Here is a 55,670-nt window from a genome sequence, read left to right on the forward strand (position 1 = left end):
ATTATCGGCATGGGACGGATCGGCGAGGCGGTTGCCCGGCGAGCAGCAGGCTTCAACATGCGCATTTTGTATCACAACCGCAATCGCAAGGAAGAGGCGGAGGCAAAAACGGGAGCGCGGCTGGCCGGGCTGGATGAGCTGCTCCAGGAGTCGGACTACGTCGTGCTGCTGACGCCGCTGACAGAAGAGACGCGGCATTTGATGGGGGGAAGAGAATTTGCCCTGATGAAAAAGTCGGCTGTCTTCGTGAATGTGTCCCGGGGCGGCACCGTCGACGAAGCCGCCTTGTACGAGGCTTTGGTTTCCGGACAAATATGGGCGGCGGGGCTGGACGTATTTAGACAGGAGCCGGTTCCGCTCGACCATCCGCTTTTGTCCCTGCCAAATGTAGTCGCACTCCCGCATATCGGCAGCGCCACGATCCAGACGCGAGATGAGATGGCACGGCTGGCGGCAGCCAACATCGTCGCTGTGCTGAGCGGGAAGGAGCCGTTGACCGCGCTATGAGCACTGTGTTGATCCTGGCGGCGGGGCTGTTGCTTTTGGCAGTCGTAGCGGCTTCCGCTATAGCCTTGCATGTCACCTGGCGTCTGACTCATCCCGTGCGCAAGCCGATCGACATGGACCCGCAAGACTTCGGGATCGAGGGAGCGGAGGCGGTGGTATTCCCAAGCAGAGAGCCGGGGATTTCACTGGCGGGCTGGTATCTGTCCGCTACCCAAAATGGGCGAACGCCAAATGGCCGGACAGTGATTTTTGCCCACGGCTACAGCCAGAACAGGCAGGAGCCGCATCTGCCCGCGCTGGCGCTCGCCGCAAAGCTGGTGCATGCCGGCTATGATGTGTTCATGTTCGACTTCCGCAACAGCGGCCAGTCCAGCCCATCGTTGACCACGATCGGGTTGCGCGAACAGCAGGATTTGCTCGGCGCCATAGATTTTGCCGAAGCGAAAAAGCCGGGACAGACGATCGGCCTCATCGGCTTTTCCATGGGGGCAGCGACGTCGCTTCTCGTCGGCGGGGCGGACCCAAGAATTGCGGCTGTTGTGGCAGACTCTCCGTTTTATTCGCTCAGGGAATATTTGGAGGAAAATTTGCCGCAATGGACGGGCCTGCCGCGCTTTCCTTTTAGCTGGCTGATTTTGACCTTGAGCCCGGTATTGCTCCGCGCGAATCCGCGCCATGTCAAGCCGTATGAAATCGTAAGCCGCGCGAAAAAGCCGATCATGTTCATTCATGGGACCAAAGACTCGACTGTGCCCGCGGAAAACAGCAAGCGGCTGCACGCGTTGGCACAGGATGAGGACTCGCAAATTTGGCTCGTTCCGCACGCCGGGCACGTGCGCAGCTTCGCTTTGCTTCCGGATGAGTATGCGGAGCGGGTCATTGCCTTTTTGGAAAAAGGGATGAGAAAAGCAGGCAAGAGCGCGGGAGCATTCGCCCTGCGAAAATAAAAAAAGCAGCTACGCCGAAGACGGTAGCTGCTTTCATGGCTGTGCGCCTGGATTAAAATACTTGTTGCACTTCTTTGATGCCTGGGATTTCTTCCACCAGTGCGCGTTCGATCCCTGCTTTCAGGGTGATGGTGGAGGAAGGGCAACTGCCGCATGCACCCATCAGGCGCAGCTTCACGATGCCATCTTCTACGTCAACAAGTTGTACGTCACCGCCGTCACGTTGCAGGTAAGGGCGCAGTTTATCGAGAACTTCTTGTACTTGATCCATCATATCCATGTTACATTCACTCCTTTCCAACTCTCCTTTATTATAATCGTACGCTGGCGATAAATCCATGGCTTACATGCCCTGTTAGCACTTTCACGCCAGAAGTATAATCAATGTGAACCGCATGGACTTTTTGCAATAGCAGCATGTTATAATGAAAAAGCAAGTACTTCAACATAAGGAGTCAGATTTTCGTGAACGTATTTCGCAATGTGAAGGAACTGATTGGCAATACGCCAATCGTCGAAATTACACAGTTTGAGCTTCCCGAGGGAGTACGCTTGTTTGCCAAGCTGGAATATTTTAATCCAGGCGGCAGTGTGAAGGACAGACTGGGCATGGAATTGATCCGCGCCGCTGAAGAAAATGGCCAACTGAAGCCAGGGGGCACCATTATCGAACCGACAGCAGGGAATACAGGAATTGGTGTGGCACTCGCCGCTGTAGGAACCGGCTATAAAGTCATTTTTTGCGTCCCGGCCAAGTTTTCCGAGGAAAAGCAGGAGCTGATGCGCGCGCTTGGAGCCGAGGTTGTGAATACCCCGACCGAGCTGGGCATTAAAGGAGCAATCGCCAAGGCACAGGAGCTGGCCGCGTCGATTCCAGGCTCGTTCGTGCCGCAGCAATTCGCAAATCCGGCGAACCCCGACGCCCACTACAAGACGACAGGCCCGGAAATCTGGAGCCAAATGGACGGCCAAGTGGATGTGTTTGTCGCAGGTGCCGGGTCCGGCGGTACATTCATGGGCGTAGCCCGCTATTTGAAGGAGCAAAATCCGAACATTAAGACCGTGATTGTGGAGCCGGAGGGTTCGATCCTGAACGGGGGAGAGTCTGGTCCGCACAAAACGGAAGGCATCGGCATGGAGTTTTTGCCGCCGTTCATGGACACCAGCTACTTCAACGCGATTCACACCATTCTCGATGTGGAAGCATTCGATCTGGTCAAGCAGCTCGCCGCCAAAGAAGGCTTGCTCGTCGGCAGCTCTGCCGGAGCGGCGATGGCAGCGGCTCTGCGCGAAGCGAGAGAAGCAGCCCCAGGCACGAACATCGTCACCTTGTTCGCCGATGGCAGCGAACGCTATCTGAGCAAAAAAATTTACCAGGGAGGAATCTAAGATGCGCATCAAAACTCGGCTGATCCACGGCGGAATCCATGGAGATCCACATACAGGGGCGGTTTCCGTTCCGATTTACCAGGTGAGCACGTACAAGCAGGAAGCAATCGGCGTTCACAAAGGCTTTGAATATTCCCGTACCGGCAACCCGACGCGCCACGCGCTGGAGACGTACATTGCAGAAATCGAAGGCGGCGCCCGCGGCTTTGCTTTTGGCTCCGGCATGGCGGCATTGTCCACGATTCTTTCCCTGTTCAGCAAGGGCGATCATCTCGTAGTCGGCGACGATGTGTACGGCGGTACATATCGCGTAGTGACCCGCGTCTTTTCCCGCATGGGCCTGGAAGCAAGCTACGTCGACACCAGCAATCTGGAAGCGGTAGAGGCAGCCATTCGCCCGGAAACAAAAGCGATCATCATGGAGACGCCGACCAACCCATTGCTGAAAGTAAGCGACATTCGCGCGCTGGCGGACATCGCCAAAGCAAAAGGCGTACTGCTCGTCGTCGACAACACGTTCATGACGCCATACTGGCAAAATCCGCTCGACCTGGGCGCAGACATCGTGTTCCACAGCGCAACGAAGTATTTGGGCGGCCACAGTGACGTCGTCGCAGGTCTGGTTGTCGCCAAAGATGCACAGATCGGAGAAGACCTGCATTTCGTGCAAAACGCGATCGGCGGCGTCCTCGGCCCGCAAGATTCCTGGCTGCTTCTGCGCGGCATGAAAACGCTTGGCATTCGCATGGAAGAGCACGAGCACAATGCGCGCACATTGGCAAAATGGCTGTCCGAGCGCAGCGACATCAAACGGGTCATCTATCCGGGCTTGTCCAGCCACTCCGGGCATGAGCTGATTCAAAAACAAGCGCGCGGCTTCGGCGGCATGATCTCGTTTGACGTCGGCAGCGCTGAACGCGCCGATGAAGTTTTGGCAAAAGTGAAGTATTACACGCTGGCTGAATCGCTGGGAGCTGTCGAAAGCCTCATCAGCGTGCCTGCCCGCATGACACACGCCTCCATCCCGGCAGAGCGCCGCGCCGAGTTGGGCATTACGGACGGCTTGGTGCGCATTTCTGTAGGGATCGAAGACGTGCAAGACTTGATCGAGGATCTCGACCAGGCGCTGTCTTAATCCCGCAACACATCTCGCACAGCGACGGACCCGAGAGGAGGCGGATGAGATGAGTGTGGAAATCAAGGTGTTTGGAACCGAACAGCTCTGCGCAAGCTGCGTCAATTTGCCATCGGCCAAAGAAACGGCAGAATGGCTGCAGGCTGCTCTGTCCCGCAAATACGGCAGCGGCAGCATCCGCATCGTGTACAGCGACTTTCAACACCCGCAGACAGACGATGACAAAAGCTGGGCGACACGCATCATTGAGGAAGATTTATGGTATCCGCTTGTCGTAATTTCCGGGGAAATTGTCGGCGAGGGAAATCCTAAGCTCAAAGACATTTACGAAAAGCTGGAAAGTATGGGCGTCACTCCGCTGGCTGCGCAGACTGAAAGCGAATAGGCCACCGCCCAAGGCTTGCTCCGATTAAGGAACCGATCAGATGGTGATATCTGGTCGGTTTTTTGCGTCGCTGATTAGTTGGGGGCTTTTCGACGGGTGGGGAAGGATGTTTTTTTGCTTGGCTGCCAGCCCTATAAGCAACTGTCAACCCCTCAAGAACTGTTGGCGAGGAAATCTACCGTTAGCACCTTGTGCATCTTACGGCAGGCAATGCCCCGCTGCACGAAGAAGGCCGGCCGCTGGCTGCTCGCCGTGTGCCCGTCGGCTGCTCGCTGTGTGCCCGTCGGCTGCTCGCTGTGTGCCCGTCGGCTGCTCGCTGTGTGCCCGTCGGCTGCTCGCTGTGTGCCCGTCGTATGCTCGCCGTATGCCCACTCCATGCTCGCCGCCACTGGTTAGCCCGCCCGGAATAGAGAGTTTTTACCTCTTTGTATTTGATTCGTAAACCATTTGTAACGAAAAAAAGCGGCTTCGTCCTATAGTTGTCTATGTAGTCAAGAACAACCAGGGAGGAAAAAACAATGAACAAAAAATGGATGAAACCAGCCGCTTTTCTCGTATTGGCAGGAGTGGTAGGCGTAGCAGGACTGAATCTGGCAGGTACGAAGGCAGCGCATGCCGCCTCTGAAAAAGGCAAACTTTTCGCAGCAGCAGACGAATTGAAGCTCGACAAAAACACCTATGTCATCGACGTGAAGTCCGCTGATGTAAACGGAGATAAGCTAGAAGATACAGTCTTTCTGGTCGGACAAAAAGAGAAAGCCGACGACATTTACGCGTCCAACATGAACATCGTCGTGCAAGACGGCAAATCGAAGACATACAGCGCAACAGACATCAAGGAGCTGGGCGGCTACGAAGGCGAGCTGACGCTCGTAGACTTCACCGGAGATCACGTAGCCGATGCGTTCGTGAAAACAGCGACGGGCGGCAGCGGCGGCATCTACCATCACGTGATCGCAACGTTTGCAAACAACAAGCCAACCGTCATTTTTGGCGAAAAGGAAAACGAAGGCATCCGCTACGAAGGCAAGTTCGTGAATGGCTTCAAGGTGGAGGGAAAAGGCGCTCAGTTGGACAAGCCGTTGAGCATTGACGTAAGTGCCAACCAGGATGTTTACATGGCGGCCAAGCTGTACGACAAAGCCGGAAAAGTGCAGGCAGACGGCGAGGACGTAACCGTATATTCGTATCCGTTTGGCTCGCTGACGCCAATCGACATGGACGGAAACGGAACCTATGAACTCGCAGGACAACAACGAATCGTGGGCATGAACAACACGGATACCGTTTCCCGCATCAACTCCGTCTGGGGCTACCAGGGCGCAGGCAAATGGAACCCGTGGGAAGTGGAATACTCCACCTTCCTGGTAAAACACCCAGGCGAAGCGATCAACACGACGATCGAGAAGTAAGCTTGTTTGTTTGCAGCAAGATCAAAGAAGCGTCCCCTTTTCCAGAAGGAAGAGAGGATTTTTTTGTGTAGGCTGTCTTGTTCTACTGTCCGCTGCACGCTCATATCCTTCATTGGAACAGCCCAAACCAAGGAGGACGAGCAGATGGAACAGCTAATCGCCCGCTTTTACGAACTGAAAGAAATCCAAAAACAGGTAGAGGATGAACTTGGCGCGCTGCGAAGCAAGCTGATCGACACCTACGCGGAAGCCGGCAGCGCCGAGGAAGGCGACTTCAAGCTGTCGATCAGCTACCAGGAACGCCGGGAATACAGCGACGACCGCCTCTACAACTCCTTGCCCGACCCGACCCTCTGGCGCCTCATGTCCCGGGCCGACACCGGGAAAATCGCCAGCCTGCTCAAGCTGAACGTCATCCATGAGGGGATATTGGAGGGGACGTATGAGCAGAAGAAGGTGCCGGTTTTGCGGGTGCAGAAGAGGTGAGGAAGAAAAGTCAATTGAATACAGACAGGAGGACCGTCAGACAAAGTGCTGGCGGTCTGTTTTTTTGCTCGCATTGCATTTCGGGCTGTAGAAAGTTTTATAGTTCTAAAATCCTATATATGTAATCGTTGTTCGTGACTTTTTGTCCATTGTTAAAGAATGGAAACAATCCGATATCTGTGGTGATGGGTTTTAATTCCTTTTTATATATACATTGGATGGTAGAACAGCAAAGCAACAAACGGAACAGCAAGAATCCTCCAATCTATATAGGACCGATTGCGGAGAGGAGGAAAATGATAGCCATTCTTTGATTTGTTCGTCACTGACAGGTTGTCCGTCTTTTGACAACGAATAACCGGGTATAGGTCTTCCTCCGTGATAAACGCGAGGTTTTTGGGAGGCTTTGTTTTTTCGGTAATAGTAGGTTGCTTCCAGGATGCCGACAATACGTAGCACTAGTTTGGCTGTGTACCCCAGCTGTATCCACTTGTCGGCTATATCCATTTTGTCCGATAAGCTGGGTTCACCTTTTTTACAAGATCACGAAGGATCGCGATTTCCAAGTCCTTTTCTCCCAGTAATTTCTTCAGTTTATCATTCTCCGTTTCCAGTTCCCGAAACTCTCCTGGACTTGGTGTATAGCTTGTTACAGCTTTAGCTTCGGAAGACGTATTCTGCCAATCTGCGTGTTTGGAGTCACGTATCCATCGATACAGCATTTTAGGGTCTATCCCATGCCGTCTGGCTACTTGACTAGCGTTTCCTACTTCGTGGGCTTCCTGGATCAATTGTTGTTTGAACTCGATTGAATAGCGTCTCCGTTGCATAAAAATATCCCCCTCTGTTCTTCTGATATCAGCTTAACAAGATAAGGGGGTATGACTCAAATCCAATTTTGGGGCTTAAAAGTTACAGTGAGGCCTGGCTATTGGGGATGGATTGATTACGGTGCATATACAGAGACTTGGGAAGGTGACTACTATTATGTAACGTCCACATGTAATATTAAAGATAATACCAAAATAAAAGTAATGGGACCAAAATATAAAGCCAAGATGGCTAGAAGCGAACCTTTTAGCTACTGATAGGGGTAAGTTATTTCAATGCGTATCAAATTACTGTTTACTTTTTTACTCCTAATTCTTTTCGGTGCCTTATTAGGTTGTCAAGAGGATACATCAAAGCAGCAAAATAAAGAGATAATTATTGAAGATACAAAAGTTCCTAATGGACTATCTAAAGTAACTAAAGATAAAGAAGTGGAGTCGGTTACAATACTAGAATCACCAAAAAATGCCTCTTCCCCTTCTGAAGCAGTAACATACCAATATAAAGTTACTTTTAAAGATGGAAAAAGTGCATTTCCTCAAAAAAATGATATCGTTTTCGAATCAACTCTTGGTGATACCAGTATTGTTGCTATACGTTCCCCTGAAGGCGAAACTAATTATACAGTTTTTCTTTATGAGTACAATAATACCAAAAAATGGGTTATTGATGGTTTTTTAAGATTACAGGGTGGTACGGGGTTTATGAATAAAGAAGGCTTAGATTTGTCAATGGATAAATTTAATGCATTAAATCTCAAAATACCGAAAAAAAACAAAAAAATTTGGGCATTTGCTAATGAAAAAGAGATAGTCACGATTGCCGTATATAATCGTTTTCCTTTTGTTGAAACAAATGATCCTGAAAAAATTACTTTAACCAATAAGAATGAAGCATATGTCTCAAAAGAAAATTTAAAAAACAGCTATTTGTATTATTTTGATTCTGGAAAACTAATAGTTGTATGCGGAAATATTGGCAAACAAAACATTATTAATCTAGCAAATTCATTGCCTTCTGTTAATTCTGCATTTTTCCCTAGCCCTAAAGAAAATTAAACAAAACAACCACTTACAAGTGGGCTTTAAACTATGAAAACTCCCCATCTCTAACCACAATTAGAAGATAGGGAGTTTTTTATATCAGAATAAGCTTCGCCTTATGCCTTCAATGAATCCATAGAAAAATCCCTTTTGGGGAGTAGTATTGCGACCAACTCGACGGAAAATAAAGTACGAGGGGAGCAAACCTAAAAATAACAGTTAATGGTAATCCAACATTAGAAATACCTAGTGACACTAATATCGTGTCTTAACTCAACGAGCTGCTGTTCGCAGCCGATATGGTATATATATCCTTTCTATTCACCCGGAAAAGAGCGTGAAAACATGAACCACGAGCTGTTTCAGCCGACGTTGAAGCCAAATGTCGACTACGAAACCAAATCGTACAATCTGACCCATTACCTCCTGGCTGTCTTCCTCGGAGGCTTGCTGCCAGCGATCGTGCTCGGGATTAAAAACGCAGGCTGGCTGCGGATCAAGCCGCTTTGGAGCTATGTGATTGCGGCAGCAGGCGTTGCCGTTTTCTTCTTCGCAACAAGGTACGCGCATTTTTTTGCGATCGGCACCGGAATCATGTATTACTTCCTGATGAGAGGCAAGTACCGCATTCATATGAGGCTTTACGCGAAGACGGAGCCGATCCTGCCGGAAGCTGTTTTATATGCGTTGCTGGGCAAGGCCGTAGAGTGGTTTTTCGCAGCAAAAGGAGTGCAACTGTTCCATGGAAACTGAAGCGTTGCAAAATTCGCGACATTATCAACTGGGCAAGCATTACTACGACATGAAGCGCTATGAGCAGGCCAGAGAGCATTTGCGCGAGGCGCTGGCGGAAGTGCCGACCAATCCGACCGTGCTTTACATGCTGAGCTACTGCGAGTTTCAACTGGACAATGACGAGGCAGCCTACGAGTTGTGCGTGGACGTGCTGCAAAAAGGGATGGTCACGGAGTACGTGTACCAGTTGCTCGGGCTGATTTTGCAGTCGCAAAAAAAGTGGTACGAAGCCGAGCAGGCGCTGCTGCAAGCTCTCGCTTTGAACCCACAGGAGCCGGGGATTATTGCGACCTACGCGTACCTGATGTTCCACACGGGACACGTGAAAAAAGCAAGGCTGCTGATGGCGGAAGCGCAGCGCCTGAACCCGAACGACAGCACGGTGCTGCACTACCAGTTTTACATCGACTTGATTGCCAGCAACAAAAAGCAGCAGCGCAAAACGCTGGAGACGTATGTGGAAGTCGCGGACGACGAGCTGTACAAGCTGATAAAAATCGGGGAAGAGGCGTACTTTCGCGACGATTACAAAACCGCAAAGGAAAATCTCATCCAGGCGTTTTTGCTCGATCCAACCAATGAGCGGGTCAAAGAATTGCTCGATGCGATCGACAAGGAGACGCACATCGTCTTTTGGCCCAATCGGCTCGTAGACAAGCTGGGTGGCCCGATCGGGATGTGGGTAGTTTTTGTTGTTCTTCTGTTTCTCATCAGCTACCTTGCCCCGTTTGCGGTCGGGTACTTTATCGTCTGCTGGATTGTGTTCGGGATTTACACGTGGATCTCGCCGCTAGTTTATAAACTTGTGTGTAAAGTGAGGAGTCAGTAAGTGGACAAAATCGATGTGCTTTTGCATATGACAAAAAGCAACCCGGAAAACGCTTCGGCGTGGTATTTGCTCGGGCTGGAGTACGCCGCGACGGGCAAAAACAACGAGGCACTGCAAGCGTTCACGGAAGCGCTGCGCTGCAACGATCCGGCGCTTACGCCGCAAATCATCGGGGAGCTGGGCAAGCTCTCCCTCGCGCCGACGCCAGCTTCTGCGCCTGTACAAAGCGAGCCAGCCGTTTCAGGGGAGGCGACAGCCCGGAAATCGGGGGTTGTAGCGGTGCATGAGATCGAGCATGCAGAACTGCATGAGACGGTGCGCGAAGCGGCGGCAGAAAACAAATCCGAAGCCACGGCCGACGACATAGCCGGAAACAAACCCGAAGCCGCGGTCGATGACATAGCCGGAAACAAAGCCTCTGCCGCGGCCGACGACAAAGCCGAAAAAGTACCCGTCCTCGCAACCACCCGGCCCCCGTCCGCCAGCCATGCCCAAGGGCCGGGCAGCGAGCGGCCATTTCAAGTCATCTCTGGCGGGCAAGCGGGGAAAAGAGACAGGGAAGCGACGCCGATTACGTTTGCCGATGTGGGCGGGCTGCATGCGGTGAAAAACGCGATCCAGATGAAAATTGTGAAGCCGTTCGTGTCTCCCGGACTGTTCGAGCGATTCCGGAAAAAGGTCGGGGGCGGCATCTTGCTGTACGGCCCTCCCGGCTGCGGAAAGACGTTTATCGCCAAAGCGACAGCGGGCGAATGCCGCGCCCGGTTTATCCCGATTCACGTCTCGGACATTCTCGACCCGTATATCGGGGTGAGCGAGCAAAATTTGCGGGAGGTGTTTGCGTCGGCGCGGGCGACCAAGCCGAGCGTGCTGTTTCTTGACGAGATGGATGCCATCGGCTACAACCGCAGCCGATCTTCGACGGATACGATGCGGGCCGTGATCGACACGCTCTTGACCGAGATCGAAGGCATCGAAACCAATACGGACAAAATGCTTATCATCGGGGCGACGAACATGCCGTGGGACGTGGACCCTGCCTTCAAGCGTCCGGGCCGCTTCGACAAAATGATTTTTGTCTCGCCGCCGGATGAAGAAGCGCGCGCGACCATTTTCCGCATCAAGCTGCACGAGCGGCCGATCGAGCAGATCGACTACGCGCTTTTGGCAAAAGAAACCGACCTGTACTCCGGCGCAGACATCGAAAACGTCGTCGAGCTTGCTACAGAAGAGGTCATCACCGAGATTATGCGCACGGGCGTAGAGCGGCCACTCACTATGAAGGACTTGAAAAACGCGATCCAGTCGACGCAGCCGTCCACGATCGACTGGCTGCGCACGGTGAAAAACTACGTCAAATACGCAAACCAGGGCGGTCTGTACAACGATGTAGAATCGTTTTTATCCCGCTACAAGCGGATTTAACGACACGACACCAACAGCAAAAGCTTATTTCCCGCGTGCGTGATCGGAGCGCGAGGAATAAGCTTTTTTCGTCTCGAGATAAGGACAACGAAGGCGGGACTTCGCCAAAAAAGAGGGGGCAACCGAGCGTGCAGACGCCCTCTCATGCTTGCTTACCCTCCGGCAGGCAGGCGAAAGGCGCGAGAGGCGCAAGAGGCGCAAGAGGCGCGAGAGGCGCCAGCGGGCTTCCTGTAGACCCGTCCGCAGCCGCCGTCCATTGCCTTTTCTTATAGCCAGGCCCGCAAAGGCAGCACAAAAAATCAATCCGCACATCAAGACGGTCCCCGTGAGCGAAGGCATCGGCAATGCGGCAATCTCGATCCATCCGAACGTCGCGCAAAAAAACATCAAGGAGCAGGTTTCGGCGGTATTGGCGGATGACCTGTCCAAATACCGGGTAGCGTTGCCGGAAACGTTCCACGTAGAGATCGCCTTCCGCGAGCATTACTTGGCGTATCGCGGCTCGTTCTACCCGGGCGCGAAGCAGACGGGAGCGAAAACCGTCGAGTACGAATCGAACGATTACATGGACGTGCTGCGCTTTCTGTTTTTCGTCCTGTAGGGTGCGAACCGTAAAAAAGGGGAGCTGTTCCAAGGCCGTTTACGCCTCGGGGGACAGCTCCTTCATCATTTGGCTTCAAAACTTTTTGATCCAAAAAGAAAACCTGTTTGACCAGTTGGCCAACAGGCTTGACGATTATCCCATATGTTTTTTGTACATCCAGAGCTGTCCGCTTTTGATGACGCGGGCCATCTGACCGACCAGGGAGACTTTTCCCATGCTGGCAAAGCCTTCTTTTTTGCCGAGAGAACCGAGGAAGCCTTTGTGCTTGAGCGGTGGCAGAGAAGCCGGGTATTCTTCGCCTTTGATGTCTTTTTTCAGCATCAGGGCGATCTGATCCCCTTGAATCTCGGCTGTCTGGGCACTCGGCGCAGTGATCGTGCTCGCACAGTCGCCTACGACGTAGACGTTTGGATGGGTAGGAATCTGGTGATACTGATTCAGCTTGGCTCGTCCGATGTTGTCTGTCTCGATCGGCAGGGCGCGGACGATGCGGTTGGCCTGAATGCCGGCTGTCCAGACGATGACATCGCTTGGAACCGGCTGGTTATGGTTGTACACGACGCCAGGCTCGACTCCGGTGACGTTGGCCATGGAGACAAGCTGTACCTCGTGCTCGATAAACCATTGGGAAGCGTATTCCTGCAGTTTTTTCGGGAATGGGCTCAAAATGCTCGGGCCACGGTCGATGATCCGCACATTCAGGTCAGGACGGCTTTCGCGCAGCTCTGCCGCCATTTCCACACCGGAGAGACCACCACCCACAACGGTAACCGTACCATATGGATTTACATTATTGATTGCCATGTATGTGTTGCGGGTAGCTCCCATGGTTTGGATCGAGCAAGTAAACTGATCTGCACCAGGGATGTCATGGTAACGGTCCTCACAGCCCAATCCGATGACGAGCCAATCGTACGAGAGGGCGTCCCCGTTCGCAAAGTTGACGACCTGCTCGTCCAAATCCACTGCGGTAACTTCGCCGTATTTGACGGTCAGGCGAGGATCGCTTGGAAAATTGACCCGCAAGTGGGCTTCCGGCGTAGTGCCCGCGGCCAGAGCGTAGTACTCTGTTTTCAGGCCGTGAAACGGCATACGGTCCACAAGGGTAATAAACACGTCGTCTGGTAAATCAGGGGACAGGACTCGCTCGATAATACGAAGACCCCCGTATCCTCCACCAAGGATCACAAGTCGTTTCATAGAAGGTCTAGTCCTTTCTTATGTCCGTTTTTTACAGCACCCATTCTATTTTTAGTCTCTTTCCGTAAAAATGCAAGCAGAATCTTTTTCCCGTTTTCTCCGCTGGATTTTTGGAAAAGTCGCGGTACAATAAAGTACGTGACGATGTCGGTATAATCGGTAGGTGAACATAGATGAAACCATTGGTAGAATTTTGCGCGAGCAACGTTTCTTCCTACACGCAGCCCGTCGTAGATGCGCTGGAAAACGACCCCGAGCTGGATGTGGATGTTCTCGAATACGGCTGTCTTGGCTACTGCGGAGAATGCTACATGGAGCCGTTCGCACTGGTGAACGGCAAACTGTTGAAAGCTCCGTCAGCCGATGAATTGCTTGCGAAAATCAAGCACTGCTTGCGCGAGGAAGAAGAGATGCTGGACGCAGATTTTCCTCTGTAAGCTGTTTTCTTAGGATGTTCATTGAGGCCCGCGAACAAACGCGTGTGCCCGGTAAATAAAAAAAGAAGCTGATGCCTGTTGGTGGCGGGCATCAGCTTTTTGGCGTTTTTAATGTTCTTTGATGACGTTGTAGAAGGTGTCGCGTTCCAGAGCGCGTTTGCCAGCGCCTTTAATCAGCCAGACCAGTTCATCGACAGTCAGTGCCTGCTGGGTGAGGGCCCCTGCCGAGTGACTGATGCGCTCCTCGATCAACGTACCGTGCGCATCGGAAATTCCCATCGTCAGCGAAAGCTGGGTCAACTGTGTCCCAATATTAATGAAGTAAGCCTTGATGTGCTGGAAGTTATCCAGCATGAGGCGGCTGATCGCCATCGTTTTCAGGTCGTCGATCGCGGAGTTGCGGCGCTTGATCCCGGCCGTTGCCTTGATCGGCTGAACGGCGAGCGGGATGAAGACCATGAAGCCGTTCGTCTCGTCTTGCAGTTCGCGCAGGCGCAGCATGTGAATGACGCGCTCTTCCAACGTTTCGATGGAGCCGTAGAGCATGGTCGTATGTGTTTTCAAGCCCAGTTCGTGAGCGGTGCGGTGAACTTGCAAGTACATGTCTGTGCTCGCCTTTTCCGGGCTCATTTTCATGCGGTAGCGCTCAGTCAAAATCTCGGCGCCGCCGCCCGTCAACGTTTCCAGTCCGGCTTTTGTCAGCTCCTGCAATACTTCGCGAATGGAGAGGCCAGAGATGCGGGAGAAGAACTCGATTTCAGCCCCGGTGTACGCTTTGATGGTGACATCGGGATAAGCCTGCTTCAAAATGCGAACATTGTCCACGTAGTATTCGAACGGCTTGTGCTGATTGTGGCCGCCTACGATGTGAAATTCACGGATACCCGGATGGAAGCGGGTTTCTACATAATGAAGCAACTCTTCCTTGTTCATTGTGTAAGCACCCTCGTCGCCTTCATCGCGACGGAATCCGCAAAATCTACAGTGAGCTTCGCAAACGTTTGTCGGGTTGATGTAGAGATTTTGCAAAAAGTAAACCTTATCTTCGTTTTTGCGATAATTGACAATGTTTGCCAACTGTCCAATCGTCAGGAGATCGTTGGAGTTAAACAGAGTAACGCCGTCTTCCAATGTCAGGCGTTCACCGTGCAAGACTTTTTCCGCGATTCCGGCGAGTGATTTGTCTTGGATGGCAATCGTATCAAGCGCCATTCCAAACACTTCCTTTCTAGATCGAATGGTAAGGGATAAGAGCTGTACATCCAGGCCATACCCACTCAAAAACGTTCCTTGGGGGTGGAGAAAGCTCTAAGAAAAAGGGAAAATCTCGGGCAACAAGGCATCTATATTATAAACCTGTTAGTATGTACGAACAATAACATAAGTTCTCCAACTCTCTCTTGTAAAATTCTAACATTTATCGCCATTTTTTTGCGGGAATTTTGGGGAATGTGGGAAATTTTGTTTGCGAAATCATAGCCGTTCTTGTAAAATATAGTAAGAAAGCCTGATCTACTATTAGGAGGAGCTTCAGCATGAGGGACGTTTTGCTCGAAAAAATCGAACTCCTTCGACAGCGTATGGTAAATATGGGGTTAGAGTTTGGGTTGGATCATCCAGAAGTCCTAGAATACAGTATGCAAATTGATCAACTACACAACGAACTGAACCAGATAGATCATAATCTGTCTAAGGCAGGCCGAAAGAAGACGTATCGTTTTTATTTGACCGAGAACAATGCTTTTTTTGCATAAGGAGGGGGAGCCCCTCTTTTTTGTTTTGCCTGGGAGGCGGTATGAGCGCCCGAAGTGCAGGGGAACCTTGTGAGAAAGGTTGCTTCTTTTGTATACTGAACATATAGAAAGTGTAAAGGTAGCCTGCAAAGGAGGGAGTCAAGCATGATTACATTGACAGAGAGAGCCAGCCTCAAAGTAAAGGAAATGTTGGCGGCAGAAAATAAACCCGGATTGTTTTTGCGGGTAGGCGTCCGACCAGGCGGATGCAGCGGCTTCACCTATGGAATGGGCTGGGATCAGGAAATGAAGGAAGGCGACGTCACCTTCGAACAGCATGGCGTGAAAATTGTTGTCGACAAGGACAGTTACCTATACATTAAAGGAACCGAAATTGACTTCAAGGAATCCATGATGGGCGGAGGCTTTTCCATCGAGAATCCGAATGCGATTGCTTCCTGCGGCTGTGGCTCGTCGTTCAAGACGGCGCTGGCTGAGGGCAAGGCGGAGAAGTGCGACGACTAAGCTGTCCTGGACAGGATGAATAGCAAGAAGATCAGACCTCTTTGGCTTGTGCACGCTCGATGCACAGGTCAGGGAGGTTTTTTGGTTTCCTGTCACAAAATGACCGCTTTGTTTGTTATATGTGTCAATTGGAGGTGAGAGGGTTGGATCGTAACGAGATCGAGCAAGTAGTAAAGGAGGTCAGAGCCGGGGATATTGACCAGTTTGGCATCATCATCGACGCGATGCAAAGGCAGCTTTTCGTCTACTGCTACCACATGCTGGGACATCGCCAGGAAGCGGAGGATGCCGTCCAGGAAGTTTTCCTGAAAGCGTACGAGCAATTGGACAGCTATCGGCAGACCGTCTCTTTTTCCGCCTGGCTGTACAAGATCGCCTACCATCATTGCGTCAACGTGTTAAACCGGGCGAAACGCGGGCGTATCCTCACTTTGCTGCGCGCCGGGATGCAGACGTTCAGCAAGCATGAGGGCGAGAAGAAAGTCGAAGACACCGAGTATGTGAGCACCCCTCTTCACATGGCGGTATCCAAGCTGTCAGCGAGTGAGCGCAACCTGCTGATTTTGCGCGTCGTCGAGGAATACAGCTACGACGAGCTGGCCGCTTTGTTCGATACAAAGCCTGCCACGCTGCGAAAGCAGTATGAGCGAATTGTGAAAAAGTGCAAATCCTACATGCTCGTAAGTGAAGGCGGTGATAGTCATGACACGATCTCAGCAACAAGGTGAGTGGAAGCAGAAACTGATGGCAGCAGCAGACGATGATTTCGATGTCAAAAATCGGGTCCTTCAAAAAATCAAAGAACGTAACCAAAAAACGCGGGAGGTTCCTATGAAAAAAAGAATCGGATTGATTGTGGCAGTTATTCTCGCCTTTGGGGTGACATCCGCTTATGCGGCGATGAAAGTGTACGATCTGAAAAACGAGCAGGGCGAAGTCGTCGTGAAGGTGGAGCAAACAGAGAACAAAACGGAAGTCAACGAAGAGAAAAAATCCAAATTCGATCAGGCGCGCGATACGCTCAAACCGGGAGAGAGTGCGGCGATCTACATACCAGGGCCAGACAACCCGGACAAACGAGTATTTTTTACACGCATTCCCGTGATTCATGAGACGACGTCTGCCCTGCAACAAGAAACCGGAAGCTTCTATGCCTTCCCGGAGAGCCTCGCGGGCGGGTACCGGTTTGCAACCGGAGTGGTCAATTATTCGTTCAACCATCGCCAGCCGGAATTGTTCGAAGACATGTACAAGGAAGCAGAGCAGGGCAAAAAAGACTTCGTGGTTCGCAAAGTCTCCCCCGAGCCGCGCATTGATTCCGTCGCGACCGAGTACAACGGAACGAAAGGCAAGGTCACGGTCGTCATTACGAACTTCGACCGGATGCAGTACATCACGGAGGAAGCGGGACCGGATGAAACCGTGGAAAAAGTGAGCGTACAGAAAAAAGAAGCGCTGTATGTCGCAAACAAGCTTCCAGACGGCACGGATATGCGCACCGTGAAGTTTTACAACGACAACAGCAAGCTGCTTTTCGAGGTGAGCACGAAGACCGCAGCGATTACAAAAGAGGAATTGCTCGCGATTGCCGAAAAGCTGAATGAGCGATAAGCGCTGCGCGAAAGCCCCACACCTGGTGTTGGGCTTTTTTTCGGTCGAAAAGGAAAGAAAGGTGGATTTTCCAGCAATTTGTAACAAACAGCCGAGCCTGTGCGTACTAACCAAAGGCAGCAGCGCAACAAAAAGCTGCGGACTCGTTGCTTTTTCCAATGAGCGAATATCGTATCGTAAGGAGTGAATCGTGTGGCGGAATGGTCACAAGAGCAAAAAGCGTTGCAGTGGTTGCTGCTGGGGGCGTTCGCAATCGGCTGTTTGGGGGATCTTTTGTTTTACGGCAAGGAGTTTGGCATCTCGTATTTGCTGTTTGTCATCGCGATGTATGCGCTGTACGGCTGGCAGGCCAGGCGGCACGGGCAACTGAGCTTTTCGCGAAAGCATGTGTACGGGTGGCTGCTGACGGTGCCGATCGTCCTGCTGGCGCTGTCCTTCGCCCTGTTTTCCAACGAATATTTTCAATTGTTCAACTTTGTTCTCGTGCCGATTTTGTTCGTGCTCCAGACGATGCTGCTCACGGGGCGGCACAAGGCGAAGTGGTACGAGCTTGGCTTTGTGGGCGAGCTTTTGGAAACACTGTTTTACTTCACGCTCAAGCATACGCGCCTGCCCTTTGCCTTGACGAGAGAATGGCTCAAGGCGCGGATGAATCAGGAGAAGTACGGCGTGCTGAAAAAAGTGATGATCGGGGTAGGAATCTCGCTGCCGATTTTGCTCGTCGTGCTGACGCTGTTGTCGCAAGCAGATCAGGTGTTTGGGCATTTTTTGCACGAAATTCCGAACAGGATGATTGACCTGGATGCGGTAGAAGGCGCCTTTCGCCTGTTTTTGATCGGGCTTGTGACGCTGCTCGTATTCGGCTACCTGTACTCGCTTTTTGGCAAAAGGGAGGAAGCTGTAGAAATTCCGCTGCCGCCAAAAGAGGGCAAGCTGGTCTGGGACGGCGTGATTTTGGTGACGGTTCTGGCGATGATTGATTTGGTGTACGCCGCGTTTACATATGTCCAGATTTCGTATTTGTTCAGCGGAGCCAAAGCGGCGCTCCCGGACGGCCTGACCTATGCCGAGTACGCCAAAAACGGCTTCAATGAGCTGGTGACGGTAACGGTGATTAATTTTTTGATCCTGCTCTGCACCATGCACCTGGTTTCGCGGGCCAAGCGGCTGCTGTACCGGGTCGTGCAGGTGCTGCTCACTGTGTTGACGGTATGCACGAGCTTCATGCTCTTTTCCGCCTATTTTCGGCTGTCGCTGTATGAGGAGGCGTACGGTTACACGCATAGCCGTCTGCTCGCGCACATCTTCATGATCTTTTTGCTGATCTTGTTCGCGATCGCCTTGTGCAAAATTTGGCGGCATACGTTTTCGCTCATCAAGTATTATGCGGTGGTGTCGCTCGTGAGCTACGTGCTGCTCAACTACATCAACATGGACGTCATCATCGCCAAAAACAACATGGAGCGCTACTATGCCACGAAAAGTATCGACGTCGAGTATTTGGGCAGGCTGTCGTACGATGTGGTTCCGTATTTGCTGGAACTGAAGGCGGACGAATCGCTGCGCGAGGACGTCGCGTATTATTTGGAAAACATGCGGGAGGAATTGCAGGCAGAGGCGAGCTGGCAGTCGTTCAACCTGTCGAAGTATCGGGCAAGGCAGCAATTGCAGTTGCCGTAGGGAGTAAAGCGGAGACGGGTGAGGCTATCGTCTCCGCTTTTGGCTGGACACATAAAACATAAGCAGTGCACCTGCGGCAGCAATGGCGGCTATCCAGCCGTACACGCCAAGCTGCCGCGTCCAGACGGAATCGGCCGGGCTGGTCGGAGCGGCACCGGCTCCCAGCACCTGCATGTCTTCTGCGGCATTCGCGAGCAAGGTAGTCCGGGTGCAAATGTTGGTCGCCAGATCGCTTCCCTCCCAATACGAAGCGTACACGAGATAGTCGTCACCAGGCTGAAAAGCGATGCCGCATCCGCCGCCAACGCCGTCCGTGACGATGAGGACCTGTGTCTGGTCTACCCCTTTCCAGGCGGTCTGCACTTCAAACATAACGTCGTAGCCCCAGATGCCTGGCGAAGTCCAAAACGGAATCCAGTTGCGCCAGTTCGTGTGCTTGTTTACTTGCAGCACTTTTCCGGCGAAAACAGCGTCCGATCGCTCCAGTGCCGTCAGCGGATCAGGCGGGCGGGCGCAACTGCAAGCTGCGGTATGGTTGGCACGGTGGGCAGGTCCGAATCTTTGGCCGCACAATCGGCGCCTACAAGCATTTTCACGTCGGGCAAAAAGCGGACGAGAACGTCGGCCTGTTTGGCATCAGCCGTGGCTTGGGGACAGCCAGGTTGCCTGTCCGTCTTTTTTGCTTTCCGGAAATCACCGTCTATCGGATTAACCACGATTAGGAAAAGCCCTTCTCGCCGTCTACTCGACAAAGCAGCGGCGCAAGGGCTTTTGTTCATGCTTTTTTTTGGTCAGCGATCAGCGGCGAGGCAGAGAAGTCCGAGGACCAGGTACTTGTTCTTGCTGTTGGCAATAGCCGGGTTGTTCATCGTAAGGCCTCCTTGATAGCGTTTTCATTGTTGGGTGGGCAAATGGCGGACATGACCGTCTCAGGCGACAGGGGAGCGCGTTCCTTCTTTCTGAAAACTATTTTTAGGCTCTTTATAGACATTTTCTGAAAAAAGCTTTACGCCATCGTTTTGTTTATTGCAAGTCTTTTCGAAATATTTTCAAAGGAGCGTAAATCTCCTATAATGACAAAAGAGTGAAAGGAGGAATCTTGATGATCCGTTTGGGTGCGATCATTGCCCAGCACTCTTTGAAAGAATTGGTATCCGTGCCCATGCGCCTCCAGGACAGTTGCGAGTTGGTCATGCTGCCGTATCATCGCCTGCATGAAACGACGAACCTCTACCGGCAAAACCAGCAGCATGTCGACGGCTTTGTCCTGACCGAGCTTGCGTATGCGTACCTCATGCAAGAATGGGGCAGCTTCCCGATCCCGACATATACCCTCCAGATCAGCGAGCAGGAATTTTATAAAAAGCTGTTCCAGCTTAGCCTGCGCAATCGCGACCTGGATTTTTCCAGAGTGTATATTGATTTTGTTTTTGCGCAAAACAACTTCCTTGGCTTGAAAGAAGTGGTCGGAGCGGACTCGATGCCGTACACGCTCTCACCGGTGGAAGTGAACGACCAGATTTACGAAGCGGTGCTGGACGAGCATTTGCGGCTGTGGCAGGCGGGCAAGATCGACTTTTCGATGACGAGGATGAGCAACATCGTGCAGGCGCTGACCGATCACGGAGTGCCGCATCTGTACGTGTTTCCTTCGCCGGAGTCGGTTGCCGCGCAGTTTGAGCAGATGGCAACGGAGCTTTCCGCGATCAAGCTGGCGGAGAGCCGGATCGCGATCGGACATATTACGATTGGAAACGTCGAGACACAAAAAGAGAGCCTCAACGAGCGGGAGCTGCGGCAAATGCTGCTGCACAAATCGCTGCTGGAGTTCAGCACCGAGAAAAAAGTGCCGTTCATCATCCAGAAATCCGCGTCGAGCTTCGAAATCATCAGCTCGTTCAAAGACTTGAAGCTCTTGACGGACAACCTCACTCATTGTCTTTTGCTCACCTATCTGGAAAAGACGCTGCCGTTTCCGGTGCACATCGGCTGGGGAGTGGGCAACAGCATGTACAAGGCGAGGATGAATGCCCAATCGGCGAACAGCATGTCGGCAGCAGGCAAAACTTCCGGCACGTACGTCGTGACGGACAGCGACCAGGTCATCGGGCCGCTCGGCGAGGAGACGTGCCTGCAATACCGCAACCAGATCACCGACTACATCCAGCGCTGGAGCGAAGAGACGGACTTGTCGACGTTGCAGTTGCAAAAAATTTTGGCCGTGCTCGCCAAAACGGAGAGCAACGAGCTGACGGCGGACGAGCTGGCGTACCATCTGGGACTTACCGTGCGCAGCGCCAACCGCATCCTGAATCGGCTGGAGGAAAAAGGCGTCGCGAAAATTTTGTACAAAAAGCAGGAGAAGCTGCGGGGGCGTCCGACGAAGATTTACCAGATTCAACTGCCAGCGAATACAGACGGCCAAACTGTTTGAGTGTTCAACAATTGGTAGCAAATTCGTCACGATTCGGTCACAGATTCCCAGATTTTGGACAGCTACTTTCCAGTAAGATGGAAGTGTAGAATCAAGTAGAAAGAAGGGGTCATTGTGAACAAGAAGTGGACTCTGTTGGTTTCGGCAGTTGCCTTCTCGGCGATGCTGATGACAGCATGCGGCGGCGAAAAGGAGCAGGCGGCGAATAGCAATTCTACTACAGAGGCTCCAGCAACGGCGACTACTGGCAACGCGATCAACATCGAAGCTAGCAACTGGAAGTTTAACCAGGACACCTATGAAGTAAAAGCAGGCGAAGAGTTTACGATTAACTTCAAGTCGACCGAAGGCTTCCACGGAATCGGGATTGAAGGTTTGGACGTAGATATTCAAAAAGACGGCAGCAAAACGTTGAAAGTCGATCAGCCTGGTGAATATAAAATTTTCTGCAATGTCATCTGCGGGCCGGATCACGGCAAAATGCTCGCGACACTGGTAGTCAAATAAACACGGAACCAAACACTCTGGCTTGCTTTTCGCGGGTCAGGGTGTTTTCTTTTTTTCGCGGGGACATGGGGCATACTACACAGGTAGCACAGCATGATACAACAAGGGAGGGTCCCTCATGTCCAAGCACAACAACAAAGACAAGCGCCCGACAGAAGCGTCGGCAGGCTCGCGCAGCACGCCGCCCAAGACCGGAGAAAATACGGGCCACAATTTGCGCAAGGAAGACAAATAGAAGACCAGACAACCAAAAGCCCCCGTTTGCGCGGAGGGCTTTTTCGTGCGTAGAAGTAGGGTGAGGACTTTGCCATAAGCCCAAAAAGCGTGGCGGGGCCAGGTGTTCTCGCGTGAAAAAGCTAGAAAATGCCGCACAGCGACCAGCTTGCAAAAAGCGCAGTACCGGGCCGCATTGTGACAACGCTGCGAAACGAAAGAGCAGCGACATCGAAGTTCCGCGGCATGAAGGCAACGGTTGACCACCTGTGACCGTCTTGCGCCTCGAAAGAGCAGCGACACCCCCTCTGCTCAGCCCGGACAACACATGTTTTCCGCGCTTTTTGCACAAGGTAAGGAGGAAATGTTTTCAAGCCGGTTTTCGCGAATGGAGATGACATCCTTGGAAAAAAAGAAATATTACGTCACGCTGCAGGCCGGGACGACGGTTGCCGAGATCCGTGATGAAAAAGGCTCCGCCACTTACGATTTTGAAATCGAGGCGACAGATGTGGAAGTCGGGATGATGCGTGACCTGTTCAACAACTGTATGCACGGCGACTTCATGATGTGGATGCATGGACATACGCTCTGGTCCGACATGCCGGACCGGGACAACGACGAGTACGATGACAACTTGCGGGATATTTATCGGCTGATTTACGAGCACGGTACGGAAAAGACGCGGCATGATCTGGAGCAGATGGGATTGGTGAAGCTGTTTGGCCTGAATAGGGCAGGGCTGCGGCCTTTATAGACGGGCAGCGAAAAGAAATTACACATTTTTACATAATTCCACGACAATCCTGCCACAACTGCTGGAAAAACTGACGACTAGCAAGGCGAAAAACCAAATACCCCTTGGCGCAACGCAATGCCAAGCCAAGGATGAGCGAAAAGGAGAGAGCAGCATGAACAAGTGGAAAAACAGCATGGTGATTGCAACGATTGCGATGGGGCTGGCCCTGCCGAGCTTCGCACAGGCGGCGGAGCCGGGGCTGCCCGACACAGAGATGACGCCAGCGAGCCGGATGGCGCACGACCATGGCGAGCATGGGCAGATGCACAAAAAAATGCGCCACGGCATGCATGGCAGCGTTCATCAGAAGATGTACATGCTGCTTTTGGCAGAAAAATACACCCCGGACAGCGTGGCCCAGTGGCAAGAGGTGTTCAAGGAGCGGGAGCGGCTGATGAGCGAGTTTGCCGCCCTGCGCGAAGACCCGAAATGGAAGGCGAAGCGCGAGGAGCGCAGGCAGCTCGTCAGCAAGCTGAACGAGCAGGTGAAAAAAGGCGAAATCACCAACGAGCAAATGGAGCAGCAGCTCGCCCAGTGGAAGGAGAAAAACATGGCGATGCCGGGCGCGAAGGAAGATCGCGACGCCAGGAAAGCCCGGATGGAAAAAATGCGCATGACGCACGAAGCCTTTCACGCCGCGATTGAATCGGGAGATGCGGCGAAAATCAAAGAGGTGCTGCCGCAAATGCTGGAACAAATGAAAGCAAAAAATGCGCTCTTGGCCAAAAAGCTGGAGCAAAGGAAAAAGTAGGCAGGAGAAAAGAAAAAGGCGTGCGAACCGGATGAGGGTTCGAGCACGCCTGTTTTTGTTGCGGGGCCAGTTCGGGCAACGTCAAAGTGTCGTCTTTCGGCTGGGTACGGCAACGAAAAGGAGCTGAAACGGCATCCCGCCGCCAAGCAGGAAAGCCAATTGCGGCGACAGCAGCGGTTAATAGTCATGACAACAGCAGTCAATTACGGCGACAGCACCAGCTAGCCACTCACGACAGCACCAGCCAATGCCCCCAACTCCAGCAGTTACTCCAGCTTCAGCATATTCGGTTCCACAGCCTTCGCCATCCAATGCTGATCCGTTTGCACGTGATTTTTGCGCACGAACTTCGCCGCGCTGTATTTGAAATCGGCGTAGGCAAACGAAGCGGTAAGCCGCACGACGTACCCTTCCTGCTCGCCGCCAAACACGGATTGCCGCGTGTAGCACGCCTTCACCTTTTCCTCGTCCCACGGGCCGCGGTAGAGGACAGGCGGCGTTTTCAGACCCAGCAGCTCCGCCCACTCGACGGTATCGTCCCAACCGAGGCAGACGTTCTGGTCATCCCAGACGGAGAACAGGTAGAAGTAGCTCGTCAGCTCCGCGTACCCAATCGAATGTTTGGCAAACACGTTTTCCCCGCAGATGCGGTAGCCGGGGGGAAGCAGGTGGGCGATCGAGCCGTGAAGCATTTTGACCCAATGGCGGGAAGGGTGGTCGCGGCTGTCAATCGAGCGGGCGTGCATATAGTCGCGGTACAGGCTGGTGTTTTCTCCGTCCAGCTTTTCCGTCACGACGATTTCTTTGCCGACAAAGTGAGAGGTATCGCGCAAAATCCGATCGTCGTCGGTTTTGCTTCTGGACCAGGGCAGATGAAAGGTGCGCGGATACTTTCGGTAAAAGGTCGTCTGCTTATTTTCCATAGTGATCCGCCTCTTTGAAAAAGTACAGCTTCGTCAGCAGGTCCGCTCCTGCCAGATGGTAAATCTCCGAAGCGCCTTCGTCGCCGCCGTAGGCAATTTTCATGTGCATCTCGATCAGCGCGACAGCCTGGAAGACGAACGCGTCGGCGAAGCCCAGCTCCTTTAAAAAATGCGCGGCGATTTGGCTGGAGACGTACTCGTGCCTGTAGTAGCTATAGTGGCCTTTCGCTTCCTTGAACACTTTTGTGTACAATTTTCCCACGTCATGAAACAGCGCGACGATTTGCAGCAGCAGCTTGTCGTCCTCTTCGTAAAAGGTGTTGACGTACTCGAGGACGTGGTACGTGTGCCGGCAGAGCGTGTGCTGATGATGCGGGTTGTCTTGCGGAAAATCTTTCATTTGCTGAAAAAACGAGACCTTGCCCAAGGCAGCGAACAGCTCGTCGTAGGCAGGCTCGCTTTGCAGCAAGGCGGTAAAAGCTTCTTTGGTCATGCCGTAAGCAGCAGGCTGGTGCACCAGATGAACCGTGGAAAAGCCTTCCCGGTGCAGCGGGAAATGCAGGTTTTTGCGGTACTTTTCCAGCACGCTTGCGTCCAGCTTTCTTTTTCGCGCCTGATTTCGTTGCAGGCAGACGTCAAACGGCGTATTCAAGTAGTAGCATTCCGCGATCGCTGGCGCAAAACGCTCCAGAACCGCTATCCGCTTGTCCCGATCGACATTGGTCGCGTCGAAGACAACGTCGCTTCCCGCAGCAAACGCCTGCCCGATACGGGCGTAAACAGCCTGAAAGACGAGCGGATTTTTGCGCCGCTTCGCTTCGTCGCCAAACAGCTCCAGCCGAACGGCATCCGTGGAGACGAGCACTGCCCGTTCCTTTTTCGCGATCTGCTCTGCCGCACGGGTTTTGCCGCTGCCGGGAATGCCGACCATCATGATTAATTTGTTCATAAAAAGACGCTCCCCTCAAAGGTGATGCCAGGTGACAGGTGCAGGGGGTCGACTGTTTGCGCATTACATGTTGATTCCGTCCTTTAACAAATAATTCCTTATATTATAGCGTGAATTTGGCAAAAGGGAAGAAAAAAATGGGAGAGGGAGCGAGGCAGGAAAAACATCCCGTATCCGTAAGCGGACGGGATGCTTGCGTGTTTTTCGTTTACTCGTAAAATAGCTTGTCGGGTGTCCATTCCTGCACAGCTACGGTTTGTTCGGCCTGGCAAAAGCTGCACCAGCCTGTGTGCAGGCACTGGTGGTTGCGGCGATCCGGATAGCCGTTGTCCAGCTTGGCGTCGTCGATTTCCCGATAAGGGCTGTAATCGCCGTAGTAGTCGTACAGGCGTCCGGCGTCTGCGAGCAGGGTGCCGCAGCGTTGGCAAGCTTGCGAGAGAGAAGCCAATCCATTGCAAACCGGGCAGAGGTGGTCCATGTTTTTCCCTCCAGAACATAGGCGCATGCGTATCGCTTTGCTTTTTCTACTGTGTGTCAGAACGCCGTCAGCTATGCGTACACCCGCACGCCTGGCTCGTAGCCGTAACGAAAAAAATCCTTGCGCCGCAACAGCACAGGCAGCACAAGGACGGGGTGATTGTAAAAAAGCAAAGCAGTGTGACCGCCTGCGCGCGGCAAGACGGCCATAACGGTTTGGGACGATCAAGACTTGAAGTTGTCCATGCTGGAGGAATGCCCCGGCTGCAATTTGGCGTCCGGATTGAAGTAGGCCACCGCGTTGTTGACAGCGGTAGGAGCCTCGCCGAAGCCGACGGCAATCAGCTTGACTTTGCCCGGATAGGTGGCGATGTCGCCTGCAGCGAAAATGCCAGGAATGTTCGACTCCATGCGGGAATTGACGACGATCGAGCCTTTTTCCAGCTCAAGCCCCCAGTTTTTGATCGGGCCGAGCGAGGAGATAAAGCCGAAGTTGACGATGACGGCGTCGACTTCCAGATCGCGCTCTTCTTTCGTGGTGCAGTTCGTGAGGGTAATCCGTTCGATTTTTTCTTCGCCGTGAAGGGCGGATATTTCAAAAGGCGTCGTGACGTTTACTTTGGACGCCATGAGCATTTCTACACTGTGCTCATGGGCGCGGAACTTGTCTCTGCGGTGGATGAGGTGGACTTCTTTCGCGATCGGTTCGAGCATCAAAGACCAGTCGAGAGCGGAGTCTCCGCCGCCAACGACGGCGACGCGCTGTCCTTTGAAGGAGTTCAGGTCGGTGACAAAATAGTGCAGATTGGATTTTTCAAATTTGACGACATCCGGATGTTCCAGTCTGCGGGGTTCGAACGCGCCCACGCCGGCTGTGATGATGACAGACTTGGAGTAGTGTACGCCTTTGTCCGTAGTGATTTCAAATACATCGTCCGCTTTTTTCTCTACGTTTTCCACTTTCTCTTCCAGGCAAACGGTTTGCTGAAAACGCGAAATCTGCTCCTTCAGATTATTGATTAAATCTTGCGCCAAAACCTTCGGGAACCCGGCTACATCGTAAATGTATTTTTCCGGATAGAGAGCAGACAGTTGCCCGCCAAGCTGGGGCATGCTCTCAATGATTTTCACACTTGCCTGCCGCATGCCGCCGTAAAAAGCGGTGAACAAACCGGCAGGACCTCCACCAATGATCGTAATGTCGTAGATTTGCTCGTCCTTTTGCAGAAAATTCAATCGAAAGCACCTCCGAATAGTCGAAAAACGAACTCCCCACCCATTATAACCCAACAAATGAAAGAAAAAAAAGCAGGGAAAATTCGGCTTCTTGGGCAAAAAACCCTTGCAAATCACGGTAGCACCCGATAAGATGAGGGTGACTGTAAAGAAATTGTCACATTTGTTGTTTGCAAGTTTGTGCTTTTTTTCACAGGTTGGATTTTAGGACATAACAGGCAATCATTTTCGATACGTCATTTTTTATTCGTTGGGGCATCTTAGTACGTAACAGCCTACGTGAAATTTCGCACAAACTTCCTCTGGTTACCATTAACAATGAATGGAAGGGATACCGATGAGTACACCCAAAATCCTCATTCTTGGCGCAGGATACGGCGGTTTGCTGACCACGTTGCAGCTTCAAAAAAAGCTGAATTACAACGAGGCGGAAATTACGCTCGTAAACAAGCACAACTATCATTACATCACGACCTGGCTGCACGAGCCGGCTGCGGGCACGGCTTCTGCTGACCATGCGCGCGTCAATCTGGAAAAGCTTTTGAATCAGGACAAAGTGCAGTTTGTCAAAGGCACGGTCCAGTCGATCCAGCCGGAAGAACAGAGCGTCACGCTGGAAAGCGGCGACGTGCTGACGTACGATTACCTCGTGATCGGGCTTGGCAGCGAGCCGGAGACGTTTGGCATCGAAGGGCTGAAAGAGCACGCCTTCAGCATTCGCAGCATCAACGCCGTCCGCCATATTCGCGAGCATATTGAGTACATGTTTTCCAAATATAAAAACGAGCCGCACCGCACTGACTATCTGACTTTCGTGGTCGGGGGCGCTGGCTTTACGGGAATCGAATTTTGCGGAGAGTTGGGCGATCGCCTGCCTGAGCTGTGCCAGGAGTTTGACGTGGACCCTGAGTTGGTCAAGGTGTATTGCATCGAAGCGGCGCCATCTGCGCTGCCGGGCTTCGATCCCGAGCTGGTTCAGTACGCGATGGACGTGCTGGAGCGCAAAGGCATCGAGTTCAAAATCGGCACCCCGATCAAGCAGTGCACGCCGGATGGAGTGCTTTTGGCGACCGGGGAAGAGATCAAATCGAAAACGGTGGTCTGGGCAGCGGGTGTTCGCGGCAACAGCATCGTGGAAAAAGCGGGCTTCGAGGTCATGCGCGGCCGCGTCAAGGTAGACGAATACTTGCGTGCGCCTGGCTATGAAAATGTGTTTGTCGTCGGCGACTGCGCCCTCATTTTCAACGAGGAAGGACGTCCGTATCCGCCGACAGCGCAAATCGCCGTGCAGGAAGGCGAGACGCTCGGAGAAAACCTCGCCGCGCTCATTCGCGGAGAGCTTCCGCAAAAGTTCGTCCCGCATCTGCAAGGCACGCTGGCCTCTCTCGGCAAAGGCGAAGGAATCGGCCAGGTCGGCTCGAAAAAGCTGTTTGGCAGCACAGCAGCGATGATGAAAAAGGCAAGCGACCTGCGCTACCTGTACAAAATCGGCGGCGTCGGCCTTGCGCTGAAAAAGGTGAAGCTGTAAGCGATGCGTCACGCGAGCATTCAAGTCAGAGGGCTGATGACCCGCGACGAAATGGAGCGGTACAATGCGTTGATGGAAGTGGGCGCTTTTTTGGAAGAGCAAGGGCGGCACGACCTGGCATGGCATGTACAGCGTGAGGTAGATATTCTCATCCTGCCTGCCATCGATCGGCTCAAGGAAAAGGGCCGGGAGAGGGATCGGGAAAATCTGCGCTACATGATTGACAATGGGCTTCTGGATGACGACGACGATTGATCTGGTACCCCCGGCGAGCGATTGCCGGGGGTTTCGTGTACAATCAAAAGTGGGACAGAAAGCTTGGAGGAGAAAGGAAGCGAGCAGCATGCGCGAAGGAAAAGTGTGGCTGGGAGCCTGCGGGATCGTCATCCGCGGGGAAGAAGCGCTGGTAGTCAAAAAAGCGTACAGCGGGCTGAAGGGACAATGGTCGTTTCCGGCGGGGTTTGTGCAGGAGGGCGAGACGGTCGACGAGGCAGCGGCGCGCGAGGTTTTGGAAGAAACGGGTGTCAAGGCTGTCGTGCGGCAGATCGCGGGCATCCGCTCGGGCGTCATTCGCGAGTCGATCAGCGACAACATGGTCGTTTTCTGGATGGATTACGTGAGCGGCGAACCTCGTCCACAGGAGGGCGAAATTGTCGAGGCGCGATTTTTGCCGATTCGCGAGCTGATGGATGACCCGCTTTCTTCTACATACTTGAAAATTATTTTGCCTGGCTATACAAGACGGGAGGAAGGCATGGAAGGGCAATCCTATGAGATTGATCCCGTCTTTCAGTACACCTCCTATAAAATCTTCAAGCAAGGCTGAGAATAGGAAAGCTAAACCGCGATGTTTCCGCTTACATCGCGGTTTTTTCTGCGATATCGGAGAAAAACTGTGTTGTGAAGAACGGTTCTGTTCTGCTATAGTTAGATACATCGAAATAATCTGAAAATACATGCAATTAATAACGGAGCATGTATGGAGAAAGGGGAGCTCATCATGAGACATAACCAAGAACAATGCCCGTACTGCCATGGCCAAGGGTATTTCCAACTGCTCCTGGGTGGCACGGAAAATTGCCCGAACTGTGATGGCGCAGGAAAAGACGTTCATCAGGAAGCAGTATCCACGAACAAATAGCACACACCGTTGTTGCATAGAGCAAGAGCCGTCAGGGGACCCGGCGGTTCTTTTCGTTTGCGCTCGCGGCGGTTGTTCGTATTGACCTGTATCTGCCATTTTTGCTACACTAAAAGGCGAAAACAGCCCGTCCTCCTTTGATTTGCCGACCGAAAAAAGGCAAAGCCGGAGACGATGGCAGGAGGTCTTGCGGTCGATGAGCTTATTGCAATTTATGGTTTCCATCGTTTTGTTCACCGTGCTCGGTTTTGGCATTGGGTTTATTTTAAACATGATTTTGAAAACGACATGGCTTCCTGTCGTGATCGGAGTCGGCGTGGTCGTAGGGGCGCTGATCTATCAAAAGATCGTTCCCGGCGTCTGGGATGCCGTGATTCTCGGCTGCGGAATGGCAGGGACTGTCGGCAGCGGCTGGACGATTTCCACCCTGCGCAAAAAAGGATACCGGATGTTTTAGCGGATGCAAGACAGGCCTTGTTTGAGGGCCTGTTTTTCTTTTGCCATGAAGAAACATACTGAATCTTTCTGAAACAATCCAAAATTTGTGTATAGTTTTCTCCTCTTCGGGACATGACTAGAACCGAGAGGAGGTTTACCAAGAAATGAATGGGAAGCAGTTCGTAAGTATCCTCGCGCTGTTCATCCTGGTCTTGACGGCGTTTGCAAGCGATGGATACGGCTACAACGTGGTAGGAGACCACAATCTCCAATCCACCTTCGGAATCAAGGAAATCAAAGAGGGGCAACGGGTCGTCAAAAAACGGACAGTATCGGCCAGTTCACTCACTCAAGTCATTGATAAAGCGGATGTAGTTCTCGATCAATACCCAAAAGTTCGCGTCGTCGCGACCGGCTACTACGCCGGGTTCGAGTCGACCGGAAAAAAACCTTCCGACCCGTCCTACGGGATTACGTACTCGGGCGTGAAGGTTCGCCGGGACGACTATTCGACGATTGCCGCTGACTTGCGCATTTTCCCGCTGGGAACGATCCTGTACATACCAGGCTACGGATACGGGGTTGTGGCGGACAAGGGCGGAGCGATTCGCGGACACAAGATCGACCTGTACTTCGAGACGAAGCAAGACGTATTCAACCAATGGGGCAAAAAATCAGTCGATGTATATATCGTCAGACGCGGGGAAGGAAAGCTGACCGAGGCTTTTCTCAACAACCTGAACCAAAAGGGCATCGCCGCGATGGCGGAAGTAGCCAACTAGATGCCCGGACCAAAACAACTGCATAACGAAAGCGAAGACAAAAAATACCGCAACGGCGGTAGGAAAGCAAACAGAAAAAAACGTTCAAGGCGATGGCTTTGAACGTTTTTTGGCTTGGCTGGCAAGTACGCGGATTGGCGGCGCAGCCTTGGCTTATGTATGAATCAGCTTGACGAGCTGCTCCAGCCCGTCGAGAATGCGGGGAGACGGACGGCAGTACAGCCCTTCCTCCAGCAAGTGAACCTGGCCCTGGCGAATCGCTGTCATGTCGCTCCACTCCGGGCGGCTCGTGATCGTTTCCGGCTTGATGCGCCGAAGCTCGATCCCGCACCAGACGACGCATATATGGTCAGGGTCGCGCTCCTGCACCATCTCCCGCGTCGCCTTCACGTTGGCGACGGGAAAGTCGGCGAACACATTGACGGCCCCGGCGATCTCGCTCACGTCTGTCAGCCAGTTTTCCCGGCCCGGGGTGTAGATCGGGTTGGGCCACCATTCCCAGTACAGCTTAGGGCGGCGGGAAAAGGCAGCGGTCTGTTGTCGGATGCTTTCTATTCTTTCGTCAAAGGAAGCCGCAAGCTGCTCGGCTTGCTTGTGAAAGCCTGTCGCTTCGCCGACCAGCCTGATGTCAGCGGCGATTTCGCCGATTCGCGACGGATTCAGCACGATATGCGGGATTCCTCGCTCCCGCAGCGCCTCCACATTTTTTTCCATGCCGGGGACGCTCAGCGAGGCGACGACCAGATCAGGCTGGAGCGCAACTACCCGCTCCATGTCGATGGAGAGGTCGGGGCCGACGCGGGGCAAGTGCTGCCATTCGGGAGGCCAGTCGGAGTGATCGTCCAGCCCCACTACGTGCTCATGCAGACCTAAATAATAGAGGATTTCCGTATTGCTCGGACAGATGGAAACGATACGCATGTGAATCCCCCCTGTGGAAACGTCCTAAAAAAACGGCTGCACCAACAATGCGATCATGACGCCGAGCCATCCGCCAATCAGCACCTCGATCGGCTGATGGCCGAGCAGCTCTTTCAGCTTCTTCGCTTTTTCCTGGTTCGGGCGCACTTTTAACGATTTCATGCCTTCCAGAAGGTGGTTAAATTCGTCCACGAGCTTGTTTAAGACAACGGCTTGCATACCGGCATGACGACGAACGCCTGCGGCATCGAACATGACGATCACGCCGAGAATGGCGGAGATAGCAAACATGTTGCTGGAAAAGCCTTCCCGCAGCCCAACAGCGGTCGACAGTGCGGTCACGGCAGAGGAGTGGGAGCTGGGCATACCGCCAGTGCTGAGCAACAGCGACCATTGCCATGTTTTCGTTGCAAAAAAATGGAGGGGAATTTTGATAAATTGGGCGATTCCTATGGCAATTAGTGCAGCCCATAAGGGGAAGTTTTCGAGAATATCCGCCACGGAAAATCCATTCCTTTCTACTGTACGCTTCTCTTGATTATTGTAACAGAAGGGCGTTGTCTTAATCCGTGAAGTTTTCGTTTGGATTTTAAGCGTTGCCAATCTGTGGTACCATAAGGAAAGCTCCTGGTTGGAAGGTCAGCCATATACGTGCAGGCGCTTCTTCGCGAGGCAGCTTTTTTGGAAAAAAGCAGGTGTGAAACGGAGGCGTGCATCCATGGAGTATCCCGCGCAGTATTTGCAGTTCATTGAAAAGTTCAATGAAGGGGAGTACTACGAATGCCACGATCTGCTGGAAGACATCTGGATGGAGGACAAATCCGATAAGTTTTTGCAAGGATTGCTGCAACTATCAGTCGGACTGTACCATCTCGAATACGGCAATTTGAAAGGCGCTCGCTGGATGTTTGGCAATGCGCGGAAGTATTTGTCCCGCTACGGACCCGTGCATTGGGGGCTAGACGTAGAGGAAGTGCTTCGTTACATAGAGAAGTGCGAGGCTGTATTGCCGGATCAGGATGCCATCCCGTACGCAGAGGCGAAAGCCATGACGTTTCCATCCTTGCGCTTGTATGTAGACACATCGTGTTAAAAACACAAATGTGCCCATAATTGTATCCTATCACAGCGAAAGAGGGAAGAGTATATGGAAGTAACCGTAGAAAAACGCTCGCAGCTCGTGAGCTACGCATGCGACGAGCTGGTCGTGCCGCTTTGGAAAGGGGAGCAGCTTTCCCAGGTGTACCCGGAGCTGGAAGCGGCTTTTGCCGGAAGCCTCAGCGGTTTGCAGCAAGAAGGAGAGATTACGGGCGAAGCAAAAGAGGTAACGGTGATCCATGGCTTGAACCGGATCGCCGCGAAAAAATTGCTCATCGTCGGCATGGGCGAGCCGGCCAAGTTTGACTTTGTCGCAGCGCGCAATGCGTGGGGACGGGCAGCAAAAACGGTCGCTTCCAAAGGCAAAGCGAAAATCGTCGCGATTGACCTGCCGACAACCGAGCACATGAGCGCGGAGCGTCTGTCCCAGGCCGTGACGGAAGCGTTCGGACTGGCTGAATACAACTACGAAGGCTACCGCCAAAAAGCGAAGCGGGAGTTTCCGCCGATCGCAACCGTGCGGATTCTGGCTGCCGATGACGCCGCAAGCGCCGTGCAGACAGGCGTGCTGCGCGGCAGTGCGCTCGTTTCCGGCACCAACCTGGCGCGCACGCTCGTGAACGAGCCTGCCAACTACTTGACGCCGCGCGCCTTGAAAGATGCGGCAGTCGCCGTAGCGGAGCGCTACGGAATGACGGTGGAGGTGCTGGATAAAGCGAAGCTGGAAGAGCTGGGCATGGGCGGCGTCCTCAGCGTCGCAAAAGGCAGCGAGCTTGCGCCGTACGTGGTAGCGGTCAAATATCAGGGCAGAGAGACATGGGACGACGTCATCGGCCTGATCGGCAAAGGCGTGACATTCGATACAGGCGGCATCTCCATCAAGCCGGTAGCGGGCATGGAAGACATGAAGTCGGATATGGGCGGCGCGGCTGCGATGATCGGCGCACTGGAAGCGCTGGGCCAAATGAAGCCGAAGGTCAACGTGCTCGCCGTCATCGGAACGGTGGAAAACATGCCATCCGGCACGGCATTCCGCCCTGGCGACGTGATTACGACCATGAGCGGAAAAACGGTCGAGATCATCACGACAGATGCGGAAGGCCGCCTCGTTTTGGCTGACTGCATCACGTATGCAAAAGAGCAGGGCGTGTCGTGCATCGTCGACGCCGCTACGCTGACAGGCGGCATCGTCGTCGCTCTCGGACATTACTGCTCCGGGGCAATGACGAACAACCAGGCGCTCATGAACGAGCTGCTTGGCGCAGCAGACACCGCTGGCGAGCGTCTGTGGCAGTTGCCTATGTTTGAAGAGTACCGCAGCCTGAACAAGAGCCGTTTTGCCGACCTGAAAAACTCGGGCGGGCGCTATGGGCACGGCATCATCGGCGGCGTGTTCCTGCAGGAATTCGTCGGCGATACGCCATGGGTGCATCTGGACATCGCCGGTACGGCGTACACCGCTACAGCAGGCGATATGCAGCCTCCTGGCGGCACAGGCGTCATGACCCGCACGATTGCCGAATTTGTAGCAGGCCGCAGCCAATCCTAAACCGAAAAAGAGAAGGAGTGTTTTGACATGAGCCAAAATCCTAGCAACGAAACCCGTCGTCAACTGCTTGAGGAAGCGAAGACTATCGCCGTGGTAGGACTGTCCAACAAACCGGACCGCACCAGCTACATGGTGGCGCAGGCCATGCAAAATGCCGGCTACCGCATCATCCCGGTCAACCCTGTCATCGCCGGAGAAACCGTTCTGGGCGAAAAAGCCGTCGCCAGCCTGCAAGAGCTGGATCAGCAGGTGGACATCGTGAACGTGTTCCGCAAAAGCGAGGACATTTTGCCTGTCGCCCAGGATGCGCTGAAAATGAAGCACAAGCCAAAGGTGTTCTGGATGCAGCAAGGAATCGCCAACGAAGAGGCGGCGAGCCTTGTCCGTGCGGAAGACATCGAGGTTGTGCAAGATTTGTGCATCAAGGTAGACCACGCGCTGCTGCGTGTGGGGAAATAAGTGTTAGTGGTGGAGTTGTGGAGCTTTGGAAAGGACCCTCGCTGTTTGGCGGGGGTTTTTTTGTTGGCGGCACTTGCAAAAAAGCAGCAACTCGTCTCGGTAGCTGCGTACGATGTGAATGAAACTCATCGAAAAAATAAAGAGGCGGTCTCCCGCCCCTGTAAACCTCAATCAATCCCATGCGAACCTTTGTTCTTTCCAAGGATCACCATACATATGGTATCCATTTTTCTCCCAAAAACCTTGCTTGTCCTTCTCCAAAAACTCGACACCGCGCACCCACTTTGCGCTTTTCCAGAAGTAGAGGTGCGGGAGGACGAAACGCAGCGGCCAGCCGTGTTCAGGTGTCAGGTCCTCGCCATTGTGCTTGGTGGCGAACAGATTGCCGGCTTTCATGAAGTCGGCCAGCGGCATGTTCACCGTCCAGCCGTGCTCGGCGTGCAGCATGACGTACTTCGCTTCCGGCTTGACTCTTACCAGCTTCAGCACTTCTTCCACCGGGATGCCTTCCCATTTGTTGTCCAGCTTGCTCCAACCCGTCACGCAATGAATGTCGTTCGTGACTTCGCTTTTTGGCAGAGCCATCATTTGCTCATAGGTGAGCGTGACTTCTTCCTCGACGAGTCCGAACAGGCGGAAGCTCCACTCGGTAGCGAGGTCCGTATATTCGGGAACCTCTCCATAGTGCAATACCGGAAAGCCTGTCGTCTGCTTTTGGTTAGGGGGAATGCGGTCGCGCTTTGTATCTGTCGGTTGGTTGATAAACATAGCTCCACTCCTCGCTGTTCATATCCGCTTGTCCTTCTTTTCTTATCATATCCAGCAAAAGCAATCGCGTGCAAGAAAAACAGCGGCGGAAGTGCAGTTGCAGTCTATGCTATTGTCGTACGCGAACGCCAGAAGCGATACGAGCCGACGGGGTCACGCTGGAGACGACGTCTCTGCTTATTGTCATATACACGAAACGCCAGGGGTGGCGGCGAGCTCATCCGTTTTTGTCTCGCTTGTTATTTTTTTTCGAAATAAACCCAAAGATAATAGGTTGCCCAAAAAAGGAGTATGACAAGCAGGGTCAGCGGCTTTTGCCTTGGCGGTAAACTGTGCTTTCCATAATCATCGGGTAGCTCCATTGCTCCTCTACCCGCAGCCGTACAGCTTCCCTCTTTGTTCCTTCGTCATACCGCTGCTGCTTTTGCCCTTTATGTGGTGGCATAAAAAATCCCCTCCGGTCAACAGTGTTCCTCTCATGATACCATGAGGGCTTTTCTCGCTGTCTACCGTAAGGGGATAATACCAAATGCGAGGGCCTTTTTTGTATGCTTGCGTAAGCAGAAGCGAATTAATGCGAAGGAATAGCAGAGACGGAGCTTGAGAACCCGAAAATATTCAGGAAAAAATCCCCAGAACTTTTTTGTATGCCAAAACGTCATAACAGGTGAATATAATAAACGTCGTGAGCCGATAGTGCTCAAACGATTATCAAAGGATGTTTCGCTATCGGTGTTCCATGGGCCAGAAAGGGAACTGTTGGGATAACGCTCCAATGGAGAGCTTTTGGGCAAAGCCAAGCAATAATGGCTTAATGGTAAGCTTTTCAAAATACGCAAATGAAGTGCGTACGGGAGTGTTTTGACATATTGAATCCTGCTATCACCGCAAAAAATGATACGCAGTAAATAGCCATATGATGTCTGAAGAGATTGTGACACAATCAAAAAATAAACAGGAGTGTGAAATATGAAAAAAATATTATTGGTTTGTATCATGGTAATGTCGATGCTAGCATCGGCTTGTGGAAATGTTGAAATGACATCAAATCCAAATACTTCTAATGAGCCTAAACCTGAAACGGATGAGTCTATTATTCCAAAAAATACCACTGAATATTGTACTGTAGAACGTATAAATTTGGATAGTGAAACTGAAAAATATTTCTATGGAACGTGGAAAGTTGAGAAGCTTTTAGGATTTGCAAATTCATGGAATGATGCTTCTGAATATCCAACAGGGCAAAAATTTATTGGAGATGAAATTATAATCAAAAAAGACTTTTTTTCATCAAAAGGACTTAAAAACTATAAGAAATATCAATATGAACTAAAAAATCCATTATATGAGATTACAGCGACATGCTATAACTCTCTCTCTTTTTATCATTAGCGTTGCATAAAAAATGAATCCATCTATTGTCAAATTATTCTGAATGACATTTTCAACTTCACAACCAAAAACGAGAACAGCCAAGCAAAAGGTAGCCACTATCCATTTGGTAGTTTTATACATTTATTACAACATCGACAACAACAAACAACACTTACTTCCTTTTCTGTCGCCCTCTGGATGTTCGTTTGGATTGGTAATCCATTCTGCCTATCCATTGTTCAAAGGTCTGCCAGAGAAACACTTTGAGCCATCTACTGATTTGCAGCAGACTGTGCTGACTGTTTCTTTCCAGCTTTACAAGAAGCAACAAGCAGTAAGCAATGAGAGCGAGAAAAACTTGATTCCAGACCGCATTTTCACTTGTTCCATAGAACGTCTTGATCTTTGCGTGTTGTTTCATCCATTTGAAAAACAGTTCTATTTGCCAGCGCCAACGGTAGATGTCGCTCAATTCTTCTGCTTCTAAGTCGAACCGATTGGTGATGATTCGAATACGATTTCCTTTCGAATCATGCGTTTCAATCAGTCGTAACACATTATCCACCCGTTTTTGTGGCGTTCCAAGAAGGATCATGGAGTCAGATAAAACGGAGCTTTCTGGTGGTACTTTGAAAGTAAACAAATGACGAGTTTCCGCGTTATCCTTGAGACGTGAAGCAAAAAAGATGCCCTGATCGGTATACTCATCGAACTTTTCATAATCCACGTACCCTCGATCAAAGACGTACATGGCTCCGATCTCATCAATCAGCGACTCCATTTGGGTGCGGTCATTGGATTTGGCACAAGTTAGGGAAATCTTTTCAGGATAGACATCCTCCTGGCTTGCGAAAACGAGACGAAGATGAATTTTGATTCCTGCCTTTGTTTCGCGAAAGGTTGCCCACTTATACTTTTGCAAACATAATCCAATTGTAGTGGAATCAATGATCTTTATGTGTTTTCGAAGAGAGCAGGCTTTTCCAGAAACGCGTTGAATTTGCTGGACAAGGTCGACAAAAACTTCTTCAAGCAAAGCAGGTTCTACCCGATTGTTTTTTCGACTAAGCTGTGCGGGGCTGATCGATGACAGTCCTAATTCTTGCTGAAATTTCTTTGATAGAACATCGTCAGCAATGGCTCGAAGCCCTTCGCGTTGCTGAAGTTGGGCATGTAAAAATAGGAGAAGATACGCTTTTGTCGTCAGCTTCTTCACGTACTTGTCTTGATCCGTTTCGTCAATTCGTTGTTGAAGTTTCATAATATTGATGGGTGCAACCCATTTACCAAATGAAGAAAATAGGGTATTCTTGTCCATGAGCTATCCTTTGCGTTGGATTTGGACAGGAACTACCTGACCTTTCCAGTGTAAAGGATTTTTTTGTTCCCTAGACAACCAAATACCAAAGATTATGTGTATTTTGAATGATGGGAAAAGATTAATGCAACGCTAGTGATAGATTATATAAAATAGATATCCCAGACTTAAATGAAAATGATGTAGTAAAAGCAGTAGGTATAAGTGACCCTTCTACAGAACTTAGAATACCTGCAGGTTTAAGTTTTTTGGTTGTTAATAACGATAGGCTTATCTTGTTATCAGAGGCAACTATTTTTGAGCTTAAAAAAATTACTGATTAAATGAATGAAGGTTATGGAACAAGTTCTGTGCTAATCGAATAGAAAATGCCTGTGAATTCATTTTTTAAACAAGAAAGGTCAGCCTAAAGGCTGATCTTTCTTGTTTATGTCGTAAAACGATTAAACTATAGTGTATATACTGGATATTTGTGAGTATATGGCATGCCTTTACAAAATAAAGTTGCTTCTTGGATCGGTTACACTAAGTTGGACAGAAAAAATAAGGGCTTGTAGAATAAACCTATTAAACTAAGGAGCGGATCTCTACAAAGCCCAAACAACAACGACGTACGTTTGCATCCGAATTCAAAAAACAAATGGTGCAGCCCTATGAAAATGGGAAACCCAGAGCGGCGATTGTGGAGATTTTCCACAAAAACCGCAAAGCTTATGGTACTCGCAAACTCAAATTCAAGTTTAAAGAGCGCGGCTTGGTCGCTACCAGACGTCGAATTGGCCGAATCATGAAAGAGCAGGGGCTGGTCTCCACCTACACCATAGCTCAGTATAAGCCCAATAAAACGGCTTGCAATGAAGCGACGACGAAGAATGTCCTGGATCGTGAGTTTGAGCAAACGGAATCCAAACGCTTCGTCGTTAGTGATCTGACAGTGGTTTCATACGGATCGTGGCAGTGAGTTTAAAAATGAAAAGATGGATGAGCTTCTGGAGACCTTTGAAATCGGTCGATCTCTCAGCATGAAAGGCTGTCCTTATGACAACGCCGTGGCTGAAGCCACCTACAAAATCATGAAAACGGAGTTCATCAACCAGATGAGCTTCCAAAGCCTTCGTCATCTGGAATTGGAGCTATACGATTACGTCAACTGGTTTAACAAGCATCGGATTCACGGAACGCTGGCATACTTGACACCTGTTCAGTATCGCCAGACAGCCCTTAAAAAATAAAACCGGGTTACTAATCCTTTGCAGGGGAGAGAGCAAGGAAAGACGTTCTTCTGGGATTGAATATATCCCGCTATAGCCCCCTGTAGTTAAAGAGAAAAAACGATGATCTTTGTTCGGTCGCACTACATATAGGCAGACCGGTCAAAGATAGTCGTTTTTCTGTTTTTTTCAGCCCTTTCGCAATAATTCATATAATACAAATCGGAAAAGTGTGCTAAAATTCAAAATAACACACAAACGATCTGAAAGGGAGTGCTGAGCATGCCAGTAGAAACATTCAAAGCCACCGCCCATTTGCAGGAAGGAATGGTCGTCAAGGCGCGTTCCAGAAATTTTGAGGTCACTGTCGATGAGCCGAAAAGCCTTGGCGGAACGGATACCGCGATGAATCCTGTCGAGCTGGTGCTGTCCGCGTTGGGCGCGTGCCAGTCGATTGTGGCTCGCGTGTATGCGAAAAAGTTTGGGGTTCATCTCGACGATTTTTGGGTGGAGGTCGAAGGCGATCTGGATACGGATGGCTTCATGAACAAATCCGATGTGCGCCGTGGGTATTCTGAGATTCGCTACACCTTTCACATCAAGACCGATGCCGCCAAAGAGCAGGTGGAAGCCTTCATTCAGTTTTTGGAGCGGACATGCCCGGTGGGCGACACGATTGCCAATCCGGTCAACCTCAAGCTAAACGGAATTGTCATAGAAGACGTCTCCGGCAGCAAGCTCGGCTAACTTTCCGTGGCCCAGGAAAAAGAAAAGAGGCAGAACAAGCTCTGCCTCTTTTTCTGTGGGAAAAACTCAGTAAGCCACGGAAGAATAGGTTAGCTTGTAGAGGCCCCTGTAAATTTCGCGCTGCCCCCCCGAACGGATCTTCACAGCACAGTAAAACTGTTTCAAAAGGCTTTTCTCCCAGGTAATCCGCAATACTCGCGAATCGGCGTGAGCAACTTGCCGCCGTGCGCGACCGTTTTTTGCGCCAATTCCTCGACTCGACGTTCCGGTCTTGCACAGCGAGCAGCGAGGCGAAAAAAGCGGCGGTCAGTCGAGTGTTGACTGTGAACGGACTCACTGACGCAACGACTGCTCCGCTTGAACCTCCATCTGCCTCTGCTTCCGTCTCGACCAGATCAGCACTGGGACGAGCAGCAGGGAGAGGAAGCCGCCGCCAAGCGAGAGCGTCGCGTAGCTGGCGCCGGAGACGACCATGCCGGAAAGCGCTCCGCCCGATGCGCCAGCCAGGGCGATCAGGACGTCGACGGTTCCTTGGGTTTTGGCCCGGGTAGCGGGGTGGGTTGCGTCCACGATCAGGGCAGTACCGCTGATGAGGCCAAAATTCCAGCCCAGCCCCAGCAAGGCAAGGGCAACGATGAGCAGCGTCATGGAATCGGCCGGGGCAAGTGCAGCCAACAGGCCAGCCGCAAGCAAGGTGACACCGGAGGCAAAGGCCATGGCTGTGCGGCCGATTTTGTCCACGAGAACCCCGGTCAGCAGCGAGGGAAGGTACATGGCTCCGATGTGAATGCCGATCACGAGGCCGACCTCGCTCAAGCCGTGCCCGTGGTGCTTCATATGGATGGGCGTCATGGTCATGATCGCGACCATGACGATCTGGGTCAAAATCATGATGGTCGCGCCGACGATGATGCCGCGACTGTCGGCGGCAGGCAGGCTTCTCGGGATGTCCGCAGAGGCTTTCTGTTCCTCTGCTTGCGCTTCGGCGATGGCTTTGGCGACCTGCAGCGGGTCCGGGCGGAGCAGGAATAAAAAGACCAGCCCGGCACAGAGGAAAGCCGCAGCGCCCAAAATAAACGGCCCGGCCAGTGGCGGCACGCCAATCGAGCTGGCGAAGTGGCCCATCGTTTCCACCAGATTCGGTCCGGCTACAGCGCCGAAGGTCGTGGAGACGAGCGCGATGCTGACGGCGGTCGCGCGCTGCCGGGGCTGGGCCAAATCGGTTCCGGCGTAGCGGGCTTGCAGATTGGTGGCCGTTCCGGCGCCATATACGAGCAGCGAGGCAAACAGCAACCAGATATGCTGTGTCACCGCAGCGAGAATGACTCCGACTGCGCCGATGCCTCCTGCGAGGAACCCTGCTGCCAGCCCGAAGCGGCGGCCGAACCGTTGCGAGAGTCGGCCGACAAACAGCGCTGCCAAGGCGGAGCCAAGTGTGAGCAACGCGGCGGGAATGCCTGCGAGACTGTCTGTTCCGAGCATCTCCTGGGCGAGCAGAGCGCCGACGGTGACGCCTGCCGCAAGTCCCGCCCCTCCGAAAATTTGCGAGATGACGACGATGGCCAGCGTTCGTTTATAAAGCTTTTGCTGCTTTTGGGGTGAATCGATGTAACATCGGAAGTGGGCTTGTTGATTTTGGCTGGCCTGCCAATTATGATTAGGTGGGTGTGACATGAAATCCCCTCTTTTTCACGGTTTGTTGGGTCGAATAGTTCGCAATAGGCTGAATGGGATGAATCTTATCTCCAAATTTTAGAAAAGTCAATCTGGATGGACGATCTGAAGGAGGGACAGGCATGGCCGATTGGTGGGGGCGTCCGAAGCTGAACATCGCAAAGACCAAAAGCGAATGGATCTGGGATATTTTGGGAGCGGTCTTTTACATCGGGGGAATCGTTTCTCTCCTGTTGCTGTGGGGCGATCTTCCTGACAAGGTGCCCGCTCATTTTAACGGAGCAGGAGAAGTGGATCGCTGGGGCTCGAAGTGGGAGCTGCTCATTTTGCCAGGGATTGGGGCGTTGCTGTTTGGATTGATGCAGGCGCTGGAAAAACATCCGGAAGTTTATAACTATCCGAAGCGGTTCAACGAAGCAAACGCGGAGCAGTTTTACTTGCAAAGCCGAAAAATCGTGAACCAGCTCAAAAATATATGCGTCATTGTGTTTTCTGTCATTTTGCTGGAAGCGATTTCAATTGCGATGGGCTGGGGAAGCTGGTTTGGCATGTGGTTTGTGCCTGTGGTGGTGGGCGGCATCGTGATCCAACTGGTTTATGGCCTGATTACGCTCGGCAAAATCCGCTAGCAAACGACAAAGCGAGCCCAAAGCACTTTGCAAAAACAGAGTGTTTTGGGCTCGCTTTTCTCAAAAGTCTTTGGAGCTAAGCCGGGCAGGCAAAACAGCCCGTTCGGCTTTTTCGTACAGAGCCAGCGCGCTGTGCACGAAGGATAGCCGTGGTACCACCATAAAAACGGTCAAGGCCGAGCCGATGCTGATTAAGGCGCCGACGATGACGTCCGCCGGATAGTGCACGCCTACCCAGATGCGGGAAAGCCCTACGCATACTGCCAGCAGCATCCAAAGAATGCCTGCTTTTCTTTTGAACAGCCAGAAGCTCATGCAAAAGGAAAAAAACAAAATCGTATGGTCGCTGGGGAAGGAATTGTCCACCGCTTTTTGCACTAACTGATTCACATTCGCCAGCTCGGCAAACGGCTGGTTGTTGGCGTGCAGGCTGCCTGCGATTTTTCCGAGCAGTTCCGCAAGCGCAAACGTGACCGCGGCGCAAACCACCATCACGCGATTGTGGTAGCTGCGCGTCAGCCAGTACAGAAGCACGCAGACGGCCAGGGCGTACACGGTGTACTCGGCAATGGCGTAAAACGCGGGATTGAGTGCCGGGTACTGCTTACCCAGGTCATTAATCAATCGGAAAGCATGAATATTCATCTCCATGGCGTCCACAAACAGTGATCCTCCTTTTTTATGACAATAGGAAAATCGTAAACAAAGGCGAGAAAAGAAGAAATCGAATTACCTTACACAAAATTACAGGATTGTAAGATAAGGCTTCAGGGCAGGAAACGAGGGCGATCAAGCGGTTCGTTTCCTGCTCTTTTTGCTGGCGAAAACAGGGCAGGCCGGGCCGAGCTGCGCGTTCGAGCCGCTTCGTCACAGGAAAAGAAACAGGGAGAAGAATGTCGAAATGTTTGTTTTGAAATTTTATTTTACGATTACGTTAATATCTTGATATTTTATTTCAAGAGTCTATAATACAGGTATGTAACGAATTGACAGTAAATTCTCGCAAATGAAGCGCGCTTCATACAGGATGAGGGGGGAGTTGTCGTTAGTGCGGGGCGATTGGCTGTCCACGGGCGAGTCGCTAACCAGCAACTGTAGCAACTGGCGGACGGATCGAGACGCCAATACGAAGCCTGGCTCGATCCGCTGCAGCGCGTAAGAGCAGGGCAGAGCAATCATTTTTTGTACAAGTATGCATCTTTTCGAAAATGGGAGGTTTTCCATGAAAAAAAGCAGGTTTCTAGCAGCAGCAGGAATCGCCAGTCTGGCAGCGGCGTTGCTCGTCGGCGGATGTAGCAGCCAATCTTCGACGCAGCAGGGGGACCAGGTGGAATTGTACATGGGTTACACCTCTGATCCGCCTACGAAGAAAAAGATGGAGGAAATTATCGCAAAATTCGAACAGTCGCACCCGCATATCAAAATCAAGACCGTGACGGCTCCTTACGAGGACTTTTACCAGAAGCTGACGACGCAGATTGCCGCAGGAAACGCGCCAGACATCTGGCAAAGCGACGGGACGAAAGTATTCGGCTTTGCGCAGCGCGGGGCGATTCGCGATATAACCGATTACGTCACGAAGGAAGTCAACAAGGACGAGGTGCTCGGCGTGGAGTTCAACAAGGACGCCTCGGGGAAATACTGGGGCGTGCCGCAGGGCATTCAGGTAGGGGCGCTTTTCTACAACAAGGATTTGTTTGACCAGGCCGGAGTCGCGTATCCGACGGCAGACTGGACGTGGGATGACCTGAAGGCGGCGGCCGCCAAGCTGACGCTCGATGCTAACGGGAAAAATGCGGACGACCCCGCCTTTGACAAAAATGCGGTGAAGCAGTACGGCTTTACGTTTTTCGGCAGCTCCCGCGGGGCGTTTAACATCATGAAAGCGTACGGCGGCGGCGTGCTCGATCCGACGATGACACAGTCGATCGTCAATTCTCCGGAAAACAAAAAAGCGGTGGAGTGGATGGCGGACGGCATGAAGCGCAAGCTGTTCCCGAACCCGGCCGAATTGAAGGCGTTCCAGAGCAACTTCAAAGTGTTTTTGAGCGGAGCGACCGCAATGCAGATCGACATTTACGCGGCTACGACCTCGATGAACGGAGCCGGCTTGAACTACGATGTGGCGCCGCTGCCCAAAGGTCCGGATGGCAAACGGTTCGCGCCAGTCATCGCCAACTCGTGGGTCATCAACAAGAAAGCCGAGGAGCAAAAAGTAAAAGCGGCCGAGGAATGGATCACGTACTGGACGACGTCGGACGAGGCGCAAAAAGAATGGGCAGAGGTAGGGGAAGCGATTCCGGTGAAAAAATCGGTGGCGAACTCCGAGATGTTTCTGAACCCGAGCATCAAGCCGGACAACAAGCAAGTTTTCCTCGACAGCCTGGAGTTCGCGGGCACGATCGACACTAACGCCGTTTTCGCGGAATGGTTGAAGGTCGTCACGGACAATCTGGCTGAGCTGTTTATGGACAAGATGAGCGTGGACGACTACATCACCAAGACAGACGAGGGCGTGCAAAAAGTTCTGGATGAGTTTTTCAAGAAGCAGTAGCAAACCATCAGGGAGGAAGTGTAGCCAACGATGTTGGAGCTACCAAACAAGCTACAGGCACAGCCTGATGTGAAAACGAAGCAGAAACGAAACTGGCTGGACAGCGAGGGGAGATGGGGGCTGCTGCTCGTCTCCCCCTACCTGGTCCACTTTCTCGTGTTTGTCCTGGGGACTTCGCTTGCCTCGCTCTACTTCAGCTTTTCCGACTACGATATTTTGAATCCGCCGAAGTGGACCGGGCTGGATAACTACGAAAAGCTGTTCGCCGACCCGCTGTTTTACCAGGCGCTGTGGAACACGGTCTACTTCACGCTGTTGTACGTTCCGGCCAAGACGTTTCTGGCGCTTTTGCTGGCAGTCGCGCTGAACCAGAAGCTGAAAGGGCTGAAGCTGTTTCGGATGGCGCACTTTTTGCCCGTGATCTCGTCGTGGACGGTGATCGCGTATGTGGCGGATGCGGTGTTCAACCAGCGGATCGGCTTTGCCAATGCCATCCTCGCCAAATTCGGCATCGCGCCGCAAAACTGGCTGATTGACGAAGTGTGGGTCATCCCGGTGCTCGTGCTCATCGCGATCTGGAAGTCGGTTGGCTACATGATGATTATTTTTTTGGCCGGGCTGCAAGGGATTTCCCATGACATGTACGAGGCAGCGTCGATTGACGGCGCGAACGCCTGGCAAAAATTTTGGCAGGTCACCGTTCCGATGATTTCCGGCACGACGTTTCTCGTCATCATTTTGAACACGATCTACTCGTTTCAAAATTTCGAGCAAATTTTCGTCATGACGGGCGGCTCCACCGAGGCCGGGTCGACGGGCGGCGCGAACAACGCGAGTCTCGTCCTGATGCTGCTCATGTTCCGGCAAGGCTTCAGCTTTTACAAGATGGGCTACGCCTCTGCGATCGCCTGGGTGCTGTTCCTCATTTTGCTGGCGATTACTTTGCTGCAATTCAAGCTGCAAAAGAAATGGGTTCACTATGATTAATTTACGATGGCGTGCGCGGAGGAAAAGGAGGTAGCCATGCAAAAGCGTTTTCCTCTCCATAAAGTTCTGGGATACTTGTTTGTTCTCGTCAGCACCTTGATTATGGTCGTGCCGTTTTTGACGACGGTGTTCAACTCGTTGAAAACGTACAAGCAGTACATGCAATTTCCGCCGGAATGGGTGCCCGATCCTGTGAAGTGGAGCAACTACCCGCAAGTGTGGGAGCAGGCGAACTTCAGCAGCTACACGGTCAACAGCGTGATCGTCGCGGTACTGTCCGTAGTCGGCACGCTACTCTCCAGCTCGATGATCGCCTTTGCCTTTGCCCGGCTGCGCTTTCCGTTTCGCGATACGCTGTTCATGATCGTGCTCGGGACGATGATGATTCCCGGAATCGTGACGATCATCCCGCAGTTTATCATTTTCAAAAACTTAGGGATGCTCGACTCGCTGACGCCGCTGTGGATTTTGGAGTGGCTGGGCCAGCCGTTTGCCATTTTTCTGATGAGGCAGGCTTTCCTGAGCATCCCTAAGGATTATGAGGAAGCGGCCAAGCTGGACGGCTGCAATCCGTTCCAAATATACTGGCGCGTGTTTTTGCCGATGTGCAAGCCGGCGCTCGCGACACTCGCGGTTTTTACGTTTATGGGCAAATGGAACGAAATTCTCGCGCCTGTCATCTATCTCATCTCCGAGGAGCATTTTACGCTGCCGATCGGGATTTTGTCGCTGCGCGGACAGTACAAGACCGACGACCAACTGCTGGTGGCGGGGGCGTTAATCAGCCTAATTCCGATTTTGCTCGTGTTTTTGTTTGCGGAAAAATACTTTGTCGAAGGCTCCAAAACTTCCGGGTTGAAGTAGGGCATTAGGAGGCGGATGAACGCATGTTTTACGTACCATTGGACGCGCTGTACCTGGATGCGCTGTGCGAGCTGTGGAACCGGGAGCTGGGAGAGCGCTTCCCGATGCGTCCCGAGCTGCTCCGCCAGAACAGCCTGGAAGATCGCAATGTGCTGCAGGCAGGCTCCTGGATTGCCATGGATGCGGTTGCGCGGCGTCCCGTAGGATTTGTCGTGGCAAAATGCTGGCAGGAACAGCTCGATGTGCAACTGGGAAAAGGCGTCGGCTGGATTCAGGCGTTGCTCGTGGACCGCAACGATCGCGGCCAAGGAATCGGAAGCGAGCTGCTGGCGCGAGCAGAGCGGGCTTTGCGGCAGCGCGGCGTGCAAAAAATATGGCTCGGCCGCGACCCGTATCATTATTTCCCGGGGATTCCCGTTGAGTCGCCAGAGGTTTCAGCCTGGTTTGCCGCGCGTGGGTACCGCTTGTTGGAGCCGTTGGAAAACGATTTGCTTTGCCGCTATTCCGATCAGGACGATCAGAAATCCGTTCCATTGCCGCAAGTCGCGGACGGGCGCTTCCGCTTGCTTGCGGCGGACGACAAAGACGCGTTCTTGTCCTTTTTGCATCGCTGCTTTCCCGGGCGCTGGGAGTACGAGGCGATTCACTATTTTCAGCGCGGCGGGACTGGGCGCGAGTTCGTCGTGTTGGAGCGGCAGGGGGAAATCGTCGGCTTTTGCCGGATCAATGACGCGAAGTCGCCGTTTATTGCGCAAAACGTCTACTGGGCACCGCTTTTTGCGCGGGAGCTGGGCGGGATCGGACCGCTTGGCATCGACCCGGCGCACAGGGGAAGCGGCCTGGGATTGGCGCTCGTGCAGGCGGGGATTGCCATGCTGCGGCAGCGCGGGATTCAGCAGATCGCGATTGACTGGACGGCGCTCGTCGACTTTTACGCCAAGCTCGGCTACTCAAGCTGGAAGCAGTACGCCAAGTACAGCAAGGAGCTTGTCTAATCATTCGCGTCATTCGCGGCTGCGAGCGTGCGAAAAAAAGGAGGTTCTCCATGCGTGCAAAGCAGATGAGTGTGGAGCAAAAAGTCGGGCAACTGCTCATGATCGGTTACCCGACGCTGGAAGTACCCGGTGAGATGGAGACGTGGATTCGCGAGCGGCAGATTGGCAACGTGATTTTGTTCAGCCGCAACATCGGTTCAGTCGCAGAGACGTTTCGGCGCGTGCGCACGTTGCAACGCTGGGCGAAGGAAGCCGGACAGCCGCATCCGCTGTTGGTCGGAACCGATCAGGAAAACGGCGTCGTGGCGAGGCTAATGCGCGGTGCTACCCGGTTTCCCGGAGCGATGGCGCTCGGTGCGACGGGAAGCCCGGAGTGGGCCGGACGGGTTTATGCGGCGACTGGAGAGGAACTGCGGGCCGCGGGCATTACCGTTAATTTTGCCCCTGTCGTCGACGTGAACAACAATCCGGCCAATCCGGTGATCGGAGTGCGCTCGTTCGGCGCGGAGCCGGAAGCGGTCGGGCGTTTTGGCGAGAGCGCCGTGCAAGGGCTGCTTGCAAGCGGCGTCGTTGCTGCGATCAAGCATTTTCCCGGCCACGGCGACACGAGCACAGACTCGCACGAAGCGATTCCGGTGCTGCGGCACGACTGGCAGCGGCTCTCGCAGGTGGAGCTGGTTCCGTTTCGCCGCTGTATCGCGGCAAAAGCCCCGATGGTGATGATCGGACATGTCAGCCTGCCGACCGTCGACGAAAGCGGTGCGCCTGCCTCGATCTCGCGGCGGCTGGTGACGGACGTTTTGCGCGGGCAGCTCGGCTTTCAGGGCGTTGCGATTACCGATTGTCTGGAAATGGCCGCGATCGCCAACTCCACAGGCGTGCCGGAAGCAGCGGTGCAGGCGATACAGGCGGGCGTGGACATGGTGCTCGTCTCGCATACGCCCGAGGTGCAGCAAAAGACGTATGATCGTCTGGCCGAAGCGATCCGCAGCGGTGAAATTCCCGACTCCCGGGTGCAGGAGGCTGTCGAGCGCATCACGGGACTGAAGCAGCGCTATCTTTCCTGGGAGCAGTGTCTGGCGGCGACAGGTCCCGGTTTTGACCGGACGGCTCACGAGCGGCTGGCCAAAGAAGCGCTCGCGCAGGCTGTGACCTTGGTGAAAAACGACCAGGGGCTTGTCCCTTTGCCGGAGCAGGCGGGGGCGCTTGGCGTGATTTTGCCGGGAGTGGGCCGGTTGACGCAGGCAGAGGATCAGCAGGCGGGCGCGGAGCTTTTGGTAGCGCCGCTGCAAGCGCACAGACAGGTGCATGCCCACTTTCTGTCCGCACTCCAACCTGCGCAGGCGGAGATCGAGCAGGCTGTCGCTGCCGTGGCGCCCTGCGATACGGTGATCGTTTTTACGTACAACGCCCATCTTTACAGCGGTCAGGCGCAACTGGTGCAGCAACTGTCCACGCGAGGCAAAAAGGTGGTGGCAGTGGCGCTCAGAAACCCGTACGACCTGACCGCTTTTCCGGAGGTGGACGCTTTTCTTGCGGTGTACGACCAGAGTGAACGGGCGCTGGGAGTCGTTGCGGACGTTTTGTTCGGCAAGCAAAAGGCAGTCGGTCGCTTGCCTGTCAGTATGTGGAAGCAACAGGGGCACTTTTGATGAAGAAAACGGACGAACTGGAGACTGACGGGGAGGTAGCGGATGAGAAATCAACTGAGCGGTTTGACGACCGAGACGAAAAACAAGCAATCGGAAGACCTGGACTTGCTCTCGACACTCGACATCATCAGGCTCATGAACGAGGAGGACAAAAAAGTCGCCTATTGCGTGGAAAAGGAGCTGCCCGCGATTGCCCGGGCGGTGGACATGATTGCCGAATGCTTGCAAAACGGCGGCAGGCTGTTTTATTTTGGCGCAGGCACCAGCGGCCGCTTAGGACTGCTGGATGCGGCGGAGTGCCCGCCGACCTTTGGCACAGACCCTTCCCTCGTGCAAGGCGTGATCGCCGGGGGAGTGGAAGCGCTCGTCAAAGCGATTGAAGGAGCGGAAGACCTCGCGCATTTGGGCCAGGAGGATGTCTTGGCGCACGGAGTCAGGGACGGTGACGCTGTAGTGGGAATTGCGGCGAGCGGGCGCACGCCTTATGTAAAAGGCGCACTGGCAGAGGCGAGTCGGCTCAAGGCGAAAATTGTGTCGCTGTCGTGCAATCCGACGGCTGAGATCAATGAAGGCGTGGACGTCTCCATCAACGTCGTGGTCGGCCCGGAAGTCGTCACAGGCTCGACCCGGCTGAAAGCGGCGACGGCGCAGAAGATGGTGCTCAACATGATTACGACCGCATGCATGGTTCGCTTGGGCAAGGTGTACAAAAATTTGATGGTCAACGTGCAGGTGACGAACGAAAAGCTGAAGGAGCGGGCCAAGCAGATTGTCGCGGAAGCGGCCGACGTCTCGCTGGAGGAAGCCGATGAGCTGTTGAACAGGGCGCAAGGCGACGCCAGGCTTGCGATTGTGATGAAAAAAACGGCGCTGTCGCAGGCCGAGTCGCTTCGGTTGCTGGAGCAGCACAAAGGGAATATTCGGCGCATTGTCGAGGGGTATGTCTCGTAGCTTGAGGTGTGTCAAAACAGGCTGCCAGTAAATCGCGCAAAGCAAACAGCCTTTTCCAGAGGGGGAGAAGGCTGTTTGCTTTGCGTTGGCAACAGGAGCCGGGCCAAAATGCTGAACGAAACCGCGTTTTCCCCGCGTCTCTCCGTGAGAAACGACTGGGCTGGGAATGAAAATCAGTAGTATGATCCATAAAATGTTCATTTGAATAAGTGGCAAAAACACCCTATAATTAAATTAATTATTAGATTGTAATTTTTCTATTTTGATAGTGGGGGTGGCTCTTATGAAACACGTGAAGTACGCTGATTATCATCATCTCGATCACGTGAAGGAACAGCAAAAATCGAAGAAAACGTTGTGGATTACACTGATCCTGACTTTGTTTTTTACTATCGTGGAAATCGTCGGCGGCCTGTTGTCCAACTCGCTGGCGCTTCTGTCCGACTCGGCGCACATGATCTCGGACGTCATCGCGCTCGGTTTGAGCATGACCGCGATTTACATGGCGACGCGCAAGCCGACCAAAAAGTACACGTTTGGCTTTTTGCGCTTTGAAATCATCGCTTCGTTTTTGAACGGCCTGGCGCTTGCCGTAATTGCAATCGGCATCGCGATTGAAGGGATTAACCGGATGATTCACCCGCAAGACGTCGACTTGCAACTGATGCTGACGATCGCGTCCATCGGGCTGATCGTGAACATCGTGCTGACGATCGTGCTGTCCAGAAGCACCAAGGAAGAAGACAACCTGAATGTGAAAAGCGCCCTGTGGCACTTCATCGGCGACCTGCTCAGCTCTGTGGGCGTCATCGCTTCTGCCATTCTCATTTACTTCACAGGCTACTACCTCTTCGACCCGCTGATTAGCATGGTGATCGGAGGAATCATCTTTATGGGCGGCTTCAAAATCATCCGCGAATCGCTGGCCGTCCTGATGGAATCCGTGCCGGAGCAGTTTGATCTCGACCAAATCCGGGCAGACCTCGCCAGTGTGGAAGGCGTCTATGACGTGCACGAGCTGCACCTGTGGGCGGTATCGACAGAGCACTACTCGCTGACGGCACACGTGTTTGTGCGCGAGGATATTCAGCCGTACTGTGTGATCCTCGGTATCAATCATCTGCTGAAAACGAAGTACGGCATCGAGCATTCGACGATCCAGATTGAGCATCCGATGATTCTCGATCACGGCGAGTACGGCAAACAGTTTTTGCTGCAAGAGGCGTAAAGGGCTGCTTGAGCTGTACGCACGCGACTATAACCAAAAAAGGCCGAGCGGTTCCAGACGCCCAAGTTCTGGCAGCCTGCCCGGCCTTTTCGGCTTCCTCGCCGCTTTAAAGCGTTTGCGGTTTTATGCGTGTTCTTGCTGTTAATTCTGAATTGACTGTAAAATTTGGGTAGAAGCGCAATGCCATTTATTGATGGGGGAAGACGATGGTGCATACAATCAAATTTTGCCCGTGCAATCTCCAAGGCAGTCTGGAGTGGGTGAGAAACGAGGTCAGGAAATTTCCCGATGTGCAGTTGATCGACGAGCGGTGTGTCAACTATTGCGGCCAATGTCTGGAAAAGCCGTTTGCGCTGTACAACGGCAAAAATATCGTGGGCAGCGACGGGCAAGAACTGCTCGAGCGGCTGGTGGAAAAGCTCTCGGCAGCGAATTAGCGCAAGGCAAAAGCAAAAGCAAGAGCAACAGTAAGAGCAACAGTAAGAGCAAGAGCAAGAGCGCAGCGCCCGGGTGGCTTGGTGCCCACTGTCCCCTGTCCACAGTCCGCTGTTTTGGCGCGGGCCTGGGGCATGAATAAAAGCAGGAGCGAGTGTATTCGCTTCTGCTTTTTCGTTTTCACGCCTGTCGCTCGCTATTGTGCCGCAAACAGAAAGCGTCCTTTTTCCTGCAAGGGCACTCCGTCGATGTACACATCCGGTTCGTTTACGATTAAATCAATGTGCACGCCCGCCTGAATCGTTCCCCCAAAAGTAGCGTTGCTGCCAAACGCAACGTGGATCGTCCCGAACGCTTTTTCATCTTCCAGTACAACTCCGATAATTCTCGCCTTGTGATTGGTTCCGATCCCAAATTCTGCAAGCATCCGTCCGTCGCCATCCCCGAGCGTGGAGAGCAGGCGGGCAGCCATCGGCCCCTCTGCGTCGACGAGTCTCCCGTCCTTGACGGTGAGCAGCAACGGCGCGTCAATTTTGCCGATTCCGCCGATGGAGCCGTCGACCAAAATCTGGCCGTTCGCCGAACCTTCCACGGGGGCGATGTACGCCTCGCCCGACGGCAGGTTGCCCGACTGGCCCGCTTCCAAATACATCCCAGTGCTGGGAACGCCGTTTCTCGTCTCGATGGAAAATTCGAGCGTGTACCCGCCCTTTTCGATCCGTACCTGTTTGCCTTTGGTCAGGATGTCCGTGACGGTTTCCGTCAGCCGCTTGACCTCCTGGTAGTCGGCGGAAATGGCGCCAGCGGTGAACATATCTTCGGTAATGCCGGGCATGGTCGCGACGCGTGTCCCGTTGGCGGCGGCATTTTTGCGCGCCTGCGTATGCGTCAGCGAATACTTCGTGATGCACACGGCGACGTCTGCTTGCTTCATCGCTTCTGCAATCGTCTGCGGCGGCTCCTGGCCTGATTTTTCACGCTCCTGCATGACGAGCAGCATCGTTTCGGCTCCGAGCAGCTTTCCCGCTGCGTAGAGGGCTTCCGCCAAAGGGCGCTTGTCTTCATCGGTGACAATGACCAGCTCTTCTGTTTCTTTTACCCCTAAACAAGTTGCCAGCAAATTGCGGCTAATTTCCACAAGTTGGTTCATCGGTTAGACACTCCTGATTTTTTAGTAGGTGCGAATCTTGAAGAGATTGTACTGAAAGCGAACGCTGTGAATCAAGTCTTAACTTTTTTTGTTTTTCGACTATTTACACTAAAAAAGCCATTTGCTATAATCCAAAACGTAACACATAGTGAATATGTGTTTCGTTATTTGATACAAAAACATTAACTGGGGGAATCGTAGTGAGGAAAATTAGCAAAGCCAAAGCGTTGTTTTCTTCTGTCATGGTCGTGTCAATGTTGGCACTCGCTGCATGTGGGGGACAAGGCAGTGCACCTGCCCAAGAGTCAAAGGGCGGTGAGCAGCAGGCGGCTGCCGGGCAGCCGAAAGACGGCGGCGTGCTGAAAATCGGTTTGTCGTCTACAGCAAAAACGCTGGACCCGATTGCGTACACCGGAGCTTATGAATCGAACATCATCCGCAGCATTGGCGACACGCTCGTCCGCTACACGAGCGACCTGTCCAAAATCGAGCCAAGCCTGGCTACGGAGTGGAAAGTGTCCGATGACATGAAGGTGTACACGTTCAAGCTGCGTGACAACGTGTACTTCCAGCCTGGCAAATACCAGGACGGGCGCAAAATGACAGCGGAAGACGTGAAGTACAGCCTGGAGCGCTCCGCGAAGCAATCCGCGCTCAAGCGTCTGCGCGGCGTGGAAAAAGTCGAAGTCATCAGCGAAAACGAGGTCGCGATTCACCTCGATGCGCCAAACGCAGCCTTGCTGGCGATGCTGACCGATGGCGGCAACATCATCGTGCCGCGTGAAGAAGTAGAAGGCTGGAAAGATCAGTTCGGCACGCATCTCGTTGGCACCGGGCCGTTCATGATCGACAAGTTCAATCAAGATGATTCTGTAAATTTGAAGCGTTCTGATAAATATTGGGGACCAAAACCGCATCTGGACGGCGTAGAGTTCAAATTCATTACAGATGCAAACATGATGACCAACGCCCTGCGTTCCGGCGACATCGACATGGTGACGGATGTAAAAGGCCAAAACCGCGCGATCATCGAGAAGGATCCAAACCTGAACTTGCAGACCAAGCCGGGCCTGTCCATCGAGTACATGGGCCTGAACCAGATCGAAGGTCCGACCAAAGACAAAAAGGTTCGGGAAGCCATCCGCATGGCGGTTGATGTGGAAGGGCTGGTAAAAGGCGTGTTCAAGTGGGGTGGAGCGGAGAAGTCGTTTCTGCCGCTGCCGAAAGCATCGTGGGGCTATGACGCGTCGCTCGAAGCAGCCGTACCTGCCTTTGACCCGCAAAAAGCAAAACAGCTTCTGGCAGAGGCAGGCTATCCGGACGGCTTCAAAACCGAGCTGTATGTAATCGCTTCCCGCGTGCCGCAGGCGACTATCGCGGCTCAGCAGTTGAAAGACAACCTGAACATTGACGCGGAAATCAAGACAGTAGAGTGGGGAACGTTCAGCGACATCGTCGCCAAAGGAAAAGCGCCGCTCTACATCATGGGCTGGTCCTGGTACCCAGACCCTGACTTCTTCCTCTACCAAATGTTCCACAGCAAGCAAATCGGCTCTCTCGGAAACGGCTACGCTTACAGCAACCCGGAAGTAGACAAGCTCCTGGAGCGCGCGACAGCGGAAACGACAGACGAAGCGAAGCGCAAAGAGCTGTACAGCCAGGCCATGAAGCTCATCAACGACGACAGCGTGCATGTGGAGCTGGGGCTGCTTGACGTGGCAACGGGCATGAAAAAATACGTGCAAGACTACCAGGTGCGCGCGGACGGCTCGATCTTCCTGGTGAACGACGAAACGAACGTCTGGCTGAACAAGTAAACAGCAGGCAAGCTTTTCCCGTCCGAAGAGAGGCCGCCTGGTCCTCTCTTCGGACATGATTCATCAAGCAAGAGTGGTTGAAAGGAGGAGAATGGATTGCTCAAACTGATTTTCAGACGGTTAGTCGACTTGATCCC

The 55,670-nt window shown here is 52.7% G+C and carries 62 protein-coding genes and 1 pseudogene (2 of these 63 running past the window's edge); 45 read left to right on the top strand and 18 right to left on the bottom strand.

The features are described from left to right. On the top strand, window positions 1-507 hold the 3' portion of the coding sequence (locus M655_RS05650) for a 2-hydroxyacid dehydrogenase (protein WP_026558115.1). It extends 453 nt beyond the left edge of the window; the window shows 507 of its 960 coding nt (coding positions 454-960); its start codon lies off the left edge, out of view; it ends in the stop codon at window positions 505-507. Further along, window positions 504-1,454, top strand: a complete 951-nt coding sequence (locus M655_RS05655; RefSeq protein ID WP_026558116.1) for an alpha/beta hydrolase — start codon at window positions 504-506, stop codon at window positions 1,452-1,454. Before M655_RS05650 ends, M655_RS05655 begins: the two co-directional genes overlap by 4 nt. A gap of 52 nt (window positions 1,455-1,506) precedes the next feature. On the opposite strand, the gene M655_RS05660 is transcribed toward M655_RS05655, so the two are convergent. Beyond that, window positions 1,507-1,728: a NifU family protein gene (locus M655_RS05660; protein ID WP_005836042.1), complete on the bottom strand. Its 222-nt coding sequence runs from the start codon at window positions 1,726-1,728 to the stop codon at window positions 1,507-1,509. A 191-nt stretch (window positions 1,729-1,919) separates the two neighbouring features. Between M655_RS05660 and cysK the strand changes: the two genes are divergently transcribed. The 3 genes from cysK to M655_RS05675 are packed head-to-tail and all read left to right on the top strand — an operon-like array spanning window position 1,920 to window position 4,363. Beyond that, complete coding sequence (gene cysK, locus M655_RS05665) at window positions 1,920-2,843, top strand: cysteine synthase A (protein WP_026558117.1); 924 nt, start codon at window positions 1,920-1,922, stop codon at window positions 2,841-2,843. 1 nt (window position 2,844) lies between these two features. Further along, on the top strand, window positions 2,845-3,978 hold the full coding sequence (locus M655_RS05670) for a bifunctional cystathionine gamma-lyase/homocysteine desulfhydrase (RefSeq protein WP_026558118.1): 1,134 nt from the start codon (window positions 2,845-2,847) through the stop codon (window positions 3,976-3,978). 49 nt (window positions 3,979-4,027) lie between these two features. Then, a complete protein-coding gene (locus tag M655_RS05675) occupies window positions 4,028-4,363 on the top strand; it encodes a YuzD family protein (protein WP_005836047.1) in 336 nt (111 codons plus the stop codon). Window positions 4,364-4,515: 152 nt separating this feature from the next. Here M655_RS05675 and M655_RS05680 read toward each other — a convergent pair whose 3' ends face one another. Then, a complete protein-coding gene (locus M655_RS05680) occupies window positions 4,516-4,752 on the bottom strand; it encodes a hypothetical protein (protein ID WP_026558119.1) in 237 nt (78 codons plus the stop codon). A 129-nt stretch (window positions 4,753-4,881) separates the two neighbouring features. Here M655_RS05680 and M655_RS05685 point away from each other — a divergent pair, with 129 nt between their 5' ends. Both M655_RS05685 and M655_RS05690 read left to right on the top strand, forming a co-directional pair. Continuing rightward, on the top strand, window positions 4,882-5,775 hold the full coding sequence (locus tag M655_RS05685) for a YybI family spore inner coat protein (protein WP_005836049.1): 894 nt from the start codon (window positions 4,882-4,884) through the stop codon (window positions 5,773-5,775). Window positions 5,776-5,919: 144 nt separating this feature from the next. Then, window positions 5,920-6,261: a hypothetical protein gene (locus M655_RS05690; protein ID WP_005836051.1), complete on the top strand. Its 342-nt coding sequence runs from the start codon at window positions 5,920-5,922 to the stop codon at window positions 6,259-6,261. 497 nt (window positions 6,262-6,758) lie between these two features. Here M655_RS05690 and M655_RS05695 read toward each other — a convergent pair whose 3' ends face one another. Further along, on the bottom strand, window positions 6,759-7,091 hold the full coding sequence (locus M655_RS05695; protein WP_286085975.1) for a transposase: 333 nt from the start codon (window positions 7,089-7,091) through the stop codon (window positions 6,759-6,761). A gap of 276 nt (window positions 7,092-7,367) precedes the next feature. On the opposite strand from M655_RS05695, the gene M655_RS05700 reads away from it, so the two are divergent. From M655_RS05700 to M655_RS05720, 5 genes are all read left to right on the top strand, one after another. Next, window positions 7,368-8,150, top strand: coding sequence for a hypothetical protein (locus M655_RS05700; protein WP_026558120.1), 783 nt, complete (start codon window positions 7,368-7,370; stop codon window positions 8,148-8,150). Window positions 8,151-8,480: 330 nt separating this feature from the next. Continuing rightward, entirely contained in the window at window positions 8,481-8,888 is a 408-nt protein-coding gene (locus tag M655_RS05705; protein ID WP_005836395.1) for a hypothetical protein, read from the top strand. Then, window positions 8,878-9,759 carry a tetratricopeptide repeat protein gene (locus tag M655_RS05710; protein WP_005836397.1) on the top strand — a complete coding sequence of 294 codons (882 nt, stop codon included), beginning with the start codon at window positions 8,878-8,880 and terminating at the stop codon, window positions 9,757-9,759. Before M655_RS05705 ends, M655_RS05710 begins: the two co-directional genes overlap by 11 nt. Further along, a complete protein-coding gene (locus M655_RS05715) occupies window positions 9,760-11,184 on the top strand; it encodes an AAA family ATPase (RefSeq protein ID WP_026558121.1) in 1,425 nt (474 codons plus the stop codon). 325 nt (window positions 11,185-11,509) lie between these two features. Further along, entirely contained in the window at window positions 11,510-11,785 is a 276-nt protein-coding gene (locus M655_RS05720) for a M55 family metallopeptidase (protein ID WP_007785736.1), read from the top strand. Between the two features lie 135 nt (window positions 11,786-11,920). Here M655_RS05720 and M655_RS05725 read toward each other — a convergent pair whose 3' ends face one another. Further along, on the bottom strand, window positions 11,921-12,988 hold the full coding sequence (locus M655_RS05725) for an NAD(P)/FAD-dependent oxidoreductase (RefSeq protein ID WP_007785734.1): 1,068 nt from the start codon (window positions 12,986-12,988) through the stop codon (window positions 11,921-11,923). 173 nt (window positions 12,989-13,161) lie between these two features. On the opposite strand from M655_RS05725, the gene M655_RS05730 reads away from it, so the two are divergent. Next, window positions 13,162-13,425 (top strand): DUF1450 domain-containing protein, encoded by a 264-nt coding sequence (locus M655_RS05730; RefSeq protein WP_005836405.1) that lies wholly within the window; start codon window positions 13,162-13,164, stop codon window positions 13,423-13,425. A 108-nt stretch (window positions 13,426-13,533) separates the two neighbouring features. Here the strand turns inward: M655_RS05730 and mqnE are convergent, their stop codons facing one another. After that, window positions 13,534-14,637, bottom strand: a complete 1,104-nt coding sequence (mqnE, locus tag M655_RS05735) for an aminofutalosine synthase MqnE (RefSeq protein ID WP_005836406.1) — start codon at window positions 14,635-14,637, stop codon at window positions 13,534-13,536. Window positions 14,638-14,960: 323 nt separating this feature from the next. Here mqnE and M655_RS05740 point away from each other — a divergent pair, with 323 nt between their 5' ends. The 5 genes from M655_RS05740 (at window position 14,961) to M655_RS05760 (ending at window position 18,974) form a co-directional block, all read left to right on the top strand. Continuing rightward, window positions 14,961-15,179, top strand: coding sequence for an aspartyl-phosphate phosphatase Spo0E family protein (locus M655_RS05740; protein WP_005836408.1), 219 nt, complete (start codon window positions 14,961-14,963; stop codon window positions 15,177-15,179). A gap of 144 nt (window positions 15,180-15,323) precedes the next feature. Next, on the top strand, window positions 15,324-15,683 hold the full coding sequence (erpA, locus tag M655_RS05745; RefSeq protein ID WP_005836410.1) for an iron-sulfur cluster insertion protein ErpA: 360 nt from the start codon (window positions 15,324-15,326) through the stop codon (window positions 15,681-15,683). A 143-nt stretch (window positions 15,684-15,826) separates the two neighbouring features. Beyond that, on the top strand, window positions 15,827-16,411 hold the full coding sequence (locus tag M655_RS05750; protein WP_005836412.1) for an RNA polymerase sigma factor: 585 nt from the start codon (window positions 15,827-15,829) through the stop codon (window positions 16,409-16,411). A 103-nt stretch (window positions 16,412-16,514) separates the two neighbouring features. After that, complete coding sequence (locus M655_RS05755; RefSeq protein WP_286085976.1) at window positions 16,515-17,294, top strand: hypothetical protein; 780 nt, start codon at window positions 16,515-16,517, stop codon at window positions 17,292-17,294. Window positions 17,295-17,486: 192 nt separating this feature from the next. Further along, window positions 17,487-18,974 (top strand): DUF4153 domain-containing protein, encoded by a 1,488-nt coding sequence (locus M655_RS05760; protein ID WP_025845303.1) that lies wholly within the window; start codon window positions 17,487-17,489, stop codon window positions 18,972-18,974. A 24-nt stretch (window positions 18,975-18,998) separates the two neighbouring features. Here the strand turns inward: M655_RS05760 and M655_RS05765 are convergent, their stop codons facing one another. Next, window positions 18,999-19,547, bottom strand: coding sequence for a hypothetical protein (locus tag M655_RS05765; protein WP_026558124.1), 549 nt, complete (start codon window positions 19,545-19,547; stop codon window positions 18,999-19,001). Between the two features lie 529 nt (window positions 19,548-20,076). On the opposite strand from M655_RS05765, the gene M655_RS05770 reads away from it, so the two are divergent. The 4 genes from M655_RS05770 to M655_RS05785 all read left to right on the top strand — a co-directional run bounded on the left by M655_RS05770 (window position 20,077) and on the right by M655_RS05785 (window position 23,678). Then, window positions 20,077-21,408, top strand: a complete 1,332-nt coding sequence (locus M655_RS05770; protein WP_026558125.1) for a helix-turn-helix domain-containing protein — start codon at window positions 20,077-20,079, stop codon at window positions 21,406-21,408. 114 nt (window positions 21,409-21,522) lie between these two features. Further along, entirely contained in the window at window positions 21,523-21,915 is a 393-nt protein-coding gene (locus tag M655_RS05775; RefSeq protein WP_005836423.1) for a cupredoxin domain-containing protein, read from the top strand. Window positions 21,916-22,522: 607 nt separating this feature from the next. After that, entirely contained in the window at window positions 22,523-22,885 is a 363-nt protein-coding gene (locus M655_RS05780; protein ID WP_035317468.1) for a hypothetical protein, read from the top strand. A 154-nt stretch (window positions 22,886-23,039) separates the two neighbouring features. Beyond that, window positions 23,040-23,678 (top strand): hypothetical protein, encoded by a 639-nt coding sequence (locus tag M655_RS05785; protein ID WP_007785720.1) that lies wholly within the window; start codon window positions 23,040-23,042, stop codon window positions 23,676-23,678. Between the two features lie 266 nt (window positions 23,679-23,944). Here the strand turns inward: M655_RS05785 and M655_RS05790 are convergent, their stop codons facing one another. The 4 genes from M655_RS05790 to M655_RS05805 all read right to left on the bottom strand — a co-directional run bounded on the left by M655_RS05790 (window position 23,945) and on the right by M655_RS05805 (window position 27,263). After that, window positions 23,945-24,601 (bottom strand): RNA ligase family protein, encoded by a 657-nt coding sequence (locus M655_RS05790; protein WP_026558126.1) that lies wholly within the window; start codon window positions 24,599-24,601, stop codon window positions 23,945-23,947. Continuing rightward, window positions 24,591-25,550 (bottom strand): AAA family ATPase, encoded by a 960-nt coding sequence (locus M655_RS05795; RefSeq protein ID WP_026558127.1) that lies wholly within the window; start codon window positions 25,548-25,550, stop codon window positions 24,591-24,593. Before M655_RS05795 ends, M655_RS05790 begins: the two co-directional genes overlap by 11 nt. Window positions 25,551-25,758: 208 nt before the next feature. After that, window positions 25,759-26,028, bottom strand: a complete 270-nt coding sequence (locus M655_RS05800; protein ID WP_005836432.1) for a hypothetical protein — start codon at window positions 26,026-26,028, stop codon at window positions 25,759-25,761. Window positions 26,029-26,252: 224 nt separating this feature from the next. Further along, complete coding sequence (locus M655_RS05805) at window positions 26,253-27,263, bottom strand: NAD(P)/FAD-dependent oxidoreductase (RefSeq protein WP_007785713.1); 1,011 nt, start codon at window positions 27,261-27,263, stop codon at window positions 26,253-26,255. 337 nt (window positions 27,264-27,600) lie between these two features. Between M655_RS05805 and M655_RS05810 the strand changes: the two genes are divergently transcribed. The 6 genes from M655_RS05810 (at window position 27,601) to M655_RS05835 (ending at window position 31,152) form a co-directional block, all read left to right on the top strand. Beyond that, window positions 27,601-28,791 (top strand): NAD(P)/FAD-dependent oxidoreductase, encoded by a 1,191-nt coding sequence (locus tag M655_RS05810; protein ID WP_005836436.1) that lies wholly within the window; start codon window positions 27,601-27,603, stop codon window positions 28,789-28,791. 3 nt (window positions 28,792-28,794) lie between these two features. Then, window positions 28,795-29,046, top strand: a complete 252-nt coding sequence (locus M655_RS05815; RefSeq protein WP_007785712.1) for a hypothetical protein — start codon at window positions 28,795-28,797, stop codon at window positions 29,044-29,046. 88 nt (window positions 29,047-29,134) lie between these two features. Then, complete coding sequence (locus tag M655_RS05820; RefSeq protein WP_005836441.1) at window positions 29,135-29,617, top strand: NUDIX domain-containing protein; 483 nt, start codon at window positions 29,135-29,137, stop codon at window positions 29,615-29,617. A gap of 153 nt (window positions 29,618-29,770) precedes the next feature. Then, entirely contained in the window at window positions 29,771-29,932 is a 162-nt protein-coding gene (locus M655_RS05825) for a YuiA family protein (RefSeq protein WP_005836443.1), read from the top strand. 196 nt (window positions 29,933-30,128) lie between these two features. After that, window positions 30,129-30,389: a YuiB family protein gene (locus M655_RS05830; RefSeq protein ID WP_005836445.1), complete on the top strand. Its 261-nt coding sequence runs from the start codon at window positions 30,129-30,131 to the stop codon at window positions 30,387-30,389. A 145-nt stretch (window positions 30,390-30,534) separates the two neighbouring features. Beyond that, a complete protein-coding gene (locus tag M655_RS05835) occupies window positions 30,535-31,152 on the top strand; it encodes a 3D domain-containing protein (protein ID WP_026558128.1) in 618 nt (205 codons plus the stop codon). Between the two features lie 153 nt (window positions 31,153-31,305). On the opposite strand, the gene M655_RS05840 is transcribed toward M655_RS05835, so the two are convergent. Next, entirely contained in the window at window positions 31,306-32,073 is a 768-nt protein-coding gene (locus tag M655_RS05840; protein ID WP_007785710.1) for a cobalamin-binding protein, read from the bottom strand. Window positions 32,074-32,097: 24 nt separating this feature from the next. Then, window positions 32,098-32,574: a divergent PAP2 family protein gene (locus M655_RS05845; protein WP_025845312.1), complete on the bottom strand. Its 477-nt coding sequence runs from the start codon at window positions 32,572-32,574 to the stop codon at window positions 32,098-32,100. A 217-nt stretch (window positions 32,575-32,791) separates the two neighbouring features. Between M655_RS05845 and M655_RS05850 the strand changes: the two genes are divergently transcribed. The 3 genes from M655_RS05850 to M655_RS05860 are packed head-to-tail and all read left to right on the top strand — an operon-like array spanning window position 32,792 to window position 35,179. After that, window positions 32,792-33,166 (top strand): DUF309 domain-containing protein, encoded by a 375-nt coding sequence (locus tag M655_RS05850; protein ID WP_005836454.1) that lies wholly within the window; start codon window positions 32,792-32,794, stop codon window positions 33,164-33,166. Between the two features lie 54 nt (window positions 33,167-33,220). Next, on the top strand, window positions 33,221-34,720 hold the full coding sequence (locus M655_RS05855) for a leucyl aminopeptidase (protein WP_007785708.1): 1,500 nt from the start codon (window positions 33,221-33,223) through the stop codon (window positions 34,718-34,720). Window positions 34,721-34,747: 27 nt separating this feature from the next. After that, window positions 34,748-35,179 (top strand): CoA-binding protein, encoded by a 432-nt coding sequence (locus M655_RS05860; RefSeq protein WP_005836458.1) that lies wholly within the window; start codon window positions 34,748-34,750, stop codon window positions 35,177-35,179. A gap of 171 nt (window positions 35,180-35,350) precedes the next feature. Here M655_RS05860 and M655_RS05865 read toward each other — a convergent pair whose 3' ends face one another. Both M655_RS05865 and M655_RS05870 read right to left on the bottom strand, forming a co-directional pair. Then, window positions 35,351-35,947, bottom strand: a complete 597-nt coding sequence (locus M655_RS05865) for a sulfite oxidase-like oxidoreductase (protein WP_005836460.1) — start codon at window positions 35,945-35,947, stop codon at window positions 35,351-35,353. A gap of 304 nt (window positions 35,948-36,251) precedes the next feature. Continuing rightward, window positions 36,252-36,392, bottom strand: coding sequence for a hypothetical protein (locus M655_RS05870; RefSeq protein ID WP_165328980.1), 141 nt, complete (start codon window positions 36,390-36,392; stop codon window positions 36,252-36,254). A 524-nt stretch (window positions 36,393-36,916) separates the two neighbouring features. Here M655_RS05870 and M655_RS05875 point away from each other — a divergent pair. Then, complete coding sequence (locus M655_RS05875; RefSeq protein WP_286085977.1) at window positions 36,917-37,339, top strand: hypothetical protein; 423 nt, start codon at window positions 36,917-36,919, stop codon at window positions 37,337-37,339. Between the two features lie 154 nt (window positions 37,340-37,493). Here M655_RS05875 and M655_RS05880 read toward each other — a convergent pair whose 3' ends face one another. Further along, window positions 37,494-38,639, bottom strand: coding sequence for an IS4 family transposase (locus tag M655_RS05880; RefSeq protein ID WP_129552151.1), 1,146 nt, complete (start codon window positions 38,637-38,639; stop codon window positions 37,494-37,496). 646 nt (window positions 38,640-39,285) lie between these two features. Here M655_RS05880 and M655_RS05885 point away from each other — a divergent pair. Both M655_RS05885 and M655_RS05890 read left to right on the top strand, forming a co-directional pair. Then, window positions 39,286-39,871, top strand: a pseudogene (locus M655_RS05885) (IS3 family transposase); the annotation flags it as partial. A 261-nt stretch (window positions 39,872-40,132) separates the two neighbouring features. After that, window positions 40,133-40,597, top strand: coding sequence for an OsmC family protein (locus tag M655_RS05890; RefSeq protein ID WP_007780521.1), 465 nt, complete (start codon window positions 40,133-40,135; stop codon window positions 40,595-40,597). Between the two features lie 333 nt (window positions 40,598-40,930). On the opposite strand, the gene M655_RS05895 is transcribed toward M655_RS05890, so the two are convergent. Further along, window positions 40,931-42,271 (bottom strand): MFS transporter, encoded by a 1,341-nt coding sequence (locus M655_RS05895; protein WP_026558130.1) that lies wholly within the window; start codon window positions 42,269-42,271, stop codon window positions 40,931-40,933. Window positions 42,272-42,393: 122 nt separating this feature from the next. On the opposite strand from M655_RS05895, the gene M655_RS05900 reads away from it, so the two are divergent. Next, on the top strand, window positions 42,394-42,900 hold the full coding sequence (locus M655_RS05900; RefSeq protein WP_005832623.1) for a DUF1648 domain-containing protein: 507 nt from the start codon (window positions 42,394-42,396) through the stop codon (window positions 42,898-42,900). Window positions 42,901-42,960: 60 nt separating this feature from the next. Here the strand turns inward: M655_RS05900 and M655_RS05905 are convergent, their stop codons facing one another. Next, the gene (locus tag M655_RS05905) at window positions 42,961-43,560 is read right to left on the bottom strand and encodes an undecaprenyl-diphosphatase (RefSeq protein WP_005832622.1); all 600 of its coding nucleotides are present in this window, start codon (window positions 43,558-43,560) and stop codon (window positions 42,961-42,963) included. Window positions 43,561-44,122: 562 nt separating this feature from the next. Between M655_RS05905 and M655_RS05910 the strand changes: the two genes are divergently transcribed. The 8 genes from M655_RS05910 to M655_RS05945 all read left to right on the top strand — a co-directional run bounded on the left by M655_RS05910 (window position 44,123) and on the right by M655_RS05945 (window position 52,568). Further along, a complete protein-coding gene (locus M655_RS05910) occupies window positions 44,123-45,454 on the top strand; it encodes an ABC transporter substrate-binding protein (RefSeq protein ID WP_005832621.1) in 1,332 nt (443 codons plus the stop codon). 30 nt (window positions 45,455-45,484) lie between these two features. Then, window positions 45,485-46,441, top strand: coding sequence for a carbohydrate ABC transporter permease (locus tag M655_RS05915; RefSeq protein ID WP_005832620.1), 957 nt, complete (start codon window positions 45,485-45,487; stop codon window positions 46,439-46,441). A 36-nt stretch (window positions 46,442-46,477) separates the two neighbouring features. Further along, window positions 46,478-47,305, top strand: a complete 828-nt coding sequence (locus M655_RS05920) for a carbohydrate ABC transporter permease (RefSeq protein WP_005832618.1) — start codon at window positions 46,478-46,480, stop codon at window positions 47,303-47,305. Between the two features lie 23 nt (window positions 47,306-47,328). Continuing rightward, complete coding sequence (locus M655_RS05925) at window positions 47,329-48,300, top strand: GNAT family N-acetyltransferase (RefSeq protein ID WP_026558131.1); 972 nt, start codon at window positions 47,329-47,331, stop codon at window positions 48,298-48,300. Between the two features lie 50 nt (window positions 48,301-48,350). After that, on the top strand, window positions 48,351-49,952 hold the full coding sequence (locus M655_RS05930; RefSeq protein WP_026558132.1) for a glycoside hydrolase family 3 protein: 1,602 nt from the start codon (window positions 48,351-48,353) through the stop codon (window positions 49,950-49,952). A 42-nt stretch (window positions 49,953-49,994) separates the two neighbouring features. After that, window positions 49,995-50,903 (top strand): N-acetylmuramic acid 6-phosphate etherase, encoded by a 909-nt coding sequence (gene murQ, locus M655_RS05935; RefSeq protein WP_026558133.1) that lies wholly within the window; start codon window positions 49,995-49,997, stop codon window positions 50,901-50,903. A gap of 292 nt (window positions 50,904-51,195) precedes the next feature. Further along, complete coding sequence (locus M655_RS05940) at window positions 51,196-52,131, top strand: cation diffusion facilitator family transporter (RefSeq protein ID WP_025849111.1); 936 nt, start codon at window positions 51,196-51,198, stop codon at window positions 52,129-52,131. A gap of 206 nt (window positions 52,132-52,337) precedes the next feature. After that, the gene (locus M655_RS05945; protein ID WP_005832609.1) at window positions 52,338-52,568 is read left to right on the top strand and encodes a DUF1450 domain-containing protein; all 231 of its coding nucleotides are present in this window, start codon (window positions 52,338-52,340) and stop codon (window positions 52,566-52,568) included. 194 nt (window positions 52,569-52,762) lie between these two features. Here M655_RS05945 and M655_RS05950 read toward each other — a convergent pair whose 3' ends face one another. Continuing rightward, window positions 52,763-53,716, bottom strand: coding sequence for an aminopeptidase (locus tag M655_RS05950; RefSeq protein ID WP_005832608.1), 954 nt, complete (start codon window positions 53,714-53,716; stop codon window positions 52,763-52,765). Between the two features lie 200 nt (window positions 53,717-53,916). Between M655_RS05950 and M655_RS05955 the strand changes: the two genes are divergently transcribed. Both M655_RS05955 and M655_RS05960 read left to right on the top strand, forming a co-directional pair. Beyond that, complete coding sequence (locus M655_RS05955) at window positions 53,917-55,533, top strand: ABC transporter substrate-binding protein (protein ID WP_007784512.1); 1,617 nt, start codon at window positions 53,917-53,919, stop codon at window positions 55,531-55,533. Between the two features lie 96 nt (window positions 55,534-55,629). Beyond that, on the top strand, window positions 55,630-55,670 hold the start of the coding sequence (locus M655_RS05960) for an ABC transporter permease (RefSeq protein ID WP_007784510.1). Its footprint extends 919 nt past the window's final position; the window shows 41 of its 960 coding nt (coding positions 1-41); it begins with the start codon at window positions 55,630-55,632; its stop codon lies off the right edge, out of view.

Source organism: Brevibacillus sp. NSP2.1 (genome assembly GCF_000470975.2).
Classification (GTDB): domain Bacteria; phylum Bacillota; class Bacilli; order Brevibacillales; family Brevibacillaceae; genus Brevibacillus; species Brevibacillus agri.

Coding starts and splice junctions, on each gene's coding strand:
- M655_RS05655 (WP_026558116.1), top strand. CDS start 504: ATGAGCACTGTGTTGATCCTGGCGGCGGGGCTGTTGCTTTTGGCAGTC.
- M655_RS05660 (WP_005836042.1), bottom strand. CDS start 1,728: ATGATGGATCAAGTACAAGAAGTTCTCGATAAACTGCGCCCTTACCTG.
- M655_RS05670 (WP_026558118.1), top strand. CDS start 2,845: ATGCGCATCAAAACTCGGCTGATCCACGGCGGAATCCATGGAGATCCA.
- M655_RS05675 (WP_005836047.1), top strand. CDS start 4,028: ATGAGTGTGGAAATCAAGGTGTTTGGAACCGAACAGCTCTGCGCAAGC.
- M655_RS05685 (WP_005836049.1), top strand. CDS start 4,882: ATGAACAAAAAATGGATGAAACCAGCCGCTTTTCTCGTATTGGCAGGA.
- M655_RS05690 (WP_005836051.1), top strand. CDS start 5,920: ATGGAACAGCTAATCGCCCGCTTTTACGAACTGAAAGAAATCCAAAAA.
- M655_RS05695 (WP_286085975.1), bottom strand. CDS start 7,091: ATGCAACGGAGACGCTATTCAATCGAGTTCAAACAACAATTGATCCAG.
- M655_RS05700 (WP_026558120.1), top strand. CDS start 7,368: ATGCGTATCAAATTACTGTTTACTTTTTTACTCCTAATTCTTTTCGGT.
- M655_RS05705 (WP_005836395.1), top strand. CDS start 8,481: ATGAACCACGAGCTGTTTCAGCCGACGTTGAAGCCAAATGTCGACTAC.
- M655_RS05710 (WP_005836397.1), top strand. CDS start 8,878: ATGGAAACTGAAGCGTTGCAAAATTCGCGACATTATCAACTGGGCAAG.
- M655_RS05725 (WP_007785734.1), bottom strand. CDS start 12,988: ATGAAACGACTTGTGATCCTTGGTGGAGGATACGGGGGTCTTCGTATT.
- M655_RS05730 (WP_005836405.1), top strand. CDS start 13,162: ATGAAACCATTGGTAGAATTTTGCGCGAGCAACGTTTCTTCCTACACG.
- mqnE (WP_005836406.1), bottom strand. CDS start 14,637: ATGGCGCTTGATACGATTGCCATCCAAGACAAATCACTCGCCGGAATC.
- M655_RS05740 (WP_005836408.1), top strand. CDS start 14,961: ATGAGGGACGTTTTGCTCGAAAAAATCGAACTCCTTCGACAGCGTATG.
- erpA (WP_005836410.1), top strand. CDS start 15,324: ATGATTACATTGACAGAGAGAGCCAGCCTCAAAGTAAAGGAAATGTTG.
- M655_RS05755 (WP_286085976.1), top strand. CDS start 16,515: ATGAAAAAAAGAATCGGATTGATTGTGGCAGTTATTCTCGCCTTTGGG.
- M655_RS05770 (WP_026558125.1), top strand. CDS start 20,077: ATGATCCGTTTGGGTGCGATCATTGCCCAGCACTCTTTGAAAGAATTG.
- M655_RS05780 (WP_035317468.1), top strand. CDS start 22,523: ATGACATCCTTGGAAAAAAAGAAATATTACGTCACGCTGCAGGCCGGG.
- M655_RS05785 (WP_007785720.1), top strand. CDS start 23,040: ATGAACAAGTGGAAAAACAGCATGGTGATTGCAACGATTGCGATGGGG.
- M655_RS05790 (WP_026558126.1), bottom strand. CDS start 24,601: ATGGAAAATAAGCAGACGACCTTTTACCGAAAGTATCCGCGCACCTTT.
- M655_RS05795 (WP_026558127.1), bottom strand. CDS start 25,550: ATGAACAAATTAATCATGATGGTCGGCATTCCCGGCAGCGGCAAAACC.
- M655_RS05800 (WP_005836432.1), bottom strand. CDS start 26,028: ATGGACCACCTCTGCCCGGTTTGCAATGGATTGGCTTCTCTCTCGCAA.
- M655_RS05810 (WP_005836436.1), top strand. CDS start 27,601: ATGAGTACACCCAAAATCCTCATTCTTGGCGCAGGATACGGCGGTTTG.
- M655_RS05815 (WP_007785712.1), top strand. CDS start 28,795: ATGCGTCACGCGAGCATTCAAGTCAGAGGGCTGATGACCCGCGACGAA.
- M655_RS05820 (WP_005836441.1), top strand. CDS start 29,135: ATGCGCGAAGGAAAAGTGTGGCTGGGAGCCTGCGGGATCGTCATCCGC.
- M655_RS05825 (WP_005836443.1), top strand. CDS start 29,771: ATGGAGAAAGGGGAGCTCATCATGAGACATAACCAAGAACAATGCCCG.
- M655_RS05830 (WP_005836445.1), top strand. CDS start 30,129: ATGAGCTTATTGCAATTTATGGTTTCCATCGTTTTGTTCACCGTGCTC.
- M655_RS05835 (WP_026558128.1), top strand. CDS start 30,535: ATGAATGGGAAGCAGTTCGTAAGTATCCTCGCGCTGTTCATCCTGGTC.
- M655_RS05840 (WP_007785710.1), bottom strand. CDS start 32,073: ATGCGTATCGTTTCCATCTGTCCGAGCAATACGGAAATCCTCTATTAT.
- M655_RS05850 (WP_005836454.1), top strand. CDS start 32,792: ATGGAGTATCCCGCGCAGTATTTGCAGTTCATTGAAAAGTTCAATGAA.
- M655_RS05855 (WP_007785708.1), top strand. CDS start 33,221: ATGGAAGTAACCGTAGAAAAACGCTCGCAGCTCGTGAGCTACGCATGC.
- M655_RS05860 (WP_005836458.1), top strand. CDS start 34,748: ATGAGCCAAAATCCTAGCAACGAAACCCGTCGTCAACTGCTTGAGGAA.
- M655_RS05865 (WP_005836460.1), bottom strand. CDS start 35,947: ATGTTTATCAACCAACCGACAGATACAAAGCGCGACCGCATTCCCCCT.
- M655_RS05870 (WP_165328980.1), bottom strand. CDS start 36,392: ATGCCACCACATAAAGGGCAAAAGCAGCAGCGGTATGACGAAGGAACA.
- M655_RS05875 (WP_286085977.1), top strand. CDS start 36,917: ATGAAAAAAATATTATTGGTTTGTATCATGGTAATGTCGATGCTAGCA.
- M655_RS05880 (WP_129552151.1), bottom strand. CDS start 38,639: ATGGACAAGAATACCCTATTTTCTTCATTTGGTAAATGGGTTGCACCC.
- M655_RS05890 (WP_007780521.1), top strand. CDS start 40,133: ATGCCAGTAGAAACATTCAAAGCCACCGCCCATTTGCAGGAAGGAATG.
- M655_RS05895 (WP_026558130.1), bottom strand. CDS start 42,271: ATGTCACACCCACCTAATCATAATTGGCAGGCCAGCCAAAATCAACAA.
- M655_RS05900 (WP_005832623.1), top strand. CDS start 42,394: ATGGCCGATTGGTGGGGGCGTCCGAAGCTGAACATCGCAAAGACCAAA.
- M655_RS05910 (WP_005832621.1), top strand. CDS start 44,123: ATGAAAAAAAGCAGGTTTCTAGCAGCAGCAGGAATCGCCAGTCTGGCA.
- M655_RS05915 (WP_005832620.1), top strand. CDS start 45,485: ATGTTGGAGCTACCAAACAAGCTACAGGCACAGCCTGATGTGAAAACG.
- M655_RS05920 (WP_005832618.1), top strand. CDS start 46,478: ATGCAAAAGCGTTTTCCTCTCCATAAAGTTCTGGGATACTTGTTTGTT.
- M655_RS05925 (WP_026558131.1), top strand. CDS start 47,329: ATGTTTTACGTACCATTGGACGCGCTGTACCTGGATGCGCTGTGCGAG.
- M655_RS05930 (WP_026558132.1), top strand. CDS start 48,351: ATGCGTGCAAAGCAGATGAGTGTGGAGCAAAAAGTCGGGCAACTGCTC.
- murQ (WP_026558133.1), top strand. CDS start 49,995: ATGAGAAATCAACTGAGCGGTTTGACGACCGAGACGAAAAACAAGCAA.
- M655_RS05945 (WP_005832609.1), top strand. CDS start 52,338: ATGGTGCATACAATCAAATTTTGCCCGTGCAATCTCCAAGGCAGTCTG.
- M655_RS05950 (WP_005832608.1), bottom strand. CDS start 53,716: ATGAACCAACTTGTGGAAATTAGCCGCAATTTGCTGGCAACTTGTTTA.